Origin of the sequence: Kitasatospora sp. NPDC057936 (assembly GCF_042887525.1) — a bacterium.
Lineage (GTDB): Bacteria > Actinomycetota > Actinomycetes > Streptomycetales > Streptomycetaceae > Kitasatospora.
On sequence record NZ_JBHVPD010000047.1, the window covers coordinates 1 to 55,928 of the forward strand.

The 55,928-nt window shown below is 73.7% G+C and carries 48 protein-coding genes and 4 pseudogenes (1 of these 52 running past the window's edge); 22 read left to right on the plus strand and 30 right to left on the minus strand.

All coding sequences use genetic code 11. From position 1 onward, the window contains the following. Both ACFVU9_RS23775 and ACFVU9_RS23780 read left to right on the plus strand, forming a co-directional pair. Nucleotides 1-308 (plus strand): annotated as a pseudogene (locus ACFVU9_RS23775) (acetyl-coenzyme A synthetase); the annotation flags it as partial. Between the two features lie 87 nt (nt 309-395). Then, complete coding sequence (locus ACFVU9_RS23780; protein WP_387596334.1) at nt 396-1,043, plus strand: hypothetical protein; 648 nt, start codon at nt 396-398, stop codon at nt 1,041-1,043. Here the strand turns inward: ACFVU9_RS23780 and ACFVU9_RS23785 are convergent. Next, complete coding sequence (locus ACFVU9_RS23785) at nt 1,040-1,321, minus strand: EsaB/YukD family protein (RefSeq protein WP_387596337.1); 282 nt, start codon at nt 1,319-1,321, stop codon at nt 1,040-1,042. The genes ACFVU9_RS23780 and ACFVU9_RS23785 overlap by 4 nt on opposite strands. 605 nt (nt 1,322-1,926) lie before the next feature. Here ACFVU9_RS23785 and ACFVU9_RS23790 point away from each other — a divergent pair. After that, nucleotides 1,927-2,667 (plus strand): DUF899 domain-containing protein, encoded by a 741-nt coding sequence (locus ACFVU9_RS23790; protein WP_387596340.1) that lies wholly within the window; start codon nt 1,927-1,929, stop codon nt 2,665-2,667. 236 nt (nt 2,668-2,903) lie between these two features. Beyond that, complete coding sequence (locus ACFVU9_RS23795; protein ID WP_387596343.1) at nt 2,904-5,642, plus strand: LuxR C-terminal-related transcriptional regulator; 2,739 nt, start codon at nt 2,904-2,906, stop codon at nt 5,640-5,642. Nucleotides 5,643-5,695: 53 nt separating this feature from the next. On the opposite strand, the gene ACFVU9_RS23800 is transcribed toward ACFVU9_RS23795, so the two are convergent. Continuing rightward, nucleotides 5,696-7,552, minus strand: coding sequence for a serine/threonine-protein kinase (locus ACFVU9_RS23800; RefSeq protein ID WP_387596346.1), 1,857 nt, complete (start codon nt 7,550-7,552; stop codon nt 5,696-5,698). Nucleotides 7,553-7,925: 373 nt separating this feature from the next. Beyond that, a complete protein-coding gene (locus ACFVU9_RS23805) occupies nt 7,926-9,266 on the minus strand; it encodes a GH1 family beta-glucosidase (RefSeq protein WP_387596349.1) in 1,341 nt (446 codons plus the stop codon). A gap of 436 nt (nt 9,267-9,702) precedes the next feature. Between ACFVU9_RS23805 and ACFVU9_RS23810 the strand changes: the two genes are divergently transcribed. Next, nucleotides 9,703-10,287 (plus strand): NADPH-dependent FMN reductase, encoded by a 585-nt coding sequence (locus ACFVU9_RS23810; RefSeq protein WP_387596352.1) that lies wholly within the window; start codon nt 9,703-9,705, stop codon nt 10,285-10,287. 6 nt (nt 10,288-10,293) lie between these two features. Here ACFVU9_RS23810 and ACFVU9_RS23815 read toward each other — a convergent pair whose 3' ends face one another. The 6 genes and pseudogenes from ACFVU9_RS23815 to ACFVU9_RS23840 all read right to left on the minus strand — a co-directional run bounded on the left by ACFVU9_RS23815 (nt 10,294) and on the right by ACFVU9_RS23840 (nt 17,798). Next, nucleotides 10,294-10,980: a TetR/AcrR family transcriptional regulator gene (locus ACFVU9_RS23815; protein ID WP_387596355.1), complete on the minus strand. Its 687-nt coding sequence runs from the start codon at nt 10,978-10,980 to the stop codon at nt 10,294-10,296. 10 nt (nt 10,981-10,990) lie between these two features. After that, a complete protein-coding gene (locus ACFVU9_RS23820) occupies nt 10,991-12,151 on the minus strand; it encodes an FAD-dependent oxidoreductase (RefSeq protein WP_387596358.1) in 1,161 nt (386 codons plus the stop codon). Between the two features lie 141 nt (nt 12,152-12,292). Continuing rightward, nucleotides 12,293-14,629, minus strand: a pseudogene (locus tag ACFVU9_RS23825) (TIM-barrel domain-containing protein); the annotation flags it as partial. A 417-nt stretch (nt 14,630-15,046) separates the two neighbouring features. Then, entirely contained in the window at nt 15,047-15,889 is an 843-nt protein-coding gene (locus tag ACFVU9_RS23830; RefSeq protein ID WP_387596361.1) for a ketose-bisphosphate aldolase, read from the minus strand. A 145-nt stretch (nt 15,890-16,034) separates the two neighbouring features. Next, the gene (locus tag ACFVU9_RS23835; protein WP_387596364.1) at nt 16,035-16,715 is read right to left on the minus strand and encodes an ROK family protein; all 681 of its coding nucleotides are present in this window, start codon (nt 16,713-16,715) and stop codon (nt 16,035-16,037) included. Nucleotides 16,716-16,946: 231 nt separating this feature from the next. Beyond that, the gene (locus ACFVU9_RS23840; protein ID WP_387596464.1) at nt 16,947-17,798 is read right to left on the minus strand and encodes an SIS domain-containing protein; all 852 of its coding nucleotides are present in this window, start codon (nt 17,796-17,798) and stop codon (nt 16,947-16,949) included. 376 nt (nt 17,799-18,174) lie between these two features. Here ACFVU9_RS23840 and ACFVU9_RS23845 point away from each other — a divergent pair, with 376 nt between their 5' ends. Genes ACFVU9_RS23845 through ACFVU9_RS23855 form a run of 3 tightly spaced genes read left to right on the plus strand, consistent with a single transcriptional unit; the run spans nt 18,175 to nt 21,169 of the window. Then, nucleotides 18,175-19,434: an extracellular solute-binding protein gene (locus tag ACFVU9_RS23845; protein ID WP_387596367.1), complete on the plus strand. Its 1,260-nt coding sequence runs from the start codon at nt 18,175-18,177 to the stop codon at nt 19,432-19,434. Continuing rightward, a complete protein-coding gene (locus tag ACFVU9_RS23850; protein WP_387596370.1) occupies nt 19,431-20,351 on the plus strand; it encodes a carbohydrate ABC transporter permease in 921 nt (306 codons plus the stop codon). Before ACFVU9_RS23845 ends, ACFVU9_RS23850 begins: the two co-directional genes overlap by 4 nt. Next, complete coding sequence (locus tag ACFVU9_RS23855; protein ID WP_387596467.1) at nt 20,327-21,169, plus strand: carbohydrate ABC transporter permease; 843 nt, start codon at nt 20,327-20,329, stop codon at nt 21,167-21,169. The genes ACFVU9_RS23850 and ACFVU9_RS23855 overlap by 25 nt, the downstream gene beginning before the upstream one ends. Nucleotides 21,170-21,187: 18 nt before the next feature. Here the strand turns inward: ACFVU9_RS23855 and ACFVU9_RS23860 are convergent, their stop codons facing one another. After that, nucleotides 21,188-21,946, minus strand: a complete 759-nt coding sequence (locus ACFVU9_RS23860; RefSeq protein WP_380445145.1) for a DeoR/GlpR family DNA-binding transcription regulator — start codon at nt 21,944-21,946, stop codon at nt 21,188-21,190. A 148-nt stretch (nt 21,947-22,094) separates the two neighbouring features. Then, nucleotides 22,095-22,244 carry a hypothetical protein gene (locus tag ACFVU9_RS23865; protein ID WP_380445144.1) on the minus strand — a complete coding sequence of 50 codons (150 nt, stop codon included), beginning with the start codon at nt 22,242-22,244 and terminating at the stop codon, nt 22,095-22,097. Between the two features lie 135 nt (nt 22,245-22,379). Between ACFVU9_RS23865 and ACFVU9_RS23870 the strand changes: the two genes are divergently transcribed. Further along, nucleotides 22,380-23,636 (plus strand): hypothetical protein, encoded by a 1,257-nt coding sequence (locus tag ACFVU9_RS23870; RefSeq protein WP_387596374.1) that lies wholly within the window; start codon nt 22,380-22,382, stop codon nt 23,634-23,636. A gap of 47 nt (nt 23,637-23,683) precedes the next feature. Here ACFVU9_RS23870 and ACFVU9_RS23875 read toward each other — a convergent pair whose 3' ends face one another. Next, nucleotides 23,684-24,442 (minus strand): maleylpyruvate isomerase family mycothiol-dependent enzyme, encoded by a 759-nt coding sequence (locus ACFVU9_RS23875; RefSeq protein ID WP_387596377.1) that lies wholly within the window; start codon nt 24,440-24,442, stop codon nt 23,684-23,686. Nucleotides 24,443-24,487: 45 nt separating this feature from the next. Further along, nucleotides 24,488-25,825 (minus strand): aldehyde dehydrogenase family protein, encoded by a 1,338-nt coding sequence (locus tag ACFVU9_RS23880; protein ID WP_387596380.1) that lies wholly within the window; start codon nt 25,823-25,825, stop codon nt 24,488-24,490. A gap of 180 nt (nt 25,826-26,005) precedes the next feature. Here ACFVU9_RS23880 and ACFVU9_RS23885 point away from each other — a divergent pair, with 180 nt between their 5' ends. From ACFVU9_RS23885 to ACFVU9_RS23895, 3 genes are all read left to right on the plus strand, one after another. Beyond that, nucleotides 26,006-26,662: a TetR/AcrR family transcriptional regulator gene (locus ACFVU9_RS23885; RefSeq protein WP_380499115.1), complete on the plus strand. Its 657-nt coding sequence runs from the start codon at nt 26,006-26,008 to the stop codon at nt 26,660-26,662. Nucleotides 26,663-26,781: 119 nt separating this feature from the next. Next, a complete protein-coding gene (locus tag ACFVU9_RS23890; RefSeq protein ID WP_359959525.1) occupies nt 26,782-26,976 on the plus strand; it encodes a DUF1918 domain-containing protein in 195 nt (64 codons plus the stop codon). Nucleotides 26,977-27,026: 50 nt separating this feature from the next. After that, nucleotides 27,027-27,773: a DedA family protein gene (locus ACFVU9_RS23895; protein WP_387596384.1), complete on the plus strand. Its 747-nt coding sequence runs from the start codon at nt 27,027-27,029 to the stop codon at nt 27,771-27,773. On the opposite strand, the gene ACFVU9_RS23900 is transcribed toward ACFVU9_RS23895, so the two are convergent. Continuing rightward, on the minus strand, nt 27,770-28,510 hold the full coding sequence (locus ACFVU9_RS23900) for a PIG-L deacetylase family protein (protein WP_380507476.1): 741 nt from the start codon (nt 28,508-28,510) through the stop codon (nt 27,770-27,772). The genes ACFVU9_RS23895 and ACFVU9_RS23900 overlap by 4 nt on opposite strands. A gap of 170 nt (nt 28,511-28,680) precedes the next feature. Here ACFVU9_RS23900 and ACFVU9_RS23905 point away from each other — a divergent pair, with 170 nt between their 5' ends. Together ACFVU9_RS23905 and ACFVU9_RS23910 are read left to right on the plus strand one after the other, a co-directional pair. Next, entirely contained in the window at nt 28,681-29,700 is a 1,020-nt protein-coding gene (locus tag ACFVU9_RS23905) for a zinc-binding dehydrogenase (RefSeq protein ID WP_380445137.1), read from the plus strand. 84 nt (nt 29,701-29,784) lie between these two features. After that, nucleotides 29,785-30,186, plus strand: a complete 402-nt coding sequence (locus ACFVU9_RS23910) for a MerR family transcriptional regulator (RefSeq protein ID WP_380445136.1) — start codon at nt 29,785-29,787, stop codon at nt 30,184-30,186. Nucleotides 30,187-30,296: 110 nt separating this feature from the next. Here ACFVU9_RS23910 and ACFVU9_RS23915 read toward each other — a convergent pair whose 3' ends face one another. The 7 genes and pseudogenes from ACFVU9_RS23915 to ACFVU9_RS23945 form a co-directional block, all read right to left on the minus strand. Beyond that, nucleotides 30,297-31,508 (minus strand): MFS transporter, encoded by a 1,212-nt coding sequence (locus ACFVU9_RS23915; RefSeq protein WP_387596387.1) that lies wholly within the window; start codon nt 31,506-31,508, stop codon nt 30,297-30,299. Next, nucleotides 31,508-32,092 carry a GNAT family N-acetyltransferase gene (locus ACFVU9_RS23920; protein WP_387596390.1) on the minus strand — a complete coding sequence of 195 codons (585 nt, stop codon included), beginning with the start codon at nt 32,090-32,092 and terminating at the stop codon, nt 31,508-31,510. Before ACFVU9_RS23920 ends, ACFVU9_RS23915 begins: the two co-directional genes overlap by 1 nt. After that, the gene (locus ACFVU9_RS23925) at nt 32,089-33,381 is read right to left on the minus strand and encodes a type III PLP-dependent enzyme (protein ID WP_387596393.1); all 1,293 of its coding nucleotides are present in this window, start codon (nt 33,379-33,381) and stop codon (nt 32,089-32,091) included. The genes ACFVU9_RS23920 and ACFVU9_RS23925 overlap by 4 nt, the downstream gene beginning before the upstream one ends. A 20-nt stretch (nt 33,382-33,401) precedes the next feature. Beyond that, nucleotides 33,402-34,718: a DUF6271 family protein gene (locus ACFVU9_RS23930; protein ID WP_387596396.1), complete on the minus strand. Its 1,317-nt coding sequence runs from the start codon at nt 34,716-34,718 to the stop codon at nt 33,402-33,404. A 1-nt stretch (nt 34,719) separates the two neighbouring features. Further along, nucleotides 34,720-35,760 carry a phytanoyl-CoA dioxygenase family protein gene (locus ACFVU9_RS23935; RefSeq protein WP_387596399.1) on the minus strand — a complete coding sequence of 347 codons (1,041 nt, stop codon included), beginning with the start codon at nt 35,758-35,760 and terminating at the stop codon, nt 34,720-34,722. A 378-nt stretch (nt 35,761-36,138) separates the two neighbouring features. Continuing rightward, nucleotides 36,139-36,597: pseudogene (locus ACFVU9_RS23940) on the minus strand (radical SAM protein); the annotation flags it as partial. 206 nt (nt 36,598-36,803) lie between these two features. After that, nucleotides 36,804-37,389, minus strand: a pseudogene (locus tag ACFVU9_RS23945) (radical SAM protein); the annotation flags it as partial. A 173-nt stretch (nt 37,390-37,562) separates the two neighbouring features. Here ACFVU9_RS23945 and ACFVU9_RS23950 point away from each other — a divergent pair. Next, a complete protein-coding gene (locus tag ACFVU9_RS23950; protein ID WP_387596402.1) occupies nt 37,563-39,521 on the plus strand; it encodes an FUSC family protein in 1,959 nt (652 codons plus the stop codon). A gap of 109 nt (nt 39,522-39,630) precedes the next feature. Here the strand turns inward: ACFVU9_RS23950 and ACFVU9_RS23955 are convergent, their stop codons facing one another. Beyond that, a complete protein-coding gene (locus ACFVU9_RS23955; RefSeq protein WP_380445130.1) occupies nt 39,631-41,034 on the minus strand; it encodes an amidase in 1,404 nt (467 codons plus the stop codon). A 278-nt stretch (nt 41,035-41,312) separates the two neighbouring features. Between ACFVU9_RS23955 and ACFVU9_RS23960 the strand changes: the two genes are divergently transcribed. Continuing rightward, the gene (locus ACFVU9_RS23960) at nt 41,313-42,644 is read left to right on the plus strand and encodes a cytochrome P450 (RefSeq protein ID WP_387596406.1); all 1,332 of its coding nucleotides are present in this window, start codon (nt 41,313-41,315) and stop codon (nt 42,642-42,644) included. 15 nt (nt 42,645-42,659) lie between these two features. Here the strand turns inward: ACFVU9_RS23960 and ACFVU9_RS23965 are convergent, their stop codons facing one another. Continuing rightward, nucleotides 42,660-43,229 carry a DUF421 domain-containing protein gene (locus ACFVU9_RS23965; RefSeq protein ID WP_387596409.1) on the minus strand — a complete coding sequence of 190 codons (570 nt, stop codon included), beginning with the start codon at nt 43,227-43,229 and terminating at the stop codon, nt 42,660-42,662. A 127-nt stretch (nt 43,230-43,356) separates the two neighbouring features. Further along, nucleotides 43,357-44,124, minus strand: a complete 768-nt coding sequence (locus tag ACFVU9_RS23970) for a LysR family substrate-binding domain-containing protein (protein WP_387596470.1) — start codon at nt 44,122-44,124, stop codon at nt 43,357-43,359. Nucleotides 44,125-44,191: 67 nt separating this feature from the next. Between ACFVU9_RS23970 and ACFVU9_RS23975 the strand changes: the two genes are divergently transcribed. After that, nucleotides 44,192-44,635, plus strand: a complete 444-nt coding sequence (locus ACFVU9_RS23975) for a DUF5997 family protein (protein WP_387596412.1) — start codon at nt 44,192-44,194, stop codon at nt 44,633-44,635. 207 nt (nt 44,636-44,842) lie between these two features. Then, nucleotides 44,843-46,516, plus strand: a complete 1,674-nt coding sequence (locus ACFVU9_RS23980) for a DUF885 domain-containing protein (protein ID WP_387596415.1) — start codon at nt 44,843-44,845, stop codon at nt 46,514-46,516. A gap of 103 nt (nt 46,517-46,619) precedes the next feature. Here the strand turns inward: ACFVU9_RS23980 and ACFVU9_RS23985 are convergent, their stop codons facing one another. Beyond that, nucleotides 46,620-47,498 (minus strand): hypothetical protein, encoded by an 879-nt coding sequence (locus ACFVU9_RS23985; RefSeq protein WP_387596418.1) that lies wholly within the window; start codon nt 47,496-47,498, stop codon nt 46,620-46,622. A 361-nt stretch (nt 47,499-47,859) separates the two neighbouring features. On the opposite strand from ACFVU9_RS23985, the gene ACFVU9_RS23990 reads away from it, so the two are divergent. After that, nucleotides 47,860-48,588 (plus strand): hypothetical protein, encoded by a 729-nt coding sequence (locus ACFVU9_RS23990; protein WP_380446560.1) that lies wholly within the window; start codon nt 47,860-47,862, stop codon nt 48,586-48,588. Between the two features lie 36 nt (nt 48,589-48,624). Here the strand turns inward: ACFVU9_RS23990 and ACFVU9_RS23995 are convergent, their stop codons facing one another. The 5 genes from ACFVU9_RS23995 to ACFVU9_RS24015 all read right to left on the minus strand — a co-directional run bounded on the left by ACFVU9_RS23995 (nt 48,625) and on the right by ACFVU9_RS24015 (nt 53,686). Next, a complete protein-coding gene (locus ACFVU9_RS23995) occupies nt 48,625-49,986 on the minus strand; it encodes a glycosyltransferase (RefSeq protein ID WP_387596421.1) in 1,362 nt (453 codons plus the stop codon). Nucleotides 49,987-50,055: 69 nt separating this feature from the next. Beyond that, nucleotides 50,056-50,661 carry a response regulator gene (locus ACFVU9_RS24000; RefSeq protein WP_380446555.1) on the minus strand — a complete coding sequence of 202 codons (606 nt, stop codon included), beginning with the start codon at nt 50,659-50,661 and terminating at the stop codon, nt 50,056-50,058. Next, nucleotides 50,658-51,896 (minus strand): sensor histidine kinase, encoded by a 1,239-nt coding sequence (locus ACFVU9_RS24005; RefSeq protein WP_387596424.1) that lies wholly within the window; start codon nt 51,894-51,896, stop codon nt 50,658-50,660. Before ACFVU9_RS24005 ends, ACFVU9_RS24000 begins: the two co-directional genes overlap by 4 nt. Nucleotides 51,897-51,956: 60 nt before the next feature. Then, nucleotides 51,957-52,718, minus strand: coding sequence for an ABC transporter permease (locus tag ACFVU9_RS24010; RefSeq protein ID WP_380499021.1), 762 nt, complete (start codon nt 52,716-52,718; stop codon nt 51,957-51,959). After that, nucleotides 52,715-53,686 (minus strand): ABC transporter ATP-binding protein, encoded by a 972-nt coding sequence (locus ACFVU9_RS24015; RefSeq protein ID WP_387596427.1) that lies wholly within the window; start codon nt 53,684-53,686, stop codon nt 52,715-52,717. Before ACFVU9_RS24015 ends, ACFVU9_RS24010 begins: the two co-directional genes overlap by 4 nt. A 317-nt stretch (nt 53,687-54,003) precedes the next feature. Here ACFVU9_RS24015 and ACFVU9_RS24020 point away from each other — a divergent pair, with 317 nt between their 5' ends. The 3 genes from ACFVU9_RS24020 to ACFVU9_RS24030 form a co-directional block, all read left to right on the plus strand. Next, nucleotides 54,004-54,204 carry a hypothetical protein gene (locus tag ACFVU9_RS24020; RefSeq protein WP_359959463.1) on the plus strand — a complete coding sequence of 67 codons (201 nt, stop codon included), beginning with the start codon at nt 54,004-54,006 and terminating at the stop codon, nt 54,202-54,204. Nucleotides 54,205-54,256: 52 nt separating this feature from the next. Beyond that, nucleotides 54,257-54,418: a hypothetical protein gene (locus ACFVU9_RS24025; RefSeq protein ID WP_380446544.1), complete on the plus strand. Its 162-nt coding sequence runs from the start codon at nt 54,257-54,259 to the stop codon at nt 54,416-54,418. Between the two features lie 144 nt (nt 54,419-54,562). Beyond that, nucleotides 54,563-55,928, plus strand: the 5' portion of a protein-coding gene (locus ACFVU9_RS24030) for an alpha/beta fold hydrolase (RefSeq protein ID WP_387596430.1). 533 nt of this gene lie beyond the right edge of the window; 1,366 of the gene's 1,899 nt are visible here — the first part of the coding sequence; it begins with the start codon at nt 54,563-54,565; its stop codon lies beyond the right edge, outside the window.

A 55,928-nucleotide genomic window follows, 5' to 3' on the forward strand; every position in this document is an offset into this window, starting at 1 on the left:
GCGCCACCGACCCCACCACCGGCCAGGCCATCGTCGCCTTCGTCATCCTGCGCGGCGGCATCACCGAAACCCCCGACCTCGTCGACGAACTGCGCACCCACGTCGGCCGCACCCTCGGCCCCATCGCCAAACCCAAGCAGATCAAGGTCGTCGGCGAACTCCCCAAAACCCGCTCCGGCAAGATCATGCGCCGCCTCCTGCGCGACATCGCCGAAGGCCGCGAAGTCGGCGACACCACCACCCTGACCGATGCCGCCGTGATGACGTCCATCCAGGCGCAGCTGACCGACGGTTCACCCAGGAGCTGATCGCGTCCCCACACGGCGAGGGGCCGCTCACCGGTTCGCTCCGGTGGGCGGCCCCTCGCCATCGAACTCCACCGAGGATCAGCCGAGTTGACCTACCGACCCGCGCTCGCCGCCACCAAGGCCACCGCCGCGCTCGCCCTGCTCCCCTGCCTCCTGCTCCCCTGCCTCCTGCTCGCCGGCCTGGCCGCCGGACCCGAAGGTGCGGCCGCCCCTGCCCCTCCGGTCTCCCGAACACTGCGCGGGCTCGGCAACCTGACGGCCGACCAGTCCGGACTGAGGATGACGGCCTTCGGGGCGGACGCCTCGCACGCCGCCGACGGCGCCGCAGTGACCGCGATGCCGGAGAACGCCGAGGAGAACCAGGAGTGGCTCGTACGGCCCGCCGCCGGCGACGAACTCGTCCTCCAGTCGCTCCTGCCGAGCACCGGTGACGACGGGACCGGCCCCCTGGTGCTCACCACGGATCCGGACGGCTCGGTCTACCTCGCACACGAGCGGGCCGGGAGCAGCCCGGAGCAGGCGAGCCCGGACCAGTCATGGACGTTCGCGGACGTCACCGCCCCTCCCCGGTGGACCACACCCGGCGCCGCCCCCGCCGGGCGGTCCACCACCCGGCTCCGGATCCACGCCCACCGGGGCGGCTGCCTCGTCGAGCAGGGCTACGGCGAGCGGCTCGCGGTCGGAGGCTGCGACGATCCCAGGGCCTGGTGGACGGCAGAGGGCTTGACCGGCTAGCCGACGACAGCCGAGCAGGACAGGTGCAGGACCTCCCCGTCCCGCAGCCCCAGCGAAACGGCCGTGTCACCGGGTTCGAGCGGAGCACCGCCGAGACGCCGCAGCGCCCAGTCCCCGTCACCGGCCTGGCTTCCGGCAACGCACCGGACCAGCGCCGGAATGAGCCCCACGACCGGGACGGTGACCGGAACGGCCAGCTCGACGAGACCCTCCGGCCCCACGACGGTCAGCTCGCGGACGGCGTGCGCGGGAGAGATGGCGGTCAGCGTGGCGGTCATGGTGCTCCTCGGATGCGCGAAACGGCGGGGACGAACGACTCCGGCAACCACGTGCCACACCGTCCGGACCGACGCGTCCGGTGTCTCCCAGTGCCTCCACCCTAGGAACCGGGCAGCCCGAGGACATGACGACCGCCACCGACAGAATTGCGTCCCCGGACCGAAACCTTCGAAGCGCCATCCACCGCGGCCGGCGCCCCCGGTAGGTGGCGATCAGGTCGCGGTGGATGGGGTACGACGCCCTCGGGGTGCGGCGCTGCGGCACTGCGGCGCGAAGTCGACGTGGACGAGACCGAAGCGCTGGTGGCAACCCTCGACCGACCGGGGCGTACGGGGTCAGCGGGGCCCACGTCATCGTCCCGGGTCACGGCGCCCCGTTCCCCGCCGGGTCGGCCCCGCGCTGACGGCCCCGGAGGGACCGGGGATCCCGCCGCGCGATCACGTCACCGCACAGGCGATTCGGCTTGGCTTCGAGCACCCGCCGCCGCGCGCGTACGGTGGATGTATGGCCGGACGGGTAGCCGGTGGCAGGCACGGCCGGCTGCCACTGCGGGTGACCGCACGCCGCGATGTGGCGTTCTGCTCCCACACAGGAGGGAAAGGTCATGCCCGAGCACAGGATCGGCACGCAGGAGGAGTTCGAGGCGGCGCGAGCGGAGCTGCTCGCGGAGGAGAAGAAGCTCACCCGACGAAGTGACGAGCTCGCGCGGAAGCGGCGGGAGCTTCCCTGGGTGCCGGTCGAGAAGGACTACGGCTTCGAGACCGAGGGCGGGACCAAGTCGCTCGCGGACCTCTTCGGCGGGCGCTCGCAGCTGCTTGTCTACCACTTCATGTTCGGCCCGCCGTACGAGGCCGGATGCCCGGTCTGCTCCTCGATCGCGGACACCCTCGACCCCAACGCGGTCCACCTCAAAGCCCGCGACGTGACGCTGATCTGCTCCTCGCGGGCGCCGATCGCCAAGCTCCTCGCCTACCGGGAGCGGATGGGCTGGGGCTTCGACTGGGTCTCCACCGCCGGCAGCGACTTCCACCGCGACCTCGGCTTCCAGTACACCGCGGAGGAGCTGGGGCCGTTCCTCGCTGGCGACATCCCGCCGACCGTCCGGCAGATGGCGGAGGCCTGCGGCACCGACGTGCCCGGGTACGTCACCGAGGGACCCGGGCTGAGCGCCTACGCGCTCTCGAACGGCACCGTCCACCGGACGTACGTCACCACCGCACGCGGCCTTGAGCCCGCCATGGCCTACTACGGCCTCCTCGACCGGACGCCGCTGGGCCGGCACGAGGAGGGCGAGGAGACCCACTGGCTGCGCCGCCACGACGAGTACGGCCCGCCGACCGCCTGACCCTCGAACGGCCCGCCTCTTCGGCTCCGCTCCGGAGCCGAAGAGGCGGGCCGGACTCCTACGGCTTCGGCGAATGACCACGGCCAAGTGGCCTGGTAGGGCTGGTCACGTGTCGTCAAGCATGCGAGCGCCGTGAAGGGCTGGTGATTCTGTCGTTCGCTGCGACTAATGTGCCGGTCATGTCGGATGGAATGCAGGACGGCGGATCCATCCTCGAGGGTTCGCCGGCCTGGAGGATGGCTGCCAGAGGGCGTCAACTATTCGGGCGGGCGGGGGAGATCGAGACGCTGCTGGAGGTGCTGGGTGACCTGACGACGGCGGGCGGACGGGCGATCGCACTGGTCGGGGAGCCGGGCATCGGAAAGAGCGCGCTGATGTCCACGGCCGTCGCACACGCCAGGGCCGCCGGGGTCCGGGTGGACACGGCCCAGGGGCAGTACGCGAGCGCACCCGCGCTCCCGGGCCTGCGGTCGCTGCTGGACGAGCCCTGCGACGTGCGCGAGCAGGTGACGCGGGACGGCGCGGCGGTGGTCGCCGTGGACGACCTGCACCATCTTGCGGCCGATCGGATCCCGGGCCTGGAGCGGGTGCTCCAGGCGACCGCCAACGGCCCGCTGCTCTGTCTGCTCGCCTACCGGCAGCGCCAGCTCTCGCCCGCGCTCGCCGCCGTGCTGTCCCGCGCGATATCCGCCGGCCTGCTCGACGTGTGGCAGCTCGGGCCGCTCTCCCCGGCAGCGACCAGGGAGTTGCTCGGCGAGCGTCCCGACCTGGAGAAGCTCCACCACGAGGGCCAGGGCAATCCGCAGTACCTCACGATCATGGCCTCCGACGGCCAGGCGATGGCCGCGGCCGGTACGGCGATCCTCGGTGAGCTGGCCGGCCTCGATGACACCGCGCGCACCGTGCTCCACGCCGCGGCGGTGTTCGACCACTCGTTCCACCCGGAGCTGCTCGCCGCCGCGCTGGGGCTGGAGTTGCCCGAGACCATGCGGGCTCTGGACCTGCTCACCGGCCTCGACCTGGTACGGCCGGCCAACGCCGGAGCGAAGATGGTCCTGCGTCACCCGGCGGTGGGTGCGGTCGTGTACCAGCAGATCGAACCCAGCCGGCGCCGGGACCTGCACCGCCGCTCGGCGGCCGCGCTGGCCAAGCTCGCGGTGCCGATCGCCCGGCGGGCCCACCATGTGGCGCGGTCCCTCGACCCGAACGAGCCGGAGCACCTCACCACCCTGATCGCCGCCTCGCGAGACGCGCTGCACACCTCCCCCGCTGTGTCGGCCGGGTATCTCGAGGTCATACTGCCGCTGCTCCGGGAGGGTGGGCAGCACTGGCACGAAGCGCAGGTGCTGCTCGCGCAGACGCGGCTGCTGACCGGCGACGCCACCGAGAGCCGGGCGATGCTCGACACGCTGCGCCGACCGGCGGCCGGCCGACCGCCGCACGGAAACCACGCCGTGACCGCACTCGCCGACGCGAGCCGGGCCGAACGGCAACTCGGCCGCTACAGCGAGGCCGGCGCCGTGGCGCGTGCCGGGCTCACGGCCCTGGCCGACCGCGACTGCGCCGCGGCGGCCGCCCTGCACTCCGAACTCGCCGACTGCGCCTACGACCTGCAGGACTACGAGAGCTGTCGGCAGCACGCCGAGACGGCCGCCGCGATCGCCCGCCGGAACCACGACCGGGTCAATGAGGCCAAGTCCCTGGCCCAGGCGTCGCTCGCCCACCTGTTCACCGGGGACCTCGCCGCGGCCGACCGCACCGCGGACAGCGCGGTCGAACTCGTCGACGCCGTCTCCGACGCCACCCTCCTGACCAATCTTGAGGCGCTGTACCACGTGGGCACGGCCGAAGGGACCCTCGGACGCCTGGCCGCCGCCGAGCGTCACCTCACCCGGGGCGCGGCGCTGTCCCGGCGCACCGGGCAGACGTACATCCAGCCCGCGCTGCTGATGGCGCTGGCCGGCACCCAGCTGCGCTGCGGGGACCTGCGCCGCACGCTGGCCACGCTCGACGAGGCCGACCGGCACACCGAGTTCGACGGCAACCCGGCGATCCGGGCAGTGCTGGCGGTGCTCCGCTCGCAGGTCCTGCTGTGGCGGGGCGGCTCCGCCGAGGTGCGCGAGGTGCTCGCGTCGGCCGATCGCGCGGCGGCGCTCGCCGACGGTCAGTCCACCGCCTGGGCCGTCAACGTCCGCTGCTCCCATGCCGAACTCGTGCTGATCACCGGGGATCCGGCCCGGGCGAGCCGGCTGCTGCTGGACGCCGCAGGCGGCGTCCACCTGCCCCGGGTCACTGCCTGGTGGCAACCACGCTGCTACGAGACCCTGACGCAGGCTGCGATTGCCGAGGGGGACCGGACGATGGCCGAGCACTGGGCGCACCTCGCCGAGGCCCGGGTCGACGAGCTGCCCTCCGCCAACCGTCGCGGGTACGCCGGGCGCACACGCATGTGGGCCCACCGGATGCGCGGGGACGTCGAGCAGGCTCGGCTCAGCGGGCTGGCGGCGGTCGCGGACTTCACCGTCGGCGGTGAGCGCATCGAGATGGGCCGCACGCTGGTCGCGGTGGCCGCGCTCACGCTGGACGGCCTGCGGACCGAGCAGGTGGCCGGGTGGCTCGACCAGGCCGCGGCGCTGGCCCACCAGTGCGGCTCGGCCCGGCTGGCCGACGAAGTCTCCCACCAGCGCGCCCGGTTGTTCACCGCGCTGGCTTCGTCCGCTGCTCCCTCCGCCCTCGTCCCGTCCGATGCCCGGAGCGGGGCGGATCCGGCCGGGCTGGCCCTGCTCACCGGACGGGAACAGGAGATCGCCCGCCTCGCCGGCACCGGCCTGACCAGCGGAGAGATCGCCGGCACGCTGTTCCTCAGCGTGCGCACGGTCGACACCCACCTCGGCCGGGTCTACCGCAAACTCGGTGTCTCCAACCGGGCGAGCCTCACCCGCGCCCTGCTCGGCGAGGCACCCGACACGGCATGAGGGAGTCGTCGCCCAACGGCTGCTCCGCCCGCTACCTCCCCCCTCGGACGGGGTCAGGAGCTGCGTTGCCAGGTGCTCAGCGAGAGCTTGACCTCGCCGGTCTGTACGTCGGCGGTCTCGATGGTCGCGATCGCGATGCTGTTGGCGGTGCGGTCGCGGATGCAGAGCAACCGGCCGCCGTTCACCTGGGCGAAGCCGACGTCGGCTCTGGGCTGGGTGTCGATCGCGGCGTTGCACTGGGCCGGGGTGGACGACGGGTCGGTCAGCACGGCGAAGTCGGAGAGGTCGAAGCCGGCCGCGCGGAAGGAGTCGGCCGAGACGCCACCGGTGGGGCTCTGGTGCGTCAGGGCGAGGGCCCACTTGGGAGCGGTGACGGCAGGGGCCGTCTTCCCGCCTGCCAGGTCGACCTGGTAGGCCTGGCTGGCGTACAGGCTGGCCGGGATCGTCAGTTCGACCTTGTTCACCACCGGGGTGTAGCTCCCCGCCGTCGCGGGCGCCGAGCCGCCGCCGACCGAGCCGGGTGCGCTGGGCGCGCCACCGGCCGACGAGGCGCCGGCGCTGGCCGCACCGGCGGCCGCGCTGGTGGGCGCACCGGTGGCCGCGCTGGTGGGCGCGGTTGCGGGAGCCGTCGATGCGGGAGCCGTCGTCGACGCGACCGGGGACTTCGCGGCGGCCGGGGCCTGGGCGACGTCGCTGCCGCTGGTGGTCGACGTGTCGTGCCGGGTCAGCAGCACCCCGGCCAGCGAGCCGCCGAGCGCCACCACCACGGCGATGGTCACCAGGGTCTTCCAGGAAACGCCTTTCGCCTTGGCCTGCGGCGGTGCGAGGGGCGGCGCAGCCCCGGCGATCGGAACGGTCTGCTCCGGATATTGCGCACGTGCGGTGGGCATCTCACTGAGCGGTGGTGGGGGAACCGCCGCCGGCGTCGGGGTACCGAGCGAGGGCACCGAGTCCAGGACGGTGGGGGTCGGCAGTGTCCTGGGCAGGTCGGAACGGCGGATGATCTCGGTGGCCACCGGCGCGGGGAGCCAGTCGTCGGCGAACCGCAACTGCCCACCGATCTCGGGGCGGTTGCGGACGAGCTCGATGATCTCGGCAGGCGTGGGACGGTCCTCGGGCGACTTGGCCAGACAACGCTCCAGCAGCGCGCGCAGCTCGGCGGGCACCGCGTCCAGCTCCGGTGGCTCGTGCACCACCCGGTAGAGCACCGCGGTCTCCGGCCCTTCGCCGAACGGCTGCACGCCGCCGGCCACATAGGCGGCCAGCGCGCCCAGCGCGAAGACGTCAGTGGCGGGGGTGACCGGGCGGCCCTGGGCCTGCTCGGGCGCCATGTAGGCGGGCGAGCCGATCCGGACCCCGGTGCCGGTCAGCGCGGTGGTGTCAGCGGCCCGGGCGATGCCGAAGTCGATCACCCGCGGACCGTCGGCGGCGACCATCACGTTGGCGGGCTTCAGGTCGCGGTGCACCACGTCGACGCTGTGGATCGCCTGCAGCGCCTCGGCGATGCCGCCGAGCAGCAGCAGCACGGTGCGCACCGGCAGCCCGCCGTGCTCGCGCGCCACCTGCTGCAGCGAGGGGCCCGGCACGTAGGCGGTGACCAGCCAGGGGGTGTCGGCCTCGGTACCGGCGTCGATCACCTGGGCGGCGTACAGGCCGTGGATCCGCTGAGCGTTGGCCACCTCCCGGGTGAACCGGCGGCGGAACTCGGGGTCCTCGGCGAACTCGGGGCGGACCACCTTGAGGGCCACCGGGCGTCCGCCGGGCGTGTAGGAGAGGTAGACCCGGCCCATCCCGCCGGCCCCCAGACGCGCGTACAACCGGTAACCGGCTACTTCGGTCGGGTCGTCCGCCTGGAGGGGCTGAAAGGCGGGTGGCGGCGATGCGGCGTGGTGGAGATCGTCTGCAGGCATGGGCAGGGATTCGCCTCACTGTGTGTCACTTGTGGAAATTCAGGCAGCCCTTGAATTCGGCTGGAGTGCTCTGTCAGAAGCGGCCTCGCGCGGATTCCCCGGACGGCATTCACGTGCCGCCGACAAGGGTCGCTAGGTAATCCGCTTCTTGATTGCTCCTGTCACCCCGGGCAAGCCTCCCCGGCGACGGGGCCCACGGGCGTCAGTAGAACTACGCATTCCGACTACGTAATCCACCGGGTTCCACCGACCCCCAGCCGCAGGCACGGATCCACACGCCGCGCCAAGCCGCACTCAGCCACGAAAGATGCTTCGCAGAGCCCGACCGGACCTGAATCGAGTCCGGCGGGTGCCACAACAGCCCAGCCCCCGACTACCGCTCACCCCGGGCCCGGTGGGTGGCGATCAGGTCGCGGTACCAGGCGTACGACGCCCTCGGCGTGCGGCGCTGCGTCGCGAAGTCGACGTGGACGAGGCCGAAGCGCTGGTGGTAGCCCTCGGCCCACTCGAAGTTGTCGAGGAGGGACCAGGTGTAGTAGCCGCGGACGTCGGCGCCCTCGGCGATGGCTTGGGCGAGGGCGTCGAGGTGGGTGGCGAGGAAGTCGATGCGGGGGTGGTCGGGGGTGGTGGACTCGTCGACGGAGCAGCCGTTTTCGGTGATGGTGATGGGCGGGAGGGCTTCGCCGTACATCTTCCGCAGGCTGGCCAGGAGTTGGCGCAGGCCGTCGGGGACGACGGGCCAGCCGAAGGCGGTGTGGGGGGCCTCGGGGATGTCGACGAGGTCGAAGGGCAGGCCCGGGGAGGTGGGGGCGGCGACGCGGGTGGGGTTGTAGTAGTTGAGGCCGAGGCCGTCCAGGCGCGGGGTGTGGATGAGGTCGAGGTCGCCGTCGCGGACGGCGCCGTAGATGTCGTCGGGGACGCCCAGGGCGGAGAGGTCGGGGTAGCGGCCGAGGAGGACGGGGTCGGTGAACAGGCGGTTGTGCAGGGCGTCGTAGGCCTCGGCGGCGGCTGCGTCTTCGGGTGACGAGGAGGCCGGCCACACCGGGGTGAGGTTGTTGGACAGCATCACCTCCAGGCCCCGCTCGTGGAGCAGCGAGGCGGCCAGGCCGTGGGCGAGGAGCTGGTGGTGGGCCGCGGGCAGGGCCTCGAACATGAGGGTGCGGCCGGGGGCGTGGGTGCCCAGGGCGTAGCCGAAGACGGTGTGGACGAAGGGCTCGTTGAGGGTGATCCAGGCGGGGATCCGGTCGCCGAGGCGGTCGGCCACGAGGGTGGCGTACTCGGCGAAGCGGTACGCCGTCTCGCGGTTGAGCCAGCCGTCGGCGTCCTCCAGAGTCTGTGGGAGGTCCCAGTGGAAGAGGGTGGGCAGCGGGGTGATGCCGGCTTCCAGGAGGGAGTCGACCAGGCGGTCGTAGAAGGCCAGGCCGGCGGGGTTCACAGGCCCCGTGCCGGTGGGCAGGATGCGGGACCAGGCGATGGAGAAGCGGTAGCCGTCCAGCCCGAGGCCCTTCATCAGGGCGATGTCCTCGGCGTACCGGTGGTAGTGGTCGCAGGCGACCGCTCCCGTGTGCCCGTCCCGGACGGCGCCGTGGCGCGCGGTGAAGACGTCCCAGACGGACGGGCCGCGGCCGTCCTCCTCCACCGCCCCCTCGATCTGGTAGGCGGCGGTGGCGGCACCCCAGCGGAATCCGGAGGGCAGGTCGAGGCGGTTCGGCATGGCAGCCTCCCGAGGCAAACATGAGGAGTACTCATGTTATCGCCGTGCCGCCGGAACGCCAGAGGACGGGTTTCCGCGTTCCAGCAGGGCGAGCCGGGTGTCGCGCCGCTGGGTGGCCTGGGGGCAGAGGCGGCGAGCACCGGCACGGCGGCGAACGGCTCGCCCCGCCACGAGTCCAGCAGGGCAAGCACAGGAGGAGGGCAGCAGCGTTCGCACCTCCGGGCCGGCGAGCAGCAGCGGCCCGAGCAACCCGAACCGGACCCCTGCGCCGGAACCCCCGTAGTGACGACCGGTCGCATCGACGGAGGAGGAGCAGGCTTCCTTGACAGCTGCCGCCGCGGCCGGACGGGGCTTGACGTCAAGTGCGCTTGAACTTCGATCATATGGACGTCGCCCCGCAGCGGGGCGCGCAGATCCGACTGTCGAGGAGTTCCCCATGTCCGCCACGCCCCTCCGTCTCGCCGTCATCACCGGTAGCGTCCGGGACGGCCGGTTCGGGCCGACCGTCGCCAACTGGGTCGCCTCGCTCGCCAAGGAGCGGGACGACCTGCTGGTCGATGCGATCGACCTCGCCGACCACCCGTTGCCGCACGAGCTGTCCCACAACCCCGGCAAGGAGGTTGCGCAGGTGCTGGCCGGGGTCTCGCCGCGGCTGGCCGAGGCGGATGCCTTCATCGTGGTCACCCCGGAGTACAACCACAGCTTCCCGGCCTCGCTGAAGAGCCTGATCGACTGGCACGGGAAGGAGTGGGCGGCCAAGCCGGTCGGCTTCGTCTCCTACGGCGGCCTGTCCGGTGGCCTGCGGGCGGTGGAGCAACTGCGGCAGGTCTTCGCCGAGATGCACTCCGTGACCGTCCGTGACGTGGTCAGCTTCCACAACTGCTGGGGGCTCTTCGACGAGACCGGCGCGCTGAAGGAGCCCGTCGGCGCGACGGCCGCCGCGACCACGCTGTTCAACCAGCTCGGCTGGTGGGGACAGGCCCTGCGCGAGGCCCGGGAGAAGAAGCCCTACGGCAACTGACGGGCACTAACGCGGGGTGGCGGCCGTCCCGTTGATCACCATGCGGAAGGTCCACGCGAGGCGGTCCTCCGGGGTGCCGGCGAGCAGGGCGGGGCCGAGGGCCGCGATGCGGGGGTGCTCGGGGGCGGTGGCGGCGAGCAGGGTTTCGGCGAGGGCGGTGTGTTCGGCCTCGGCGCCCGGGTCGGCGTCGCGGGCGGACTGTTCGGCGGCCGTCGCGGTGGCCACGAGCAGCAGGACGTCCACACCCCAGGCCGCCTGCCTGTCCGGCACGCCGCCCTCGTGCAGCAGCGCGAGGAGCGCCTCCACGACGGCGAGGTAGTGCGGGCCCGACGGGCGGGTGACGAGTGCGGTGTGGGCGAGCGCCGGATGCCGGAACAGCACCCCGGTGTACGAGCCGAGGACGGCCGCCAGGCGCTCGCGCCAGTCGCCGGCCGCCCGCACCGGCGCGAGGTCCACCGCGCCGAGGAACTCCTCCAGGATCGCCGCGTGCAGCTCGGCCGTGTTGGCGACGTACACGTAGAGCGAGGCCGGGCCGGTGTCGAGCTCCTGCGCGAGGCGGCGCATGGTCACCCGCTGCAGTCCCTCGGCCTCCAGGATCCGGACGGCGGCGGCGACGATGCCCTCGTAGGTGAGGGCCGGCTTGGCCGGGCGTTCGCGGCGGCTGCGGGGGCGGGGCGTCGGGGTGCTGCTCATGCCGCCCACCTTAGGCCGCGGGCCCGGTGACCAGGTCGAGCATCCCCTGGAGCCCGTCCGGCCCGAACATCCGCTCCAGGTTGGCCGCCGACTCCGCCGCCGAGGCCTCGCTGCGCGGGAACAGCTCCCGCTCGTACGCCGCGAGCGCCGCCTCGGCGGCGCCGGGGTGGGCGGCGATCGCCGCGCCCAGTTCGGCGCCGTCGAGCATGGCGAGGTTGGCGCCCTCGCCCGCGAACGGGGACATCAGGTGGGCGGCGTCGCCGAGGAGCGTGACGCCCGGGACGCGCTCCCAGCGGTGGCCGACCGGCAGGGCGTGGATGCGGCGCCCGACGAGCGGCCCGTCGGCGTCGGCGACGAGGGCGCGCAGGCCGTCGGACCAACCGTCGAACTCGGCGAGGACGGCCCGCTTGACCGCTGACGGATCAGCGGCGCCGAGGCCGTCCAGCCACTCCTCCCCCACCCGCAGGGCGGTGTAGACGTGGATGCTGCCGTCCGTTTCGAGGTGGCCGAGGAAGCCGCGGTCCTCGGCGAGCGCCATGAAGAACCCGCCGCCGACGAGCGCGGCGGCCTCGGGGTGACGGACGGCGGCGTCGTGCAGGTCGGCCTCGACGAAGGAGATGCCGGTGTAGGCGGGGACGGCGTCGGACAGCAGCGGGCGGACCCGCGACCACGCGCCGTCGGCACCGATCAGCAGGTCGGTGGTGAGGGTGCCGCCGTCGGCGAAGGCGACCTCGTGGCGGCCGTCACCGAGCGCCCGGACGCCGGTGGCCTTGCGGCCCCAGCGGACCGTCCCGGCGGGGAGGGAGCCGAGGAGGAGGTCGCGCAGGGCGCCGCGGTCCACCTCGGGGCGGCCGCCGGTGCCGTCGTCCGGGGCGTCGAGCCGGACGGTGCCGTCCGGGGCGACCAGCCGCATGGCCTCGCCGCCCTCGTGGACGAGGGCGCGGAAGCCGTCGTACAGGCCGGCCGCGTGCAGGGCGCGCTGGCCGGACTCCTCGTGGATGTCGAGCATGCCGCCCTGGGTGCGGGCCTCGGGGGACGCCTCCAGGTCGAACACGGCGGCCTCGACACCGTGAACGTGGAGCACGCGGGCGAGGGTCAGGCCGCCGAGGCCGGCTCCGAGGACGGCGATCGGGACGTGGGCGGGGACGGGGGCCGGGTTGCGCTGGGTCATGTCCGCTCCTTCGGGTCGCTGTCCTCTCCACGGTAACGAACATGTTCGTTACGAACAAGTTCGCCGAGACGAAGAAGGGGGGAGGGCGGAGGCCCGAAGACCTCCGCCCTCCCCCGGCTCAGCCCGGCTCGACCAGGCTCAGCCCGCCAGCGGTCCGGCTCCCGCCAGGAGCAGCGAGAAGCCCGAGTCCGTCGGCTGCTGCGGCGTCTTCACGTGCACCACGCCCGCCGCCGCGTCGTAGAACCACCCCGCGCCCGCCGCGTCCAGCCCGGCCTGCGAGGAGTAGCCGTCCAGCGGCTCGTGGTCCAGGAGCACCGCGCCCGGCCCGGCCCCGGCGTGGACGGTGAACTCGTAGGCGCGCGCGGCCGGCTTGCCCGTGTAGTCGCCCACGCTCGGGCCCACGTCCACGGTGGTCACGCCGTGCCCGCGCCCGACCGAGCGGACCGACACCTCCTGGGTGGCACCCGCGCCCTGCTCGTGCGCGCGCGTCGTGCCGTCGTCCTCGTAGAGCGTGAAGGAGGACTCGCCGCCCTTGGCGTAGACGTCGTAGGAGAGCCGGCCGGTGTCGCGGGTCTGCCACGACAGCGTGCCCTGCGGCCACATCGGCACGACGGCTCCGGCCCGGACGAACAGCGGCAGGGTGTCCAGCGGCGCCTGGTAGCCGTTGACCGTGGTCGGGCCCTCGTACGTCTTGCCCGTCCAGTAGTCCACCCACGTGCCCTTCGGCAGGTAGATGCCGTTGCGGACGGACGAGTTGTCGTACACCGGCGCGACGAGGAAGTCGCTGCCGCTCATGAACTCGTACTTCGCCGCGTCGCCCCACGTGTTCGGGTCGTCCGGGTACTCCAGCACGAGCGGCCGCACCGCGCCGACGCCCGTGCGGTGCGCCTCCTCGGCGAGCGTGTAGAAGTACGGCAGCAGGCGCTCCTTGAGCTGGAGGTAGCGCCGGTTGACCGAGGTGTACGGCTCGCCCGCCCGCCACGGCTGCTTGTCGGCGGCCGCCCAGCCGTCCATGGTCATGATGGCCGGGACGAAGGTCTTCCATTCCAGGTCCCGGGTCTCCACCTTCGGGTCGCTGCCGAAGATGCCGCCCACGTCACCGGTGTTGTACGCGATGCCGGACATGGCCGCGCCCGCGTACGTCGGGATCTGCCAGCGCACGTAGTCGTACGTGCCCTTCTGGTCGCCGCTCCACAGCACGCCGCAGCGCTGTGCGCCGGCCCAGGAGACGGGGAGCCAGACGAAGCCGCGGGCGTCGCTGTTCTGCTCGATGCCGTCCTTGGCCTTCAGACAGCCGTCCAGCGCGAACTTGTAGCCGGGGCCGACCCAGGCGACGTCCAGCTTGCGCACCCGCACGCCCGCCTTGACCTCCTCGCCCTGGTTGGGCAGGCCGGTCGACGTCCACAGGCCCAGCTGCATCTGGTGGTCGCGCAGGCCCTGGCCGGTCTGCTGGAGGTTCTCGTAGCCGCAGCCGTAGCCGTCGTTGACGAGCATCCAGCCGAGCGGCTGCTGGTTGGCGGTGTAGCCGTCGGCGACCTTGAGGGCGTCCAGGGTGTGCCGCTCGCCGCGGTTGGCGTTGTGCAGGTAGCAGTCGGAGTCGCCCGGTTCGAGGCCGTAGACGGGCGGCATGAAGGGCTTGCCGACGAGGTCGGTGTAGGCGCCGATGATGTTCTTGAGGTCCGGGCCGTAGAAGTAGTAGCCGTCGAAGCGGCGTTCGCGCTCGGACGTCTGCACCGGGTCGCCGAAGGTGTACGTGCCGGGGGCGTAGGTGTGGCGGAAGACGCCGTAGCCGGCCGAAGAGAGGTAGAAGGGCTGGGAGTTGTTGAACCCGCCCTCGTTCCAGTTGTAGTCGTTGGCGACGTGGACGGTCCTGCCCCGGTGGGAGAACGAGCCGTTCTGCTCGCCCGCGCCGTAGAACTGCTCCTGCGGCCCGCGGGCGAGGGTCTGCTGCATCGCGTCCTGGGTCCAGGTGAGGCCGCGGGTCTCCTCCCAGACGCGCTTGGTGTCGTCGTCGGTGTAGAGCGCGAAGCGCAGCGGCTGCTTGTACGCGCGCAGGGTGAGGTGCGCGGAGCTGATCGCGTAGTAGTCGCCCTCGTCGCGCTCCTCGACCGTCTTGAGGGTGGGCGGAGTCGTCGCGATCATCTCGCCGACGGGCGGGGCCGTGAAGGTGCCGTCCGGGCTGAACTGCAGGCGGAAGGCGTCCTCGGTGGTGAAGTCCACGCGGGCGCGGGCCGTCGCGCCCGCCTGGATCAGGTAGCCGTCGCCGTCCCGGGCGATGCCGGTCGCGTCGCCGACGGTGGTGGGCTCGGGGAGCAGCGCGGTCGCGGTGTAGGAGGAGTTCTTGACGGAGTAGGGCACCACCAGCACCTGGTAGGTGCCCGACGCGTCCGGGATCACGGCGGTGGTGGGGACGGCGCCGGTCTGGTTCTCGGCGACCTTGCGGCCCGCGCCGTCGTAGACGTAGAGGTCGAACTCCATGGTCGGGTCGGGCCAGCTGATCGAGACCGGCACGCCGCCGTCGGGGTGGCCCTGCCAGTAGCCGGCCGGGACGTCCACGGTGATCGAGAAGCGGTCGCAGACCTTGCCGTCCGGGTCGGCGGCGGCGCTCGGGCAGTGCGCGGGGTCGGGCACGGCGCCGTTGGCGTAGGTGGGGCTCTGCCAGGTCACCGTGCGGTGGCCGGGCGAGAGCGTGCCCGCCGACGGCGTCGCGGCGCGGGCCGCGGGGACGGCGCCGAGCAGCGCGCACAGCAGCGCGAGCACGGTGGTCAGGACGCCTCGGGGGTGCGGGCGGCGTAAGCGGTGGCGCATGGACGGCATGGGGCGTGTCACCTTCCGTTCGTCGGGGGGCGTCTCGTCGGGGGGCGTCTGTGTTGGCCGCCCGTCCGCTCACCGTCCTCAGGAAGGGTTCGCCCGGAGGACGGTGAGCAGGCGGGCGACCTCGGCGGCCGTCGCGGCGCGGCCGGCCCCGAGGTAGCGGCGGGTGTCCACGAGCCGCACGTCGTCCGCGAGGGCGCGCCGGACGGAGGCGGTGAACACCCGGTTGAGCTGGGTGGCGATGTTGACCTTCGTGATGCCGTGCTCGACGGCCCGGGTCAGGTCCTCGTCCGCGACGCCCGAGGACCCGTGCAGCACGAGCGGCACCGGCACGGCCTCGCGCAGCCGCGCGATGAGGGCGAAGTCGAGGACGGCGTCCCGGGTGGCCATCGCGTGCGAGGAGCCGACGGCGACGGCCAGCGCGTCGACGCCCGTCCCGGCGGCGAAGTCGGCCGCCTCGTCCGGATCGGTGCGCACCCCCAGCGCGTGGACGCCGTCCTTGCCGCCGATCTCCCCCAGCTCCGCCTCCACCCAGACCCCGGCCGCGTGACAGCGGGCCACGACCTCGGCGGTCCGGCGGAGGTTGTCGGCGTGGGCGAGCGCGGAGGCGTCGAACATGACCGAGGAGAAGCCCAGGTCGACGGCCTCGGCGACGAGTCCGGCGGACGTCGCGTGGTCGAGGTGGACGGCCACGGGAACGGTCGCCCGCCGCGCGAGCGCGAGCGTCGCGGCGGCGACCGGCGCGAGGGCGCCGTGGTAGCGGACGGCGTTCTCGCTGAGCTGGAGGACCACCGGCGCCCCGACCGCCTCGGCCCCCGTCACGATGGCCTGCGCGTGCTCCAGCTGGATGACGTTGAACGCCCCGACCCCCCGGCCGTAGGCGACTGCGGGGGCGACGATGGCACCGGTACCGGTCAGGGGCATCGGGGACTCCTCGGGTCGGGGTGGCGGGGGCGGGGGCGGGCGACACCGGCTCCGCAGCGGCCGATCGGACACTCGCGCAGCGCGGGAAGTCGAACCGGCCGACTTCCCGCGCACGCCCCCTCCGCGCACGCCCCCTCCACGCCCGTCACGTCCCCGTCTCCGCCGCCAGTTCGCGGGCCAGGAGGGCTGCGCCCTGGCAGCCGGCGCGGGGGCCCAGTTCGGCGGGGACGATCTCGGGGACGGTCTGGAACGTCAGGCGGGCCGCGAGGGCGGTCCGGAGCGGGGCCAGGTGGAGTTCGCCCGCTTCGGCGAGGCCGCCGCCGATCACGATGCGCTCGGGGTCGAGCAGGGTGACGGCGGCGGCGAGGCCTTCCGCGAGGGCGTCGACGGCCTCGCGCCAGACGGTGACCGCCGCGAAGTCGCCGGTGCGGGCGCGTTCGGCGACCTCCTTGGCGTCCGTCCCGGTGCGGCCGGTCCTGCGGGTGTAGCGGCGGGCGATCGCGGCGGCCGACGCGACTGTCTCCAGGCAGCCCCGGCCGCCGCACCCGCACGGTTCGCCGGCGGCGAGTTCCACCGGGAGGTGGCCGAGTTCACCGGCCTTGGCGTGGCTGCCGGTCAGCGGGCGGCCGTCGACGACCAGGGCCGCCGCGACGCCGGTGCCGACCGGGACGAACAGGAAATTGCCGCTGCCCCGACCGGCCCCCAGGCGGGCTTCGGCGAGGCCGCCGGCCCGGACGTCGTGGGCGAGGGCGACGGGGACGCCGAGTTCCTCCGCGAGCCGGTCGCGGACGGGCAGCCGGTGCCAGCCGAGGTTCGCGGCGAGCACCGACCGACCGGCCGGCCGGCTCGTCGACGATGCCGGGGATCGCGACGCCGGCCGCCACCGGGCGGTAGTGGTCGGCGAGTTCGCGGGCGGTGGCGAGCACCGTCGCGAGTACTGCCTCCGGGCCGTGCTCGGCGCCGGTGGGGCGGCGGGTGGCGGCCCGCAGGCGGCCGTCCGGGCCGGCCGCGCCGCCCTTGACCCAGGTGCCGCCGACGTCGAGCGCGATGACCGTGGTCACGGCCGGGTGAGGACGATCGACCGGGTGAGGTGGCGCGGCCGGTCGGGGTCGAGGCCGCGGGCCTTGGCGAGTTCGACGGCGAGCCGCTGGGCGCGGATCAGGTCGGCGAGCGGGTCCAGGCCGGTGACGGAGGTGGTCGCGCCGATCTCGCGGACCTGGTCGAGGAGTCCGGCCGGCGGCTCGCCGAAGAACCAGACGACGGTGTCCGGAGCGGTGACGCTGATCGGGCCGTGCCGGTACTCCATCGCCGGGTAGGACTCCGTCCACGAGCCGGAGGCCTCGCGCAGCTTCAGCGCCGCCTCGTGCGCGAGACCGACGGTCCAGCCGGTGCCGAGGAAGGTGAACTGCCGTGCGTCGAGGGCGCCTTCGGGCAGGTCGGCGGCCAGCGCCCGTTCGGCCTGGGCGGGCAGGTCGGCCGGGGCGTGGCCGAGCCGGGCGCGCAGCAGGGCGAGGGTGGTGGTGGCGAAGCGCGTCTGGACCACCGACTCCTCGTCCGCGAAGGCCAGGTCGACGACGGTGTCGGCGACGGCGCTGATCGGGGTCGTGGGGTCGCCGGTGATCGCGGTGCGGGGTGTGCGGTCGGCGCGCGCGAGCGCGGTCAGCACCTCGGTGGTGGTTCCGGAGCGGCTGAGGGCGAGGAGCCGGTCGTAGCGGCGGTCGGCCGGGTACTCGGAGGCCGGGAAGGCGTCCGTCTCGCCGTGGCCGGCGGCCTCGCGCAGCGCCGCGTAGGCCTGGGCGACGTAGAGCGAGGTGCCGCAGCCGATGACGGCCACCCGCTCGCCCGGTTCGGGCAGCCCGGCCGGGTCCAGTTCCGACGCCCGCCGCCAGCAGTCCGGCTGATCCGCGATCTCACGCTCGACGTGACTCCGATTGACGTGACTCTGGTTGACGTGACTCCGGTTGACGTGACTCTGGTTGACGTGACTCACAAGGGCCTCCCCGCCTACGGCGCCAACAGCTCCCACGGCACTTCTGCTCAAATCTGCCGCACTTCACGCCCAACAGATCAAGATTGAGCAACCGGCGGCGAGGCTACACGCAGTTCCAGTCACACGGAAGGGTGCCTTCTCGCCACGGCCCGTACGGCAACACTTCGATAACGCGCCCGTCATGGCCATCGCCAACGGGGCACACTCTGGGCACGCTACTGATCGAACTTGATTGGTGATCTGCGCGATCGCACAACTTCACGCAGTTCGTAGACTCGCAAAGGCGGTCCTGCACATGAAGCGGCCTCTCCTCGCCCTGTCGGCGGCCACCCTGGCCGGCACGCTCGCCCTGTCGGCGTGCAGCAAGGGCTCCGGCTCCGGCGGCACGTCCGCCGACGGCGTCACCACGATCCGGTTCGTCGCCGCCGACTACGGCTCCAACGGGCAGAACCCGAGCCAGGCGTACTGGCAGGGCGTCATATCCGCGTTCGAGCAGCAGAACCCCAAGGTCAGGGTGGACCTCCAGGTCATCAACTGGAACGACCTCGACACCCAGGTCAAGACCATGGTCCAGAACGGCAACCAGCCCGACCTCCTGCAGACCGGCGGCTACGCCGACTACGCGAAGAACGGCATGCTCTACCCGGCAGGCGACGTCCTCTCCGCAGCCACCGCCGACGACTTCGTCCCGGCCCTCGCGAAGGCCGGCGTGCAGGACGGCACCCAGTACGGCGTCCCGTTCGTCTCCAGCGCCCGGATGTTCCTGATCAACAACACGCTCTTCCGCAAGGCCGGTCTCGACCCCGCCAATCCGCCGAAGACCTGGGACGACGTCACCGCCGCCGCGACCGCCCTCAAGAAGGCGGGCGTCGAGGTGCCGCTCGGGGTGCCGCTCGGCAAGGAGGAGGCGCAGGGCGAGTCGTTCATCTGGATGCTCGGCAACCACGGCGGCTACCAGGACGCGGGCGGCAAGTACGCCATCAACTCCCCCGCCAACGTGGCCACGTTCACCCAGCTGAAGTCCTGGGTCGACGCGGGCCTGACCGAGCAGAGCCCGGCGGCCGTCAACCGCACCGACCTCACCAAGGACTTCGCGTCCGGCAAGGTCGGCATGCTCAACGGCATCCCCACCCTGCTGGGCGACGTCAAGACCATGGACGTCAGCTGGACCGCGATGCCCGGGAAGGACGGCGCGAGCCCGTCCACGCTCGGGGTGGCCGACTGGGTCATGGCCTTCAAGAAGGGCGGCCACAAGGAGCAGGTCAAGGCCTTCCTCGACTTCGCCTACGCCAAGGACAACGCGGTGAAGTTCGCCAAGGAGTACAGCCTGCTGCCGGTCACGAAGTCCGCGCTCACCGCCCTCCAGGCCGACCCCGACGAGCAGGCGCTCGCGCCCTTCCTGCGCATCCTGCCGACCGCCACCTTCTACCCGCTCAGCGACCCGACCTGGCCGGGCGTCTCGGCCCAGGTCAAGACGCAGATCGGCACCGCCGTCAGCGACCCGAAGAAGGCGCTGGACGCGCTCCAGCAGGCCGCCGTCCAGGCCGGCCAGTGACCGTGCCGCACCCACCGCGCCGCCGGGACCCGCTGCGCCACCGGGACCCCCTGCGCCGTCTCGGCCCGGTGCCGTGGATCGCGCCCGCCGTCCTGCTGATCCTCGCCGTGGTCGTCTGGCCGGTGGTGGAGATGGTCCGCACCTCGCTGCGGCGCATCGACACCACCGGCACCGACCACGGCGCGGCCGGCCTGGCCAAGTACCGCAAACTGTTCGCCGACCCGCGCCTGCCCGAGGTCCTCGGCTGGACGGTGCTCTGGACGGTCGCCGTCGTCGGCCTGACCATGCTGCTCTCGCTCGCCCTCGCCCAGCTCTTCAACCAGGAATTCCCCGGCCGACGGATCACCCGCTGGGCCCTCATCGCCCCCTGGGCCGCCTCCGTCCTCATGACCGCGATCGGCTTCCGCTGGATGCTCGACCAGGTCGCCGGCGTCCTCAACCGCCTCCTGCTCGACCTCGGCCTCATCGACCGCCCACAAGCCTGGCTCGGCGACGCCACCCACGCCAAACCCTGGCTCATCGCCGTCGCGGTCTTCGTCTCCCTCCCCTTCACCACCTACACCCTCCTCGCCGGCCTCCAGACCATCCCCACCGAGGTCTACGAAGCCGCCCGCGTCGACGGCGCCACCCGCCGCCAGACCTACCGGCTCGTCACGCTGCCGCTGCTGCGCCCGGCCTTCCTCGTCGCCCTCGTCGTCAACCTCATCAACGTCTTCAACTCCTTCCCCGTCATCTGGGGCATGACCCAGGGCGGACCCAACGCCGACACCGCCACCACCACCGTGTTCATGTACATGCTGCGCGGCTACGACGTCGCCGAATCCGCCGCCATGTCCGTCGTCAACTTCGCCGCCGTCATCGTCATGGTGCTGCTCTTCCTCAAGGTCAGCCGCTGGAACGAGGAGCAGGGCCAGTGAAACGCTTCGACCCCCGTACCCTGCTGCCGGCCGCCGCCGCCTGGGCGCTGGCGGCCCTGTTCCTGCTGCCGTACCTGGAGATGCTCGTCACGGCGGGCCGCCCGGCCGGCGAGCTGCGCGACAACGGCTACCTGCCGGACCACTTCGACTGGTCGTCGTTCACCGCGGTGTGGCGGGACACGACGCTCGGCCAGAACCTCCAGGTGACCCTGGTGGTCGCGGGCGGCTCGACGCTGCTGGTGCTGCTGGTCGCGCTGCCCGCCGCGTACTACACGGCGCGGGTCCGCTTCCGGGGGCGCCGGGCGTTCCTGCTGCTGGTGCTCGTCACGCAGATGTTCCAGCCGACGGCGCTCCAGGTGGGCCTCTACCGCGAGTTCTACGCGCTCGACCTGCTGGACACGGTCCTCGTGCTGGTGCTCGCCAACGCCGCGTTCAACCTGGCGTTCGCGATCTGGATCCTCAGCGCCTACATCGCCTCCATCCCGGTGGAGCTGGAGGAGGCGGCCCGGATCGACGGCACCGGGCGGCTGGGCGCGCTGTGGCGCGTCACGCTGCCGCTGGCGCTGCCGGGGGTGGTGACAGCGGTGATCTTCACGTTCATCGCGGCCTGGAACGAGTTCATCATGGGCCTGACCCTGACGACCTCCCCGGACCGGCAGCCGCTGACCGTCGGGATCAACAACATGATCGGCGCCTACAGCGTGCAGTGGAACCAGGTGTTCGCCGCGTCGCTCGTCGCGATCGTGCCCGTCGTCGTCCTGTTCGCGGTGATCGAACGGCACGTCGTCTCGGGCCTGACCGCCGGCTCGGTCAAGTAGCCGCCCCCGCAGCGGCGTTCACACGCGCTGGACGCGCACCCCGCAGTCCGCGATGGCCTTCTCCTGGGCGTCCGTCATGCCGGTGTCCGTCACGATGTCGTGCACCTCGGCGAGCGGGCAGATCGACGCGAAGGTGACCCGGCCGACCTTGGTGCTGTCCGCCAGGACCACCGACCGCGCGCTGCCGCGCAGGAACGCGCGGTCGGTCTGGGCCTCCATCTCGTCGTGCGTCGTGCAGCCCTCGTGCGGGGTGAGGCCGTCGACGCCGACGAACGAGACGTCGAAGTGGTAGTGGGAGAGCATCCGTTCGGCCGCCGGGCCGATCAGCTCGTAGCTCGCCGAGCGGGCGATGCCGCCGATCACCACCAGGCGGATCTCGGGGCGGACGATGAGCTCGGCCGCGACGTTGACGGCGTTGGTCACGACGGTGACGCCGCCGCGCTCGGCCAGCACCCGGGCGAGCTCGCTCGTCGTCGTGCCGCCGGTGAGGCCCACGACCGCGCCCTCGGGCACGAGTTCGGCCGCGGCGCGGGCGATCCGGCGCTTCTCCTCCTGCTGCTTCTCGCTGCGGTGCCGCAGCGGCAGTTCGAGATTGACCGCCCCGGTGACGGCCCCGCCGCGGGTGCGGTGCAGCAGACCCTGGTCGTGCAGCTCCTGGAGGTCCCGGCGGACCGTGGCCCCCGACACCCCGAGCAGCCCGGCGAGCGCGTGCACGTCCGCGCTTCCCGCCTCCGAGATGTGGGACAGGATCCGTGCGGCGCGATCAGCTTTGAGCATGACCGGAGTGTAGCCCCGGGGCACGACACCTGCGCAGCCCTGGGCGATTCCCGAACGACCGGCCGGACAGCCCGGGATCGCGACCTGCGCGAAGCTGCGCAATTTGCCATGGACTGATCAATATCGAACACGGCGGGACGTCCGTCCATTACCTGCGGAGCGCCAGCCACCCGGCCGTCACGCTGACCGCGGGTCCGAGCAGCAGGACCAGCCGGCGCGGGCGGGACTGGAGGGTCAGGCGGAAGCCTCCTACCCGGAACTCCAGGAACGGGCGCGGGGAACGTCGCTTTCGGCGCACTCGAATCTCCGTAGACGGTACCAACGGGGGACGGTCCCATCACAATGGCCAGCACGGTGGTTGCGTCAGGTCGCAACGGCATCGTGCGTCGGCCCGACGCAAGATGCCGGCCGCACAACACGGAGGAGGCACGGCGTGACGCGGGAGCAGATGCCCGCACCACGGGGGTTGTCCCCGCTGGACGAACGGCTGTCGGAGCCGGAGCGGCGCTGTGCGCAGCGTCTGCGGGAGTTGCGGGGACGCATCGGGCTCTCGTCGGAGGAACTGGCCGGGCGGCTGAGCGGCGACGGACTGCGGGTCGACCGGACCCGCCTGTCGAAGTTCTTCAACGGCCGTGAGGTGCCCCGTCGGGAGCTCGCCGCGCGGCTCCACGAGCTGATCGCCGAGCAGGAGGGCACCTGCGTCTCCCCCGAGGAGGTCGCGGCGACCCGGGCGTTGATGTACGCGGCGGCCCGCGCGCGAAGCCCGCTCCAGGCCCGCGAGTTCGAGCTCGCCGACGCCCGCGAGGACCTCGACCTGCACCGCGCCCAGGCGCTCCGGGAGATGGACGGCCTCCAGCAGGAGCTCCGGGACGAACGCGAGCTCCGGCGGAACGCGGAGGAGGCCCTGGAACACCTGACCTCCCGAAGCCGGGAGGAAGTCCGCGGGTTGACCGAGCAGCGGGACGCCGCTCTCGACCGCATCGCACAGCTGGAGGACCAGATCCGCCAGGCCGGAGCCGTCCTGCGCCTGCGCGAGGTGTACGCCCGGACCCTCGACGAGCTCACGCGCGCGACGAACGCCGAGCTCGAACTGCGGGAGAGGGGCGGCACGGGCGATCTGACGGGCATGTGCGAGGCGGTCTCCTACCTGCGGGACGCCGACCAGGACGAGGCCGCGGACAACCTCATCGAGCAGGTCGCGCTCGGCCACCCGGTCCGCGACGTCATGGCCCTCGCCCGGGAGTTCAGGGACCGGCGCCGCCTGCACGACGGGATCACGGTCGAATACGCCCTCGCCTGCGTGCGCCGGCCGATCGACCTCTTCCGCTGGATCGCCGACCAGGACGAGCCGAGCGGGGAGCGGTCGGGCCTCCTGACCGCCATGGCCAGCTCCGCGCCCGTCGGGCACCTCGTCCGGTTCCACAAGGCTTGCGAGGAACACGGGAACGCGGGTCTGGACATCGATCTGCTCCGGGCGATGGCCAGGAATCAACGGACGGTCCCGGAGGACGACGACGGCGACGACGACTTCTGGACGACGGACCTCCGGAACCGCCTCGCGGGCTACCTGCAGGCGGCCGCCGAGGCGGAGCACGCGGCTACCGAGGCGGAACAGCCTGCGACCGGGGCGGAGCAGCCGGCCGCCGTGCCGGCCGTGCCGGACGGGCCGATGAGCGGCGCGAACGCCTGAGGCGACCGGCGGTGGGGTCCACCGACCGGCGGACCCCACCTGGCCGGTCAGAAGGCCGAGTTGGCGAACCAGAGCGCGAGCAGCGCCTCGTCGCCCGCGACGGCGACGCCCTCCGAGGCGCGGTCGACCCGGCCGTACAGGAGGAGCAGCAGGTCGGCGGCGGTGGCGGAGACGGTCGCGTCGGCCGGGACGTGCGCGGCGTCGCGGTCGAGGCCGAAGCCGTCGGGGCGGAGGCGGACGAGCCAGGTGCCGTCGCCGTCGGTGCGGGCGAAGCGGATGGTGCGGTCCTCGGCGCGGAGCTCGGCGGTGCCCGGGGCGAAGAAGACCGCGTACGGCAGGTTGGTGAGGAATTCGTCGACGCCGTCGGCGGCGAGCTCCGGGGCGATGTCCGCCTTGCCGCCGAGGGCGAGCTCGGCGTCGACGCGGTGGACGAGGGTCTCGAACAGCATCCGACGCACCCAGAAGCGGGCGTGCTGGTCGGCGCCCCAGGCCCACATCGGGGCGTCGAGGTCGGTCGCCGCGAAGGCCTCGCCGGCCTCGGCCGCCGCGTCGGCCAGCCAGTCGGGGAACGCCTCGGCCCGCCCGGGCAGCTTGAGGTCCACGTCCCGGCTGGTGGGCCGCTCCTGGATCCGCTGCCGCAGCAGGACGGTGAACCAGCGCTGGACGCTGCCCGCGTGCTGGACGAGGTCGGCGAGGGTCCACCCGGGGGTGGTGGGCACCGGGGTGGCCGGGTCGGCGGCCCGCACGGCGCCGACGAAGCGGGCGGTCTCGGCGGCGACGGCGGCGCTGTGGTCGAGCGGGGTCATCGGTGTGGTCTCCAGGGAGGTGGAAGGGGTGAGGGGCTCAGGGGCTCAGACGAGGGGCTTGTCGACGACGGCCTTGAGGTGGCTGAACGTGTCGATCGAGTACTCGCCGTGGTAGCGGCCCATGCCGCTCCCGCCGACGCCGCCGAACGGCAGCTCGGGCATCGCCAGGTGCAGGACCGGCAGGCCGAAGTTGAGCGCGCCCGACGACGTCTCCTCGGCCAGGCGGCGCTTGGTCTCGGCCGACTCGGTGAAGGCGTACAGGGCGAGCGGCTTGTCGCGCTCGTTGATGAAGGCGATCGCCGCGTCCAGGTCGGGGACGGTGAGGACGGGCAGGATCGGGCCGAAGATCTCGTCCCGCATCACCGGGGCGGTGGGCTCGACGTCGGCGAGGACGGTCGGGGCGAGGTAGCGGGCCGCGCGGTCGTGGGCGCCGCCGGTGACCGTCCGGCCGTCGCCGAGGAACGCGGTGAGCCGGTCGAAGTGGCGCTCGCTGACGATGCGCCCGTAGTGCTCGGCCGCGGCCGGGTCGTCGCCGTACAACTCGTGGACGGCGGCGGCGAGTTCCTTCTCCAGCTCGGCCGCGGTGTCGCCGACGGCGAGCACGTAGTCCGGGGCGACGCAGGTCTGGCCGGCGTTGAGGAACTTGCCGCGGGCGATCCGGCGGGCGGTGACGGCGAGGTCCGCGCCGGGCTCGACCACGACCGGGCTCTTGCCGCCGAGTTCGAGGGTGACCGGGGTCAGGTGCCGGGCCGCGGCGGCCATGACGATGCGGCCGACGGTGCCGTTGCCGGTGTAGAAGATGTGGTCGAAGCGCTGCTCCAGCAGCGCGGTGGTCTCCGGGACGGCGCCCTCGACGACGGCGACGGTCTCGCCGAGGTAGCGCGGCAGCAGCTCGGCGATGGCCGCGGAGGTGGCCGGCGTGAGCTCGCTGGGCTTGACGACGGCGGCGTTCCCGGCGGCCAGGGCGCCGACCAGCGGCGAGAGGGCCAGCTGGAGCGGGTAGTTCCACGGCGCGATGATCAGCACGACGCCCAGCGGGTCACGGACGACGGTGGCCTCGGCGGGCCGGAACGGCTCCGGGACGGCGGCCGGGCGCGGGCGCAGCCACTCGGCCAAGTGCGCGACGGTGTGGTCGAGTTCGTTGAGCGTGAAGCCGATCTCGCTGCGGTAGGACTCGGCGGCGCTCTTGCCGAGGTCGGCGCGGAGGGCCTCCTGGAACACCTCGGCCTGCTCGGTGAGCAGGGCGCGCAGGGCGGCGAGCCGGTCGAGGCGGTCGGCGAGCGGGCGGGTGCGGCCGGTGTCGAACGCGGCCCGCAGCCGGGCGACGGCGGCGGGGATGTCCTCGGCGGAGGCGTGGGCGGAGGGTCCGGACAGTGCGGTCATGGGGTTCTCGCGGTCCTTCGGGATGGCTTGCGCACATCGATGTTTCATCACTTGAAGCAATACCGACGCTAGACGTGAAAGGTTGAGTTTGTCAATCATTTCCCCGGGGTCCCGCGCGGGGTCCCGCCCCTCCCCCCGTTGATTCGCCCCCACCTGGCCGAATGCGGCACAGTGAGCCCTATGAGCGCGAACACGTGGAGTCACGTACCCCCCGGACGGCGCAAGCCCGTCCAGCAGCGCAGCCAGGAGCGGTACGGCCGCATCCTGGACGCCTGCGCCGGGCTGCTCGACGAGGTCGGCCCCACCGCGCTCACGACCAAGGAGGTCGCCGCCCGCGCCCAGGTGCCGATCGGCACCCTGTACCAGTTCTTCGCCGGCAAGGAGGACCTGCTCGCCGCGCTCGCGAGCCGCAACCTCGACCACTACCTCCAGCGCCTGGACGGCCGGCTCGCGCAGGCCGCCCCGGTCGGCCCGGCCCGCTTCACCGACCTCGCGGTGGAGGAGTTCGTCGCGATGAAGCGCGCCGTGCCCGGCTTCGGGCAGCTCGACTTCGGGCTCGCCGGCGCCGCCGTCCCGTCCGGTCTGCGCGACGAACGGCACCTGCTCGACGCGGGCGTGGACAACAACACCGCCGTCGCGCTGCGCCTGCAGGCGCTCGGCGGCGAGCTCTTCGCGGCGAGCGACCCGGCCGCCCTCACGCTCGCCCTGCGGGTGGCTCTGGAGGCCGCCGACGCGGTCCTCAAGCTGGCCTTCCGGGGCGACCCGGACGGGGACCCGGCGCTGATCGCCGAATGCAAGCGGTTGGTGCGCAGCTACCTGGCGGAGCAGCTCGCGTAGCACCACGCGGGCCCCGTCCCGTCCCGTCCGCCCGAGCCGTTGCGGGGCCGCTCACCGCGCAGCACAGTGGAAGGCAGACCGGCCGCCGACGCGGCCACCGCGACCCGAGGAGCAGACCCATGCACGCGGCAGTAGGTGACCAGCTCCACATCCACAGCAGGTCGGTGGGCATGACGGACCAGAAGGGCGAGATCATCGAGGTGCGCGGCACGAACGGCGAACCGCCGTACGTGGTGCGCTTCGAGGACGGCCACGAGGGACTCGTCTACCCGGGCCCCGACTGCAACATCGAACCCCGTCTGGCGGACCGCTGACCGACGCACCCGCCGCCCCGCCCCCGACCCGGGCGAGGTGGTGAGGAGCGGTGTCCACCCCCGCGACCCCGCTGCCCGGGGCACTGGCCGGGCTCGCGCCACTGCTGGACCACTACGGGTACCTGGCGGTGGCGCTGCTCGTGCTGCTCGACAACTGCGTCATCCCGGTGCCCGGGCAGACCATCCTCGTGCTCGCCTGCGTCTACGCCGGCACCGGGCACCTCGACTTCGCCGCCGTCCTGGTGATCGCCTTCGTCGCCGCGACGCTCGGCAACTCCCTCGGCTACCTGATCGGCAGCACCGGCGGGCGCGCGTTCGTCCACCGCTGGGGCCGGTACGTGCTGCTCACCCCCGCCCGGATGGAGCGCGCGGACGGCTTCTTCGCCACGCACGGCGGGAAGGTCGTCGCGGTGGCCCGCTTCGTGGACGGGCTGCGCCAGACCAACGGCATCATCGCCGGGACCACCGAGATGCCCTGGCGGCGGTTCGCGGTCTTCAACGTCATCGGCGCGGCGCTGTGGACGGCCGCGTGGGGGACGTTCGGGTTCGTCGCCGGCGCCAACATCGGCACGGTGTACCGCACGGCGATCCGCTACCAGCTCTGGTTCGCGGTCGGGCTCGGGGTCCTCGTCGCCGCCCTCCTGGCGCGCCAGGTGGTGCGCTACCGGCGCCGGCGCCGCGAGGGCACCGAGGACTCCGAGGGCTCCTCCGAGGGCACCGAGGACTCCGAGGACGGCACGAACGAGGACGGCACGAACGAGGACGGCACGAACGAGGACGGCACGAACGCGGACTAGCGCAGCGGGAACACCTCGAACGGCACGGCGAAGCGCACCCCGAGCCGGCTGCCCGCGCCCCGGCCGAAGCCCTCCAGGAACTCGCGCGGGTCCGCCATCGGGCCGCCCAGCCCGGCGAGGTACGCCTTGTGCTCCCGCAGCGAGGCGACGCCCAGGTCGAAGGTGTCCGTGGTGTCCACCGCGTGCCGTGCCCCCGGCGAGGCGGCCGCCCAGACCTGCCGGACGCCGTTCCACGGCTCGTACCCCTCCTCGGCCAGCTCGCGGAACACCCACCGGTTGCCCGCGTCCCGGACGGCGTCCAGGGTGGCCCGGCCGACGGCGACGTGGTCCGCCTGGTTGAGCATCGTCCCGCCGTACGTCTCGCGGAAGTTGCTCGTGATCACGATGTCCGGCCGGTGCCGGCGCACCGCGCGGGCGATGTCGCGGCGCAGCGGCAGCCCGTACTCCAGCACGCCGTCCGGGTGGCCGAGGAACTCGACGGTGTCGACGCCGACCACGGCCGCCGAGGCGATCTGCTCGGCCTCGCGCAGCGGCCCGCACTCCTCGGGGCCCATCGAGTCGATCCCGGCCTCGCCGCTCGTGACCATCACGTAGACCACCTTCTTGCCCTGCCCCGTCCAGCGGGCGACGGCGGCGGCCCCGCCGTACTCCATGTCGTCGGGGTGCGCGACGACGGCGAGCGCCGTCCCCCAGTCCTCGTCGACGGGCTCGAACGGCTCGGGCGCCTGCTCGTTCATGGCGGTACTGCCTCTCGGTGCGGCTCTGGATCTCGTACACGCGTTCCACGGCGACTCTAGAAGACGGCCCGTCAGAGCGCTTCCCGGGCTTGCCCCTGACCCGCACGTCAGGGTTTAGCGTCCCGGCACCGCGGCGGAGAGCCCGCCGCGCCCGCCCGAGGAGGCCCGCCATGGCCCTGCCCGCCACCACCCGCGTCGTCCGGCTGACCGCCGACCCCGCCGGACTGCCCGAGCCCGGGCACTTCGCCGTCGTCGAGGAGCCGCTGCCGGCCCCCGGACCGGGCGAGGTGCTGGTCCGCAACCGGGCCTTCCTGGTCTTCCCCGGCCTGCGCACCCTGATCGGCCGCGAGGCCGGCGGCCTGCCGCTGCCCCCGATCCGGCCCGGGGACGCGCTGTTCGGGCCGGCCCTCGGCGAGGTGCTGACCGCGCCCTCGGACGGCCCGCTGCGCCCGGGTGACCTGGTCACGCACATGCACGGCTGGCGGGAGCACGCGGTCGCGGACGCCACCGCGTTCACGCCCGTCGGCGCCGGCCTGCCGGACCCGGTCGCCCTGCTCTCCCCCGGCGTCGCGGCTTACGGCGGGCTGGCCCGCACGGCCGGGGTGCGGGAGGGCGACGTCGTACTGGTGACCGGCGCGGCGGGGGCGGTCGGCAGCCTGGCCGGCCGGGTGGCCCGGCTGCTCGGCGCGGCCCGGGTGATCGGCACCACCGGCTCGCCCGCCAAGGCCGCCCGGCTCACCGCCGAGTTCGGCTACGACGCCGTGCTGGTGCGCGGCGGGCGGCCGTTCGCGGAGCAGCTCGCCGGGGCCGCGCCGGACGGGATCGACGTGCTGCTGGACACGGTCGGCGGCGAGCAGCTGACGGCCGCCGCGGCGGCGGCCCGGCCGGGCGCGCGGTTCGCCCTGGTCGGGGCGCTGTCGGGGCAGCTCGCGCCGGACGGGCGGGGCGGCACCGCCCCGACGGTCCTGGACGGCCTCCCCTTGATCGTCAAGGGCGTGACGCTGCGCGGATTCCGGGGTGCCGACCACCCGGGCCTCGACGCCGAGTGGCGCGAGCGCTTCGGCGCCTGGCTGCGCGCGGGCCTCATCTCCTTCCCGCACACGCGGATCGCGGGCATCGATCGGGCGCCGGCGGCGTTGCGTCGGTTGATCGACGGGGACGCCTTCGGGGCCCTGATCGTCGAGCTCTAGGCGAGCTGTAGGCGGCCGGCAGTCGACCTGCAGGCGACCTGCAGGCGAGCGGTGGACGTGCACGGTGACGGCGGGAGGACGGGAATGCGGATCGGCGACGCCGCGGCGGCGGCGGGCACCACGCCCAGGGCGCTGCGCTTCTACGAACAGCGGGGCCTGCTCAGCCCACCGCCCCGCTCGCCCTCGGGCCAGCGCGAGTACGGCCGGGCCGAGATCGTCCGGATCCGGGCGATCCGGGAGCTGCTGGCACTCGGCCTGACCGTCGAGGACGTCGCCGCCCGCGCGCACCGGCTCGACCTGCTCGACACGGACGCGCCGCACCGCTGCGCCGGCGAACCGCCGGCACCGGAGACCTTCGCCCCGGTGGTGGCCCGCCGGCTGGCCGCGCTGGACGCCGAGATCGCCCGGCTCACCCGCCTGCGCGACCGGCTGGCCCGGCACGCCATCACCGGGACCGCCGTCGGGCCGGCCCCGGCGGACGGCTGAGCACGGACGGCTGAGCACGGGCGCCGCGGAACGGGCGCCGCGCAACGGGCTCGCCCGGCACGTCCACGACGGGGGCGTCGGCGTGCCGGGCGAGGTTCAGGGGGCGACCGTCAGGTCGCGTCGGGGGCGAGGCGGGCGTCGAGCGGGTCGGCGGCGGCCGGGGCGGGCCACTGGATCCGGAGGGCGCACAGGGAGACGACCCCGGCCGAGGCCGCGACGGCGGCCATGCCCCAGACCAGGCCGGCGCCGTCGGCGATGAAGCCGATCACGGCGGGGCCGGCGAGGAGGCCGGTGGTGCCCATGGCGGCCACCAGGGACAGCGCGTCGGAGCCCCGGCGGGCCGCGGCGACGTAGACGCACGGGGTGACGGCGGCGACACCGAGGCCGACGCACGCGAAGCCGAGGAGGGTCGGCACCACGCCGCCGGAGAGCAGCGCGAGGGCGAGGCCGGCGGCGGCCAGCAGGCTGCCGGCGCGGACGATCCGGCCGTCGCCGAAGCGGGTGCGCCAGCCGTCGGCGAAGATCCGGGCGAGCACCATCATGACCGAGACGACGGCGATGCCCAGCGGCGCGATGCCGGCGCTCGCCTCGACGACGTCCTTGAGGTAGAGCGCCGACCAGTCGTTCATGGCGCCCTCGGTGACGGTGCCGAAGACCATCGCGAGGCCCATCCACAGCGTCGCCATCGCGGGGAGGGCGAACCGGCGACGGTCCTTCTTCCCCGGGGCGGCCTCCTCCTGGGCGGCGGGGTCCTCCGCCAGCAGCGCCGGGCGCGCGAGCGCGACCAGCGCGACCAGCACCGCGACCGCGACGCCGAAATGCACCGCCATGGTGTCGGTGGCCGCGGTGACGGCCGAGGCGAGCAGCGCGGCCAGCAGCGAGCCCGCGCTGAACGTCGCGTGCAGGCGGGACATGGTCGTGCGTCCGAAGCGGGCCTCCAGCGCCGCGCCCTGGGCGTTCATGGCGACGTTCAGGCAGCCGACCGCGATGCCGTCGCAGAACAGCACCAGCAGCGTGACGGCGTAGTTCGGCACCGCCGACAGCGCGAGCAGCACCCCGCCGAGCGCCAGCGCGGACAGCACCGACAGCAGCCGGGATCCGACCCGCCGCATCAGCACGGCGACCAGCGGGAAGGACACCGCCGCGCCGACCCCGCAGGTCATCAGCAGCAGCCCGATCTGCGCCTCGCTCAGGTCGAGCCTGGCCTTGAGCGCGGGCACCCGGGAGACCCAGGTCGCGTACTGGAAGCCGAGGACGAAGAACAGTGCGGCGATGGCGAGTTGGTGCCGACGGAAGTCGTCGCGGACGCGGATCATGTGCATCAGCCCAGTTCGGTGGCGAGGGTGGGGACGGCGGTGAGGTCGGTGAGGGCGGGGAGGGCGTGAGCGCCGGCGGGCCGCAGCGGCATCGCCATGTAGACGGCCCCGGGCCCGTAGCTCTCCGGCAGGCCGATCTCGGGCCGGGCGCGGTAGCCGAGCCGGGCCCACACGGCCTGGGCGCCGAGGACGGCGACCAGCGAGACCGTCCGGTAGCCGGCCGTCCGCGCGGTGTCGTGCAGGTGCCGCATCAGGCGCGGCGCGAGGCCCCGGCCGCGCAACTCCTCGGCGATCACCAGGTCGTGGGCGTGCAGGTTGCTGGGCCTCGCGCCCGGCCGCGCGGCTCCCGGCCGTTCGCCGAGGCTCAGGTCCGGGCTGCGGAACAGCGGGTAGGGCAGGGCGAGCAGGTAGCCGCCGACGCCGCCGGCGTGCTCCAGCACGTAGCAGGTGCCGGGCGAAGCGGCGTGCCGGGAGCGCAGCGCCTCGCGGCCCTCGGAGAGGCCGTGGTCGGCGTAGGCGCGGGCCTCCAGGGCGACGATGGCGTCCCAGTCCCCTTCCCGCACCGGGCGGATCCGGATGTCGGCGCTCACTCGCCGCCTCCTATGCAGCTGTACGGGAGCGGTTCGAAGCCGTTGAACCCGCGGGTGGCGTAGGCGGTCGCGTACGCGCCGCACGCGTGCACCCACACCGGGTCGCCGGAGGCGATCGCGCGGGGCACCCGGACGAGTCCGTCCTCCAGCGCGCGGTACGCGTCGTCGCTGTCGCAGGTCGGGCCGGCGACGACGGCATTGACGAACTGGCCACCGGGGTGGGTCGGGAACTCCAGGCGGTACTGCAGCTCGTCCATCTCGTACAGGCCGTTGAACTTGCCGCAGCTCAGGTAGAGCCAGTCCTCGCGGGTGCCGTCGAGCTGGCGGCGGGAGGTGAGCCGGGCGACGTGGGCGCGGATCGCGCCGTGGTCGGCGACCAGGTGGCGGCCGGGCTCGATGATGAACTCCACCGGACCGGAGGAGAGTTCGCGCAGCCGGTCCATGCCTTCGCGAATGACGGCGAACATCTTGTCCAGCGGCGGGTGCAGCGGCCGGCCGCTCCGGTCGAGCACCCCGAGGGCGGGCAGACCGCCGCCGAGGTTGATGGTCGCGGGCGTGATGCCCCGCCAGTTGAGCGCCTCGACGACGGCGGCCAGCGCGTCGATCGCGGCGTGCCAGGCCTCGGCGGTCATCTGCTGCGAGCCGACGTGCACGGACAGGCCGGACGGGGTCAGGCCGGCCGCGCGGGCCGCCTCCAGCACCCGGACGGCGTCCTCGGGCGAGCAGCCGAACTTGCGGCTGAGGCCCCACAGCGCACCCTCCCCGGTGGTCGCCAGGCGGCAGAACACCCGCGAGCCGGGGGCGTGTTCGGCGATCGCCTCGACGTCCTCCAGGCAGTCGGTGGCGAAGTCGCGCACGCCGAGCCGGTAGGCCTCGGCGATGTTCGCGTCGGACTTGACGGTGTTGCCGTAGTGGATCCGCCCGGCGCCCGCGCCGGTGCGCAGCGCCTGGGCGATCTCCTGCGGGGAGGCCGCGTCGAAGCCGGCGCCGAGGCCGGCCAGGCGGGCGAGGACCTCGTCGACCGGGCAGGCCTTGAGGGCGAACCGGACGTCGGCGCCCGGGAGTTCGGCCGTCAGGGCGGCGTACTGGGCGGCGATGCCGTCGAGGTCGTAGATGATCCGGTCGTCGGTGGCGGCGGCGAGCGCGGCGCGCAGTGCCGAGGGGTCGTGGACGGGGGCGGGTGCGTCGGAGCCCTGCGGGAGGGCGCCCTGGAGGGAGGAGCGGTGCGGGGCGTGCGGGTGCACGGTCGTATGGAGCTTCGCGGCCGGTTCGGCAGTCTCGCGTGACATGTGGGTGCGGCTCCTGGTCGCTAGCACGGCAGCCGGTCGGCTGGGGTGGCCCGGCTCGCCCGTACGAGCGGACCCCACGCGTCGGTCAGCAGCGCGAAGTCCTCGATGTCCGCCTGCGCCTCGTCGAGCAGGTCCGCCCGCAGGGGTGCCAGGTGGTCGGCGAACTCGGCGTACTTGCCGCCCAGTTGGCGGTAGCAGCGGTCGAGGACGGCGAGCCGTCGGTGGTTCTCCGCGCGGTCGGTCGCGGCGCTGCGGCGGGCGGCGTCGGCGATGACGTCCGCGCGCACGCGGTGGCCGGCGTCGAGCAGGGCGTCGCCGGCGGCCTCCATCTCGGAGTAGACCGGGTAGAGGTAGAGCATGGAGAGCAGGAACTTCGCGAAGCGCAGCTGGTAGGCGGTGAAGCCGGCGCCGGTGCGCCGTTCCGGCGTGTAGTAGTTGACGATGTGCCGGTTGTGGACGACGCCGGGCAGGGTCGCGTCGCGGACGAGGTGCAGGAGGAAGTAGTCGCTGCCGATGGTCGCGGTGGCGGGCGGCAGCGGGACGCGCTCGTAGACCTCGTGGTCGAGGGCGATGTTGCACATGTCGACGCGCCAGATGTCGGGCAGGTCGAGGACGGCGCGGTCGTGGGTGAACGGTTCGCTGCCGGCCCCGGCGAAGGATTCGGCGACGAGTTCGCGCCGCTCCTCCTCGGTGGCGCCGGTGGGCGCCCAGAGGCCGACGACCTCGCGGTGGACGTCGGGGTCGGCTTCGCGCATCTCGCCGATGTCGACGGAGGGTTCACCGATGAAGGAGGCGCCGACGAGGCTGACCGGCTTGTTCGCGTGGGCCGGGTCGAGGGTGTTCCCGGTGACGGATCCGGCCGCGTCGGCGGCCCGCCGGCCGAGGGTGGCGAGTTCGTGGTCGACCGGAAACACCGGTTCACCGTCGATGAGTTGGTAGCGGCTGTCGGAGTCGCGGCGGTGCACGGAGGTGCATCCGAGGGCGGCGGCGATCAGGAACGCGCGGTTGGTGCAGGCGCCGTAGGACACGGCGTCCGGCAGCATGAGCTCCAACAGGTGCTCCGCGTCCGGGAGTTCGGAGCGCGCGATGACGTCCCGCAGGAAGTCGCGCTGGGCGTCCTCGTCGAGGTGGTGGACGACGACGTGTTCCGTCGCGGGGAGCGCGGCGACGGCCTTGGCGTGCTCGTCGTACGTCGGCCCGTCCGCGGAGTCCAGGATCAGCAGGTGCACCTCGACGTCGAACGCCCGTGCCGCGTAAGCGGCTTCGGCACCGGTCGCGGCGATCGTCCCGGCGCAGGCCCGGTTGGTCGGCAGGGTCAGGCAGATTCTGCGCCGCACGCTACTCCCCCGCCCCGGCGGACTCCCCGCCGTTCCAGGACCTGAGCCCGAGCAGCTTCTCGCCCAGTTCCGTGAGCTCGGCGGGGCCGTAGCGCAGCGCCTCGGGCTTGTCGGCGTCGCCGACGAGGGTGCGGTTCCAGTCCGGCGTGCTCAGGGTGCGCCAGGAGTCGACGCGCGAGCGGCGCATGTCCTCGGCCTCCTCCAGTGCGGGCATCATCGACAGGTACTGCACGGCGCGGACGCCGGCGGCGGAGGTGTTGCGCTCGACGCCGTGGGCCAGCAGGCCGTTCCAGATCAGCAGGTCACCGGCCTGCAACTCGGGGCGGACGACCGGGAATTCGGTGCGGTCGACGTCCGGGCGGAGCGGGTCGCGGTCGGCCGGCTGGGCGGCCTGCCACGCGTTGAACCGGCGGAACAGCTCCGGGTCGCACTGGAAGCCGCCGTGGTCGGGCTCGGTGTCGTTGAGCGCGATGATGCCCTGGACGCGCTGCGGCAGCATGCCGAGCGTGGTGTCGACGTCCCAGTGCAGCTCGATGTCGAAGCCGCGGTCGGTGGGTTCGATGAGCGCGCGGTCACGGTTGCGGACGTTGGGCGGGTTGAGGTTGAGCCGGTCGAGGGTGACCCACAGCTCCTCGCAGTCCCACACGTCGACGAAGGCGTCGTAGACCCGCTGCGACTGGCGGCTGTCCCAGATCAGTTGGTGGTGGTAGGCCTCGACGAAGCCGTAGATGTGCAGGTGCTGGTCGAGTTCGTCGCGGTAGTCCCGCTCCCGGTACCAGTCCTCGGGCCGGTCCGGGGACAGGCCCTGGAAGTCCCAGGCGAAGTCGAGCAGGCGCCGGGCCGCGTCGGCCGGCACGGCCTCCTTCACGACGACGTAGCCGTACGTCCGCCAGAACTCCAGGTCCTCCTCGGACAGGACGCGCAGCGGCCGGGTCTTCCGGATGTCCCGCAGGGCGGTCTGCGCGAGGTAGGACTCTCCGTCCGCGGAGAAGTAGGGGCGTTCGGAGGCGGCCCGGTGCAGATATCCGTCAGGCTTCGGCATGAGCAAGTCACTCCATGGTTCGTGTTCGGCGCAGCGCTTCCCCGATGGACGAGTGCGGGCGCGATGGACCGGAATTCTCACCAGGTCGGGCGGCCAACTCGTCGGCGCGGCAGGGCACCTCACCCCGCCTCAGCCGTCGCCGAACGGCGCGTCACCTACGTTGGACTAGACCAACTAATGGTGTCAACCCTCAACCGCGGATTGCCAATAGGGAAATCCACGCAGCTCAAGGCCACCGCCACGGTTCGCTTTATGTTTCGCCGAGGGACATAACCCCGGAGGTATTGTTTCGGAAATTGACATAAAAATGGCCGCCCGGGCGTGAACCCGGACGGCCGTCGGTACGTTGCGGCGGGCGCCGTACGTTGCGGCGGGCGCCTACCCCGGCAGCGAGTCCATGAAGGAGCTCACGGAGAACACCGCCTTCCCCGCCCCCGCGGGCCCGTAGCCGGGCGGGGACGACAGGCCGAACTCCTCCAGCGTCGCCCGGTAGGCCCGGAGCAGCCGGATGTGGTAATCCAGCGGCGCGCCCAGCGGATTGCCCTTCCCGAGCGGCGTCGTCGGCTCCGGGCACCGCGTCGTGAAGCGCGGCACGACGCCGTGCGACATGAAGAACCGCAGCCCCTCCCGCGTGGAGGCGATCGCCTCGTCCACCGTCGCGAACCCGAACGGCTTCGCCATCTCGATGCCGGCGACGAAGTTGGGGATCACGTTCGACGGCCCGAAGACCTCCGCCGACTCCAGGATCCGCCGGTGCCACTCGTCCCGCCCGACGTAGCGCTCCTTGCCGGGGCAGTGCAGCTCGAACAGCCGCTTGTCCCACACCTCGCCCCCGGGAACAGATCACCCTTGCGGGTGACGATACGTAACAGGCTGCTGAGGTAACCTCGTTGAGCCGTCGACGACAGCCAAGGCGATGGCATTGCTGTACGGCCGCCGGGTAGGCGGATGCAGGGCGTGGAGACCTCCAGCGAGTGAGCGGGTCCGTGAAGCGCCAACCAGGACGGCGGGTAACCGCCCGACCAATCCAGCCGCAGCGCCGGAGGGAATCCCCGCCGCACAGCGGGGAGGATGCCAAGTCGCAGAACTGGCACTCCTGTTGGTGCCGTAGTTCTGGCAGACCCGGAAGCCGGTGTTGGAGCTAGTCCCACAGGATGGTCGGGGCCACCTCCATCACCGGCTTCCCTTCTCCAGCGTGTGCCGGTAGTAGTCCGGCATCGGCGGCAGGCCCACGTCCGCGATCCGCGCGCCGTCCAGGTACAGCCCGAGCGCGCCGTCCTCGCCCGCGCCCACCCGGTACGGCGAGTCAGGGTTCACCCGCACCGACACCACCGTGCGGCGCAGCCCGTACGGACCGCCGGTCAGCACGATCTCCTCCGGCGGCCGGTTGAGCGCGGCGGCGCCGAGCTCGGGCAGGGTGCGGTGGTCGAAGGAGAAGATGAAGTACGACTTCGGCTTGACCTCCCCCGTGCCGTCCCCGCCGCTGCCGCTCAGCGCGGACTCGTCGAAGGCCATGCCGCCGCGCAGCAGGTCCTCCTTGATCACCGCCTCGCGCGGCACGTCGGGGAACCGCTCCATGAGGTCCTCGACCAATGCCGTCCGGCTCCGTGCGCCGTCCACGCCGTCCATCCGCCGTACTTCCCTTCCGGCCCCGCGACACCGGGGGCACGAAGATCGTCCGCGCCCATCCTGGTGACCGGACGCCGTGCCACGCTTCGGTCTGCGGTCCCCCTCACGCTACGACTCCTGACGTAGGCCGCGTTCCGGGGGCCCGGCCCGGCGGTTCGCCGTAGTTTTTTCCCATGGCACGCCGCTCCCGAGCCGCCCGGCTCGCCCCGCCCGGCTGGCTGACCGCGGGGCTGCGGCCCGCCCGTGCCCCGATCCCGTGGGCCGCGGCCGCCCGGGCCTCGGTGGCGCTCGCCGCGCCGCTCGCCGTCGGGACGGCCGCAGGACGGCCCGGGTACGGGGCGCTGGTGTCGATGGGAGCGCTGTCCGGCGTCATCGGGGACACCGCGGACGCCTACCGGATGCGGGTGTTCAACATCGCCGTGCCGCAGCTGTTCGGCGCCCTCGGCGTCCTGCTGGGCACCCTGGTCTTCCAGGAGGGCTGGACGGCCGTCGTCGCGCTCACGCTGATCGCGCTGGTCTCCGGCATGATCTCGTCGATCGGCGCGGTCGCGTCGGTGTCCGGGCTGCTCCTGCTGCTCAACGCCGTGGTCGGCGCGGGTCTGCCGCTGCCGTCCCCGTGGTGGCTGCCGCCGGTGCTGCTCCTGGCGGGCGGCGGGGTCGTGCTCGTCCTCACCCTGCTCGCGTGGCCGCTGCGCGGCGGCACGCCCGAGCGCGCGGTCGTCGCCGGGACGTACCGGGCCGTCGCCGAGCTCCTGGAGGCCACCGGCTCCCCCGGCTACGACGCGACGCGCCAGGCCCTCACCCAGTCGCTCAACCACTCCTACGACCTGCTGCTCGCCCGCCGGGCCCGGCGGCACGGCCGCTCGCCCACCCTCGTGCGGCTGCTCGCCCAGCTCAACGCAGTGATCCCGGTGGTCGAGGCGGCCTCGGCGGCCCAGCTGCGCCCGAGCGACCTCGGCCCGCTGCCGGCCGCCTACCCGGCGGCGGTGCGGCGGCTCGCGGACGCCGTCGAGGCGGGCCGCACCGGGCCGTCCCCCGCGCTCGCGCTCCCGGAGCCCGCCGGTCCTTCCACCCGGGCGCTGGACGAGGCCATCGGCCACGCCGCCACCGTCGTGCGGGAGGACGCGCCGGACCCGTACGCCGCCGACGACCACCTCGGCCGGCCCGCCGGGCTGCACGAACGGGCCCGGCGGGCGGCGCGCGCCCTGCTGCTGTCCGGCGCGTCCTGGCGGTACGGGCTGCGGCTCGCGCTGTGCATCGGCCTCGCGCAGGTGCTGGTGTCGGTGATCGCGGTGCCCCGCTCGTACTGGGTCACGCTCACCGTCACGTTCGTCATGAAGCCCGACTTCGGCTCGGTGTTCTCCCGGGCGGTGCTGCGCGCCTTCGGCACCGCGGCCGGACTGCTGATCGCGATCCCCGTGCTGGCCGAGGTGCCGCACGGCTGGTGGGACGTCCCGGTGATGGCGGCGCTCGCGACGCTGATCCCGGCGCTGTCCGCCAAGGGGTACGCGTTCCAGACGGCGGCCATCACACCGGTGATCCTCATGCTCTCCGACCTGCTCAACCACCAGGGCTTCCACCTCGTGCTGCCCCGGCTCGTCGACTCGCTGATCGGCTGCGCCATCTCGCTGCTGGCCGGCTACCTGCTGTGGCCCGAGTCCTGGCACACCCGCATCGGGGACCGCCTGGCCGAGGCCGTCGCCGACACCGCCTCCTACGTCTCGCTCGCCTTCACCACCGGCCCCGGCCGCGACGAGCCCGCCCGCGCCCGCTACCGGCGGCGCCTGTACCGGGACCTCTCCGCCGTGCGCACCGAGTTCCAGCGCGCGCTCACCGAGCCACCGCCGGTCGGCGCCCGGGCCCAGGCGTGGTGGCCGCTGGTGATCGCCGTCGAGCGGATCGTCGACACCACGACCGCGACCAGGGTCCGCGTCGAGCACGGCGCGCCCGTCCCCTCCCGGGCCGAGGTGGCCGCGGTCACCCGCGAGCTCGGCGACCTGGCCGAGGCGCTGCGCACCGGCACCGCCCTGCCCGCCGCCGCCGTGGAGGCGCCGCTGCCGCCGGACTGCGCCCTGTTCCGCGTCCACCACGAGGTCCGCGCGGCCAGGGCGGTGGCGGCGCCCGGCGGGTAGGACACGCGCTGGGGCCGGGCGCGTCGGGGGGTCGGGGGGGTCAGCGCCTCGGCAGGCTCGGCACCCACTGGTCACGCGGCGTCCGGCGCCGCTCGCGGCGGCCGACCGCTCAGTCCTGGATGCGGCGCCAGGGGCGGTCGGCCTCCAGGGCGAAGGCGAGTTCCAGGAGGAGGCGCTCCTGGCCGTGGGCGGCGGAGAGGTGGACGCCGATCGGGAGGTCGTTCTGGGCCGCGCCGGTGGGCAGGGCGATGCCGGGGCCGCCGGTGACGTTGTTGACCGGCGTGAAGGCGACGTAGCGCAGCAGCCGCTCGATCAGCTCGTCGAAGGCGACGTTCGGGCTCAGGTGCCCGATCGGCGGGGCGACGTGGGCGAGCACCGGGGACAGGACCGCGTCGTGGGTGCGGAAGATGTCCGCGTACGTGGCCTCCGCGGCCCGCAGGCGGCGCAGCACGCCCGGGGTGCGGCGGAACTCGCGCTGGTAGCCCCGGCGCAGGCCGGTGGTGAGGCCGTCGAGGTCGCGGGCGCGGAAGCCGGGGTCGTACATCAGCTTGCCGGTGACGGAGATCGCCCAGGCGATGTAGCCCCAGTAGGAGACGAAGTCGCGGGAGAACCCCTCGTCGAAGGGCAGGGTCGTCGGTTCGACGTGGTGACCGAGGGCCTCCAGGCGGGCGGCGGTCTCCTCGACGGCGCGGCGGGTGGGTTCGTCGGTCTTGGCGATCGGCGAGTCCACCACGAGGCCGATCCGCAGCTTGCGCCGCCCGGGGCCCTCGACCAGGCCGACCGGCGGCAACTGCGGGTCGGCGCGGTGCCGTTCGGCGGCGGCGAGGAACGCGGCGGTGTCCCGCACGGAGCGGGTGACGACGCCGTCGGTGACGATGTCGAGCGGCAGTTTGCCGCTCTGCGCGTTGGTGACCAGCCGGCCGCGGGTGGGCTTGAGGCCGACCAGGCCGCAGCAGGCGGCGGGGATGCGGATCGACCCGCCGCCGTCGTTGGCGTGCGCGATCGGGACGACGCCGGAGGCGACCAGGGCGGCCGCGCCGCCGGAGGAGGCGCCGGGCGAGTGCGAGGGCTTCCACGGGTTGCGGACGGGCTGGGCGGTGGCGAACTCGGTGGAGGCGTTGAGGCCGAACTCGGGCATCCGGCTCTTGCCGAGGACGGCGAGGCCGGTGGCGAGGAACTGGTCGGTGAAGCGGGCGTTGCGCCGGGCGGGCCGGGCCCGGTAGGCGGCGCTGCCGTTGGCGGTGGGCAGGCCGCGCAGGTCGACGTTGTCCTTGAGGTAGGTCGGGACGCCCCACAGCGGCCCGCCGATGCCCTCGCGGCTGATCCGCGGCCGGTCGTGGGAGTCGTGGGCGAGGGGCAGCAGCGTGTCGTCGACGCGGGCGGCGCGGGCGACGGCCGCGGCGACCAGCTCCCGGGGGTTGACCTCGCCGGCGCGCACGAGGGCGGCGAGCGCCACCGCGTCGTGCTCGCCGAGGGCGTCGTCGGTGAACGCGTGGACCCGCTCGTCGGCCATCCCAACTCCCCAATTCCTACTGACCGGTAGTCTCGCAAGAGGTTGGCAGTCTAGGCGTGCGACGGCGCCCGCGGATAGCCCCGCTCCGGCCCGGCCGACCGCCCCGCCGACCACCCTGCCGGCCACCCCTCCGGCCGGCCCCGGGCCAACCCCCGGACGGCGCACGGGTGTTCGGCGCACGCCCCCGTGTTCACCAGCCCGCCGCCCGGCGCTCGTTTCGCCGACTCCCGCCGGGGAAGCTGCCGGTCACCTGCCCCCGCACCCCCAAGGTGACGCCCGTGCCCACCCAGTACACCTCGGCCACCGCCCCCGGCGCCCTGCCCCTGCTCGGCCACGTCCCGGCCTTCGTCCGCCGCCCGTACGCCTTCGTGGCCGGCCTGCCCGCCCACGGCGACCTCGTGCGGCTGCGGCTCGGCCCGATGGACGCGTACGTCGCCTGCCACCCGGACCTCGTCCGCCGCATGCTCACCGAGGACCGCATCTACGACAAGGGCGGGCTCGTCGTCGACAAGGCCCGCGAGGTCTTCGGCGACGGCCTCGCCACCTGCCCCGCCGCCGCGCACCGCCGCCAGCGCCGGATGCTCCAGCCCGCGTTCCACCGCGACCGGCTGCCCGGCTACGCCGCGATGATGGCCGACGAGATCGCCGGCGTCACCGCGCCCTGGCGCGACGGCGAGGTGGTCGACGTCCCCGCCGCCATGTACCGCCTGACCACCGCCGTCACCGCCCGCTGCCTCTTCGCCGCCCACGAGCGGGCCGGGGCCCTGCCCGTCCACCGGGCCATGGACGTCGTCACCCACGGCGTCGCCCGGCGGATCATGATGCCGCTGCCCGGCGCCGACCGGATCCCCACCCCCGGCAACCGCCGCTACCACCGCGCCCGCGCCGACCTCGCCGAGATCACCCGCCGCCTCATCGCCGACTACCGCGCCGCCGGCACCGACCACCACGACCTGCTCTCGATGCTGCTCGCCGCCCGCGACGAGGACGGCAGCGGGCTGACCGACGAGGAGATCCACGACCAAGTGATCACCTTCCTGCTCGCCGGGATGGAGACCACCGCCGCCACGCTCTCCTGGACCTGGACGCTGCTCGCCGCCCACCCGGCGGTCCGCGAGCGCCTGCACGCCGAGCTCGACACCGTCCTCGACGGCCGCCCCGCCCGCCACGAGGACCTGCCCGCCCTGCCGCTCACCGCGCGCGTCGTCAGCGAGACGCTGCGGCTCTACCCGGTCTCGTGGCTCCTCAGCCGCGTCGTCACCGGGGACGGCACCGAGCTGGGCGGGCACCACGTCCCGGCCGGGGCGACCATCCTGTTCAGCCCCTACCTGCTTCACCGCCGGGCCGACCTGTTCCCCTGCCCCGACCGCTTCGACCCCGACCGCTGGCTCGACACCGCCCGCCCCACCCTGGGCACCTACGCCCCCTTCGGCGCCGGGGCCCGCCGCTGCATCGGGGACGCGTTCGGGACGACGGAGGCCGTCCTCGCCATCGCCACCATCGCCGCCCGCTGGACGGTCACCCCGGCCCCCGGCCGCCCCGTCCGCCCGATGCGCAGCGCCGCGATGTGCCCCCGCCCCTTCACGGCCACCCTCACCCGCCGCCGGTGACCGGGCACCGGCGGGTCAGGGCCGTCGGCCGAGGTCGGCCAGGAGGCGCTCGATCCTGTCCAGGCGCTGCCGGAGCTCCTCGACGTCCCCGCGGGTCGCGCTCTGCTCGGCGGCCTTGAGGGTGACGAGGAGCTGGCCGTCGGGCTCCAGTCGGGCGTGGGCGACGCCGCTCACGTCGTCGCCGTTCTGGACCCGGATCGCGTGCTCCAGCTCGGACGGGCGCAGCGCGAGCTCCCGCAGGGCGCCCGGGACGAGCTCGCCGTCCCGCACGACCGTCGTCGGCGTGCCCTCCAGCAGGCGGGCGGCGCGCGGGTCGCGGGCGAGCCAGCGGGTGACGGCCGAGTTGACCGCGATCAGCGTGACGGCCCCGATGGCGCCGCCGAGGAGGCTGTTGTCGTTGCCGATGATCGCGTTCTGGACGACGTTGGAGAGCAGGAAGACGACCACCATGTCGAAGGTGTTGAGGCCCGCGAGCCCGCGCTTCCCGGCGACCCGGAACAGGACCAGGATGAGCGCGTAGACGGCGATCGTGCGCAGGACCTTCTCGACGATCGGGATCTGGACGACTACCAGGTCGTGCCACACGGCCGCTCTCCTCGCACCCTCGGCTCCGCCCCGGGCGGGCGGGCGGGGCCGACGGTACGCGCCCCGCCGGGCCCCGGCCAGCACCCGGCCCGACCGGTACTCGACCCGGCCGGCACCCGGGAGCGGGCTACCGGCCGCGCCTCGGCTTGCCCCGCTTGGCGGCGGCGGCGTTCGGCCTCGGCTTCTGGCCGGACTTCTGCCCGGTCTTCTGGCCCGCCTTCTGGGGCTGCGGCTTGCGGGCCGCCGCCTTCTTCGGCTCGGCCTTCTTCGCCTCGGGGGCCGGGGCCGCGCCCCGCCCGCGCGAGCTGTTCACCGTCCGCCCCCGGACGATGCCGATGAACTCCTCGACCAGGTCCGTCGTCCGCTCCTGCGGCCAGGACAGCGCGACCTGCGACTGCGGCGCGTCGGCGACCGCCCGGAAGGTGAGGTCGCGCCGGTGGTGCAGCCGGGCGAGGGACTGCGGCACCAGCAGCACGCCGACGTTGGCCGCGACGAGCTCGATCGCGTCGCCGGTGGTGGCCGGGCGCTCGATGGCGGGGCGCCCGGGCAGCTCGGTCCAGCCGAGGGTGTCGTCCAGGGGGTGGAAGACGACGTCGTCGGCCAGGTCGGCGAGAGCGACGTCGTCCTCGGCGGCCGCGAGCCAGTGCTCCTTGGGAAAGACGACCACGGTGGTCTCGGTGTACAGCGGGATGGCGCTCAGCACGTCCTTGTCGACGGGCAGCCGCACCAGGCCGGCGTCCGCGTCGCCCTCCCGCAGGGCCCGCTCGCCGTCGGCGGCGGGCACCGCGAGGAGGTCGAGCGGGACGTCCGGGAGCCGTTCGCCCCAGACGCGCGCCCACTTGCCGGGGGTGACGCCGGGGACGTACGCGAGCCGGAAGGACGGGTTCACCTGCATGTCTGTCACAGGGCAAGGCTACCGACCGTGACCGGAAGTGCCCGCGCGCTCCCTTACCCTTGTCCTCATGACATCGCTCAAGCAGAAGACCAGCCAGACCATGAAGCCGGCCACGGCGGCCAAGAAGCTGGGGATCTACCTCGACGCCGCCCCGGCGAGCTTCCAGGACGGCCCGGTCTCCCGCGAGGAGCTCACCGCCCTCCAGGCGAACCCGCCGCAGTGGCTCCAGGAGCTGCGCCAGAACGGCCCGCACCCGCGCCCGGTGGTCGCCGCCAAGCTCGGCGTCTCCATCGCGGGCCTGGCCCGCGGCGGGGTGACCGAGGCGCTCACCACCGAGCAGATCGACGCCCTCAAGGCCGAGAACCCCCTCTGGCTCCAGCACGAGCGTGCCAACCAGGTGGACGTCCGCAAGGAGACCGCCCGGATCAAGGCGAAGCACGAGAAGGAGGCCGCGGAGGCCGCCGCCAAGGCTGCGAAGGCCGCGAAGGCCGCGAAGGCCGCGAAGGCCTGACGCTCCCCGCCCCCGAAGAACCGATGCCGGCCCCGTCGCCCGAGAGCGACGGGGCCGGCATCGTCACATCCCGGACGAGCTGCGCAAACGGCACGCGGACCGGCGCGCGAACCGGCTGCATGAACGCGAACCGGCTTCATGAACCCGCAACGGCCAATGCCGTCCCAGGGGTTGCGGACCCCTGAGGTTTCGTCATAGGCACCTCTCATGAACGAGCAGACTCACCAGGCCGAACTCGCCGCGCTCGCCGAGGAGTACTTCGCCGCCGAGAACGCGCACGACCCGTTCGGCGCCACGCTCAGCGGGGTCGCGGGCCACGCCCACGAGGTGCCGGACCCGTCCCGGGAGGCCGCCCTGGAACACCGCGCGGTGCTGCAGGGCCTCGGGACGCGGCTCGCCGCGGTGCCCCTCGACGCCCTCGACGGCGAGGACCGCATCACGCACCGCGTCCTCGCCCGCCTGATCGACAACGGCACCGGCCGGATCACCCACGGACTCGCCGACTTCAGCATCTCGGCGACCATCGCGGCGCCCCAGAACGAGGCCTTCCAGTCCCTCGTCATGACCGCCGTCGACCAGGAGGGCGCCGACTCCTACCTGGAGCGCCTGGCCGGACTGCCCGGCTACTTCGACGCCTGCCTCCAGCGCTACCTCGACGCCGCCGTCGAGGGCCGCCGCCCGCTGCGCAGCGGCGTCGACGCCGCGATCGCCCAGCTCGACGGCTACCTCGCCGGGAGTCTCGCCGACGACCAGCTGCTGCGCCCGCTGCACGGCCGCCGCGAGGCGCTGCGCGCCGAGACGATCGTGCGCGACGGCGTGCGGCCCGCGGTGGCCCGCTACCGGGCGGGCCTGGCCCAGCGGCTCGCGGCCGGGGCCCGGCCGGACACCGAGGCCGGCGTGTGCCACGTGCCCGGCGGCACCGAGGGCTACGCGGACGCCGTCGGCCGCTACACCCGGCCCGGGCTCACCCCGGAGGAGATCCACCGGATCGGCCTGGACGCGGTGGCGGCGCTGCGCGAGGAGTTCGCCGAGCTGGGCGCCACGGTGCTCGGCGTCGTCGGCACCGACCGCGTGCTGGCCGCGCTGCGCGAGGACCCGGCCCTGCGGTTCGCCGGCGCGGCGGAGATCGTCGCCCTCGCCGACGACGCGCTGGAGCGGGCCCGCCTCGCGTCCGCCGGGTACTTCCGCGCCTACCCGATCGCCGACTGCGTGACCCGCGAGATCGACCCGATCGAGGCGGAGACCGCGCCGCTCGCCTACTACCAGCCGCCGGGCCCGGGCGGCCTGCCCGGCACCCACTGGATCAACACGCTGCGCCCGCACACCCGTTTCCGGTACGAGTACGAGGCGATCGCCTTCCACGAGAGCGTGCCGGGCCACCACCTGCAGATCGCCGTCGCCCAGACGCTGCACCACCTGCCGGAGTTCCGCCAGAAGCCGACCGGGCAGCTGACCGCGCACGTCGAGGGCTGGGGGCTGTACACCGAGCGGCTGGCGGACGAGATGGGGCTGTACAGCTCGGAGCTCTCCCGCTTCGGCATGCTATCGCTGGACGCGCTGCGGGCCGTGCGGCTCGTGGTGGACACCGGGCTGCACCACTTCGGCTGGTCGCGGGAGCGGGCGATCGCCTACATGCGGGACAACACGGCCACGACGGAGGCCAACGTCCGCAACGAGATCGACCGGTACATCGCCTGGCCCGGTCAGGCCACGGCCTACCTGATCGGCCGCCGGGAGATCGTCCGGCACCGGGGGCGGGCCCGGGCGGCGCTCGGCCCGCGCTTCGACGTGAAGGAGTTCCACCACGAGGTGATCGGGCACGGCAGCCTGCCGTTGGGCGTGCTGGACGAGCTGATCACGGACTGGATCGCGGCGCACTGACACCCGGGCCGCGGAGGGTGGGGGCGGCCGGTACGGGACCGGCCCCACCCGTGTGTTCGGCCCACCGGGCCCACCGGGCTCGGCGAGCGACTCAGCGCGCGACTCAGCACACCGGGATGAGCACCGTCAGGACGAAGGTGTGCGGGTCCGGGTTGGCCGGGGCCTCGTAGGTGAGCGTCGCGGCGATGCTCGTGCCCGGGCTCGCGGCCGGGTCGACCCGGAGCGCGAAGCCGCGGTTGTACTGGGACCACGTGTTGCCGACGATGTCGTCGCAGGTGGCCGTGGTGCCGTCGGCCGAGATCGCGCACTTGTTGGCACTCGGCGCGCTGTCGAGCCACTCGGAGCCGGGCAGGAGCTTGGCGGTGAGCCGGCCGCGCCACGGGTAGTCGGTGGAAGGGCCGAGGTTGCGCTCCAGCACCTCGAAGTCGGCCGGGTTGCCGGGCGCGGCGGGCTTCGGGGGCCGCCACATCTCCAGCACCGCGTCGGTGACGGGCGCGGAGGTGTCCCAGGACCAGGTGGTCGAGCTGTCGTTCGGGTTCTGGTCGGCGTCCCAGGTGACCACGGCGGTGCCCCCGGGGTAGGTCCTCGGGCCGGGGGTGGTGCTGATGGTCTCGCCGTAGAGCTTCTCCGTCTCGCAGGTGGCCGGTGCCAGCCCCTTGGCGACGGTGAAGCGGATCCAGTTCCAGCCGCCGTCCACCGGGCCCGCGTGATCGGTGGTCAGGCGCATCGACGGATCGGCGGGGCCGTTGACCACCAGGGTCGCCCCGTCGGCCGGCGTCTCGGAGCCGTTGTTGCAGACCGTCACCAGGATCGTCCCGACGGCGCCGGGCACGGTCGGGAAGGACGGCGGGCTGACCTGGACGCTCAGGTCCTTGGCGTACGTCGAGCGGTGGGCCGGGCCGGCGGCGGCCTGGGCGGCCTGCGCGGCGGTGAGGGAGAGCGGCAGCAGGGCGGCTGCCGCGAGGAGGGCGGGGATCCGCATGGGGTGACTCCGGTCGGGGGGTCGGAGAGGGATCAGAGCGGGGGTCAGATCGGGGATCAGAGCGGGGAACGCCGGTGAGCAGTCGTTCGGTGACGAAGCTACGCATGCTCGACGGGCCCCGCCCTTCGGTTACTCCGCCCGACGTCAGTCCCCTGACGGGCCCCCGGAACAGCACGCGACCGGCATCCGGGACGGCACGCGAGACGGCGGGCGCGGCGGAACGATTCCGCACGCCGGGCCACGGCCTCCCGCGCCCGACGTGGCGTCACCCCTTTGGCCCCTTTGACACGGTAGTGTCCGCTGGCGCGGTATCCGGCGGCCCGCCGGCCCGCAGCTCACGCACACCCATCTGGAGGAACTCGTGCCGGCTCCCGCTCGCGGTGCCCTGGCCATAGCCGCGGCCGTCCTGCTCGCCGCGGCCGCAGGCTGCTCGTCCAACACCGGACACACCGCCAAGCCCGCCCCCACCAGCGCGGCCGCCAAGGGCTCGGCCCCGGCGGCCGGCGACGCGGCCGCCGCGCACGCGATCCCGGTCGGCGTCGGCCCCAAGCCCTCGTACGACGTGCAGGCCCAGCCCGCCGCCGGCACCTGCAAGTACCACTACACCGCGGACAAGCAGCCGCTGCCGGACCCGAACTGCACCCCGGGCGCGACCAGCCCGGCGGTCACCCAGGCCAACCTCAACGACACCGTCTGCAAGCCGGGCGGCTACACCTCGGGGATCCGCCCGCCGGCGAACATCACCGGCAAGGAGAAGGCCGAGAACGCCAAGTCCTACGGCTACACCGGCCCGATGGGCGACGCCGAGTACGACCACCTGATCAGCCTGCAGCTCGGCGGCGACCCGAACGACCCGCGCAACCTGTGGGTCCAGCCGCCGTCCCCCGACCACGTCCCGGGCAAGGGTCCGAACAACCCCAAGGACACCGTCGAGACGCACCTGCACACCGCGCTCTGCAAGGGCCAGGCCACCCTCGCCGCCGTCCAGCAGGCCATCGCCGCCGACTGGACCACCGCCGAGGCCAAGCTCGGCATCGGCAAGGGCGGCGCGCCGGCCGCCGGACCGGACGCGGACGGCGACGACCAGTGAGCCGCCGCCCGTCCCGCCGCTGACGCCCGGTCCGGCTCAGCCCAGCGACTCCACCAGCTCGGCGACGGCGTCGAACGGCCGGTACTCCGCGAGCTCCGCGGCCAGCGCGCGGGCCCGCTCGCGGAACCGGCCGTCGGCCAGCACCTCGTCGACGGCCTTCGCGACGTCCGCGGCCTCCGGCCGCCCGGTGCGCAGGTCGAGCCCCGCGCCCGACCACTGCACCCGGGCCGCCACCTCGGGCTTGTCCTCGCTCGCGCCGCCGACCACCAGCGGCACGCCGTAGCGCAGCGCGGTGTGGACGCCGCCGTAGCCTCCGTTGCTCACCAGCACGTCGGCGTGCGGCAACAGCAGGTCGAAGGGCACGTAGCCAGCGGCCCGGACGTTGCCGGGCAGTGCGCCCAGGAGTTCGGTGAGCGCGGCCGGGCCGTCGGGGCGCGCGGTGGCGGCGACCACCAGCACGTCGCGGTCCGCCAGGGCGGTCACGGTGGGCGCGACGAGCTCGGTGAGGTCGCCGTTGGCGAGCGTGCCCTGGGTGACCACGACCACCGGGCGGGTGCCGTCCAGTTCCCGCCACCAGGCGGGCAGGCGGTGATCGGCGCCGCCGGCCGGCGGCAGCGCGCCGATCATCCGGAAGGTCTCCGGGGCGTCGCTGCGCGGGTACTCGAAGCCGGGCACGGTGAGCTGGAGGAAGTGGTCCGGCACCGTCACGAGGGCGTTGGCGCGCGGCCCGTCCGGCAGGGTGATCCCGAGGCCCGCGAACACCTGCTCCGCGTACCGCTGGAGCGGTTCGCCGCGCCGGTTCACCTCCTCGTACATCGCCCGGTTGCGCGCCCGGCCCTCCTCCCCCGGCAGGGGCGGCAGGGCGAGGCCGAACGGCGCGGTGTCGACGCTCTGGAACATCGGCGGGGCCACCCCGACGCCCACCACGGCGGGCCGCTGCGACCGGGGCCGGCTCAGCGCCAGCGCGAGCGCGCCCTGGAAGAACGCGTCCACCACCACCGCGTCCGCCGGGAAGCCGGCCAGCAGCTCCTCCAGCGCGCGGTACTGCGCCGGGACGGGGTCGGTGAAGACGTGCTTGACGTCGAACGCGATCCGCGCGGGCCCGGCCGGCAGCTCGGAGCGCCCCGGGAAGCGGGCGTCGAGGTCCCGGTCGTCGAAGTCCGCCTCGGCGGGCAGCGCCACGAAGCGCACCCCGGCCCGCTCCGCCGCCCCCGCGAACCGGCCGCCGCCGAGGAACACCACCTCGTGGCCGCGGGCGGCGAGGTCGGCGGAGATGGCGAGCAGCGGGCCGACGTGGCCGTGCGCCGGTACGGCGGCGGTGATGATCCTGGACAGTGGAATCCCCCTCGGTCGGAAGCGTGCCGGGGCACCGCCGGCCGGCGGCCCCCGTGGACCCACCGTAGGAAAAGGTTGTTGACGATCGGTAAACGCCGCAGCCTCCGCCGCTCCGCCCCCGGCTCGGCGCGATCAGATCCAGCCGCGCTGGCGGGCGAGCTGGGCGGCCGCGTGGCGGTTCTCCACGCCGAGCTTGGTGGTGACGGAGGAGAGGTAGTTGCGGACGGTGCCCGGGGCGAGGGCGGCGCGCTCGGCGATCTCCAGGACGGGGGCGCCGTCGGCGGCGAGGGACAGGATGTCGGCCTCGCGGGCGCTCAGCGGCGAGGCGCCCGCGCTGATGGCGTCCGCGGCGAGGATCGGGTCGATGTAGCGGTGGCCGCCGTGGACGGTGCGGATGATGCTCGCGAGCTCCTGGGCGGAGACGGTCTTGGAGACGAACCCGGTGACGCCGCAGGCGAGGGCGCGCTTGAGGTGGCCCGGGAGGCCGTGGCTGGTGACGATCATCGTCCGGCAGTCCGGCAGGGCCTGGGCGAGCTCGCGGGCCACCGTGACGCCGTCGCGCTCGGGCATCTGGAGGTCCAGGACGGCGACGTCGGGCCGGTGGTGCAGGGCCATGGCGGTGGCCTCCGGGCCGGTGGAGGCCTCGGCGACGATCTCGATGTCGTCCTCGAAGGCGAGCAGGGCGGCGAACGCGCCGCGGATGAGGTGTTCGTCGTCGGCGAGCAGGACGCGGATCATCGGTGGCCTCGATCGGTCGGCGCTTCGGTCGGCGGTTCAGTCGGGGTCTCGGTCGGCGGGAGGAGTACCCGCAGGCGGTAGGTGCGGTCGGCGCCCGGTCCGTGGTCCAGGGAGCCGCCGAGCGGGGCGAGCCGCTCGGCGAGGCCGGCCAGGCCGCTGCCGCCGCCCGAGGCCGGGCGGTGGCCGCCGCCGTCGTTGGTGATGGTCAGTTCGGCGGCGCCATCGGCGGCGCCGGCGAGCGCGATGGTGCAGGTGCGGGCGTGGGAGTGGTGCAGGACGTTGGTGATGCCCTCGCGGACGACCCAGCCGAGCGCGGTCTGCGCGTCCTGGCCGAGCTCGGGGGCGCCGTCGCGCTCGATCCGGCAGGTGATGCCCGCCGCCTCCAGCACCGAGCGCGCTCCCTCCAGTTCGGTGGCCAGGTCTGTGGTGCGGTAGCCCTTGACCACCTCGCGGATCTCCTGGTGCAGGCTGCGGGTGAGCTTCTGCACCTCCGTCAGCTCGGCCTGCGCCTTCGGGTGCTCGGTGAGCCGCTGGACGAGCTCGGACTTGAGGGCGATCACCGAGAGGTTGCGCCCGATGATGTCGTGGAGGTCCCGGGCGAAGCGCAGCCGCTCCTCGGCCACCATGAGCCGGGCCTGGGTCTCGCGGGCCGCGTCGAGCTGCCACAGCACGGCGAGGAACCACAGCGAGGAGCGCATCAACCCGCCGATGACCGTCCAGGTCGCGACGGTGAACGCCAGGACGGCCGGGCCGGCGGCCCGGTCGAAGGACCAGACGACGCCGGCCGTCGCGACCGAGCCGACCAGCGCCACGGCGAGGTAGCGGGCCTGGCCGAGCAGCGGAGAGAGCGCGAAGGCCGGCGGGATCGCGATCGCGATGGCGGCGATGACCAGGACGCGCGTGCCGTCGAGGTGCCCGGTGCCGTACGCGTACGGCAACAGGCCGAGTTCGAGCACCGTCACGGCGGCCATCGCGCCGAGCAGCGCCCTGGGCCGGGCCGTCCGCCCGACGCTGTGCGCGATCGCCGTGGTGGCGCCGATGCCCTGCACCGCGGTGAGGGTCGCGATGCCCCACCCGACGACGGCCGGCGCCCCCGCCTCGTTGAGCCTGGCGAGCAGCGGCCACAGCAGTGCGGCGAGCAGCAGCCACGGCATCGAGCACAGCATCCACCGCGTCTGGACGGTCGCCTTCGCGACGTCGGTGCGGTAGTGCGTGGTCGTCGGCACGTCGGTCATCCTCCGTTCGTCTCCTTTCCTTCCGGCCCGTCGAGTGCCCGTCGAGTGCCCGTCGCGGGTTCAGGCGCGCGGCTCCCACCGGAAGCGGCGCAGCGCGCCCCAGGCGGCGAGCGCCGTCCAGGCCAGCAGCGTCGCGCCCCTGACCACCGAGTCAACCATCCCGGCGCCCTCGCCGGTCCAGCCGGAGCGGACCAGTTCGATCACGGGGGTGAGCGGGAAGAAGCGCAGGACGTCCGCGAACGGCCCGGGCAGCACCTCCAGCGGGATGACGGTGCCGGAGGTGACGAGCAGCAGCATGAAGCCGACGGTGCTGACGCCCTGGGCGCTCTCCGCGGTGCGGGCGAAGGCGGTGCTGAGCGCGGCGGCGGCGGCGATCAGCACGGTGCCGAGCAGGACGCCGACGGCGACGAGGTGCGGGGCGGCCGGGGCGCCGAGGCCCGCGATGAGGGCGACGGCGGCGGCGATCGCGGTGAACTGCAGGACGGCGGCGATCGCCATCGGGACGGCCGGGCTCGCGAGGATGACGAGGTCGCCGATCTCGCCGGTGCGCTGCCGCTTGAGGACGTACTCCTCGCGCCGCAGGACGTAGACACCGATCAGCGGTGCGTACAGGGCCATGATCAGGACGATCCCGGCGGTGGTGGAGACCATCACGTGGCCCATGGCGAGGCCGGCGCCCTTGAGGTCGAACTGCCGCATGACCGTCGTGGTGCCCATGACGATGAGCACCGGGATGACGAGGACGTTGAAGAGGTTGCTCTTGCTGCGCAGGAAGAGGGTCAGCTCGACCCGGGAGAGCGCGGCGAGGTGGGTGCGGTTCACGCGGCCCGCTCCGTTTCCGTGCGGTCCGTACCGCCCCGGGCGATCCGCAGGAAGGCCTCCTCCAACGAGGCCGAGCGGGCGTAGAGTTGGTTGAGCGTGACGCCCTTGGCGCGGGCCCAGAGCAGCACTTCGGTGGTGGTGTGCTGGAGGTCGTCGGTGGTGAGCTCGACGCGGCCGGCCGGGCCGGTGGCGACGGCGGCCCGCAGGTCGGCGGGGTGCGGCAGGTCGGCGGGGGTCAGGCCGGCGGGCAGGCGGAAGGCGAGGGTGGCGGGGTGCTCGGCGACGATCTCGGCGATCGTGCCGGTCGCGGCGATCCGGCCGGCGTGCATGACGGCCAGCCGGTCGGCGAGTTGCTCGGCCTCTTCGAGGTAGTGCGTGGTGAGCACGATCGTGGTGCCCTCGGCGCGCAGCCGCCGGATGATCCGCCAGGTGTCGTGGCGGCCCTCCGGGTCCATGCCGGTGGTGGGTTCGTCGAGGAAGAGCAGGTCGGGCCGGCCGAGGGTGGCCAACGCGAGGTCCAGGCGCCGGACTTCACCGCCGGAGAGGTTCTTGACGGCGACGTCGGTGCGCGCGGCCAGGCCCACGAGGGCGACGGCCTCGGCGGCCGGGCGCGGGTCGGTGGTGCAGGAGGCCCACATGCGGACGGTCTCGGCGACCGTCAGATCGGTGGGGAGCCCGCCGCGTTGGAGCATCACGCCGGTGCGCGGGCGCACCCGCTTGCGGTCGCGGACGGGGTCGAACCGGCCGAAGAGGGTGACGGTGCCCCGGGTGGGCCGGGCGAGGCCTTCGAGGAGCTCGACCGCCGAGGTCTTGCCGGCGCCGTTGGTGCCGAGCAGCGCGTACAGCTCGCCCGGGCCGACGGTGAAGCCGATGCCCCGCACGGCGTCGAAACCGCCGGGGCCCGGCGGGCCGTAGCGGCGCCAGAGGTCTGTGACCTCGATCACGTTTGAATTGCCGTCATTCGCCATGCGCAACATGTTCGCAGGCGACTCGACTTTGCCGGGATGAGAACTGTCATGGGTTCGCATGACGGATGTCATGGCGCGTCGTGACATCCGCCAGTCAAGGGAAAGTCACCGTCCGAAATCGAGTGTGACGCAGGTCATACCCGATGTTCCGGAGCGATGTTTTCATCCTTCCACGCCACCACGTGTTCGTCTCGGAACGACCGCCCGTTGGCGGCTCCGGGGGGAATTCACGGCATGGCGGTTCGGCGCCGTTCCGCCGCCCCGAGCGCGGAACGGCTGATCATCCACCGGAAATCCCTTCCAGGGAGAGGAATGCCATGAACGACATCGTTTCCCACGTCAACGGCCTGGACCTCGGCACCATCGAGGCCGCCGACACCCACGGCGACGCGCTGCCCGTCCTCGCGACGCCGGCCGCCGCGCTGGCCGCCATCGGCGGGGCCAAGGCCGTCGGCGCCTTCGTCGGCGGTGCGACCCTGGTCGGCGGCGCCTACGCGCTCGGCCGCGCGGTCGGCTGACCGGCCCCCCTTTCCCCCGCTCCGCCCAGCCATCTTTCGAAAGGACGCGAAAATGAACGACGTCATCGAGGCCGTGAACGCGATGGAAATCCCCGAGGAGGGTGTCATCTTCCCGGAGGCCAGCCCGGTTCTGGCGACTCCCGGTGCTTTTCTCGGCGGCGTGGCGATTTCCTCCGCCGTGATCGGCGCGTTCGAACTCGGCCGCCAGGGCTGATGACGACCGCCCCCTGACCGGGGCGGATGCTCCACGACGCCTGCCGGGCCAGAGGTGCGTTCTGGCCCGGCAGGCCCACGGCCAGCCTAGCGCCCCCGACCGCCGGGGCGCCGTGAAAGGGACCACGTGAAATACGTGCCACGCGTGCAATTCGCCAGGAACACCCGGAAGATCGCCTCGGCGGTGTTCGCCCCGGCCGCGGTGAGCCGGGACCGCGCCCTCGGCCTGTCCGAACGGCTGGCCGCCGCCACCACGCTGACCTCCTCCCTGGAGTACCTCGCGCAGCGGCGGCAGATCCGCCGGGGCGGGCTCAACGACTGGGCCATCGTCAAGGACGTCCAGGCCGAATCCACCCCGCTGGTGCGGCGGCTGCTGAACGCCGTGAGCGGCCCGCGGACCACCACCGCGCTGCACGTCGCGCGCGCCGCCGTCGCCACCGGCATGCTGCTGCCCGGCAACTCCCGTTGGCGGGGCGCCGGGAGCCTCTTCCTCGGTTCCACGTCCGCGCTGCTCTACCCGCGCCACCGCTACGGCACCGACGGCTCCGACCAGGTCGCGATCCTCGTGCAGACCGCCACCGGGGCGGCCCGGCTCGTACGGTCCCCGCAGGCCAAGGACGCGCTGCTCTGGTACGTCGCGCTCCAGGCCAACCTCTCGTACCTCGTCTCCGGCTGGGTCAAGCTGCTCGGCGAGCCCTGGCGCGACGCCTCCGCGCTCGGCGGCGTCATGCGCACCCGCACGTACGGCCACGAGGGCATGTACCGCTGGACCCAGGAGCACCCGAAGGCCGCCCGGTACCTCACCCACGGCGTGCTCGCGCTGGAGTGCCTGTTCCCGCTCGCCTACGCCTGCAAGGGCCGTCTCGCCCGGCCGGTCATCGCGAGCGCCGCCGCGTTCCACCTGGCCAACGGGTACTTCATGGGCCTCGGCCGGTTCGGCACCGCGTTCACCGCGATGCACCCGATGGTGGCCTACACCTCCACCCCGAAGGACCACCCCGCCGTCGCCGGACGCGACGACCGGGCACTGCCCGCCGCACTCCTGCTGCTCGCCGGCGCGGGCGCGATCGCCGTCGGCACCGCCGTCCAGCGCCGCCTGCGCACCACCGAGGGCTGGCACACCTCCCGCGTGCTGACCACCCGCCACGGCAACGAGCTGCAGTACGAGGTGCTCGCGCACGGACGCGCCGAGGAGCCCGTCCTGGTGTTCGCCGCCGGCATGGTCTCCACCAGTGAGCACTTCGCCTGGATCACCGAGCGCCTCGCGAAGGAGACCGGCTACGGCGTCGTCACCTACGCCCGCGCCGGGTACGCCGGCAGCCGCCACCGCTGCGCCGCGCGCTTCCGGCTGGCCGAGTCCGTCGACGACCTCGTCGACCTCGTCCGCCTCGCGGTCGAGCCGGACCGGAAGGTGGTCCTGGTCGGCCACTCGCTCGGCGGCGAGCTCGCCCGCCGCGCCGCCGCGCAGCTCGGCGGGCGCCTGCACGGCGTCGTCTACCTCGACTCCTCGC

What these genes read in the sequence shown, in the direction of transcription:
- ACFVU9_RS23785 (WP_387596337.1), bottom strand. Translation starts at nt 1,321, where the DNA reads ATGACCGCCACGCTGACCGCCATCTCTCCCGCGCACGCCGTCCGCGAG.
- ACFVU9_RS23790 (WP_387596340.1), top strand. Translation starts at nt 1,927, where the DNA reads ATGCCCGAGCACAGGATCGGCACGCAGGAGGAGTTCGAGGCGGCGCGA.
- ACFVU9_RS23795 (WP_387596343.1), top strand. Translation starts at nt 2,904, where the DNA reads ATGGCTGCCAGAGGGCGTCAACTATTCGGGCGGGCGGGGGAGATCGAG.
- ACFVU9_RS23800 (WP_387596346.1), bottom strand. Translation starts at nt 7,552, where the DNA reads ATGCCTGCAGACGATCTCCACCACGCCGCATCGCCGCCACCCGCCTTT.
- ACFVU9_RS23805 (WP_387596349.1), bottom strand. Translation starts at nt 9,266, where the DNA reads ATGCCGAACCGCCTCGACCTGCCCTCCGGATTCCGCTGGGGTGCCGCC.
- ACFVU9_RS23810 (WP_387596352.1), top strand. Translation starts at nt 9,703, where the DNA reads ATGTCCGCCACGCCCCTCCGTCTCGCCGTCATCACCGGTAGCGTCCGG.
- ACFVU9_RS23815 (WP_387596355.1), bottom strand. Translation starts at nt 10,980, where the DNA reads ATGAGCAGCACCCCGACGCCCCGCCCCCGCAGCCGCCGCGAACGCCCG.
- ACFVU9_RS23820 (WP_387596358.1), bottom strand. Translation starts at nt 12,151, where the DNA reads ATGACCCAGCGCAACCCGGCCCCCGTCCCCGCCCACGTCCCGATCGCC.
- ACFVU9_RS23830 (WP_387596361.1), bottom strand. Translation starts at nt 15,889, where the DNA reads ATGCCCCTGACCGGTACCGGTGCCATCGTCGCCCCCGCAGTCGCCTAC.
- ACFVU9_RS23845 (WP_387596367.1), top strand. Translation starts at nt 18,175, where the DNA reads ATGAAGCGGCCTCTCCTCGCCCTGTCGGCGGCCACCCTGGCCGGCACG.
- ACFVU9_RS23860 (WP_380445145.1), bottom strand. Translation starts at nt 21,946, where the DNA reads ATGCTCAAAGCTGATCGCGCCGCACGGATCCTGTCCCACATCTCGGAG.
- ACFVU9_RS23875 (WP_387596377.1), bottom strand. Translation starts at nt 24,442, where the DNA reads ATGACCCCGCTCGACCACAGCGCCGCCGTCGCCGCCGAGACCGCCCGC.
- ACFVU9_RS23880 (WP_387596380.1), bottom strand. Translation starts at nt 25,825, where the DNA reads ATGACCGCACTGTCCGGACCCTCCGCCCACGCCTCCGCCGAGGACATC.
- ACFVU9_RS23885 (WP_380499115.1), top strand. Translation starts at nt 26,006, where the DNA reads ATGAGCGCGAACACGTGGAGTCACGTACCCCCCGGACGGCGCAAGCCC.
- ACFVU9_RS23890 (WP_359959525.1), top strand. Translation starts at nt 26,782, where the DNA reads ATGCACGCGGCAGTAGGTGACCAGCTCCACATCCACAGCAGGTCGGTG.
- ACFVU9_RS23900 (WP_380507476.1), bottom strand. Translation starts at nt 28,510, where the DNA reads ATGAACGAGCAGGCGCCCGAGCCGTTCGAGCCCGTCGACGAGGACTGG.
- ACFVU9_RS23905 (WP_380445137.1), top strand. Translation starts at nt 28,681, where the DNA reads ATGGCCCTGCCCGCCACCACCCGCGTCGTCCGGCTGACCGCCGACCCC.
- ACFVU9_RS23910 (WP_380445136.1), top strand. Translation starts at nt 29,785, where the DNA reads ATGCGGATCGGCGACGCCGCGGCGGCGGCGGGCACCACGCCCAGGGCG.
- ACFVU9_RS23915 (WP_387596387.1), bottom strand. Translation starts at nt 31,508, where the DNA reads ATGCACATGATCCGCGTCCGCGACGACTTCCGTCGGCACCAACTCGCC.
- ACFVU9_RS23925 (WP_387596393.1), bottom strand. Translation starts at nt 33,381, where the DNA reads ATGTCACGCGAGACTGCCGAACCGGCCGCGAAGCTCCATACGACCGTG.
- ACFVU9_RS23935 (WP_387596399.1), bottom strand. Translation starts at nt 35,760, where the DNA reads ATGCCGAAGCCTGACGGATATCTGCACCGGGCCGCCTCCGAACGCCCC.
- ACFVU9_RS23950 (WP_387596402.1), top strand. Translation starts at nt 37,563, where the DNA reads ATGGCACGCCGCTCCCGAGCCGCCCGGCTCGCCCCGCCCGGCTGGCTG.
- ACFVU9_RS23955 (WP_380445130.1), bottom strand. Translation starts at nt 41,034, where the DNA reads ATGGCCGACGAGCGGGTCCACGCGTTCACCGACGACGCCCTCGGCGAG.
- ACFVU9_RS23970 (WP_387596470.1), bottom strand. Translation starts at nt 44,124, where the DNA reads ATGCAGGTGAACCCGTCCTTCCGGCTCGCGTACGTCCCCGGCGTCACC.
- ACFVU9_RS23975 (WP_387596412.1), top strand. Translation starts at nt 44,192, where the DNA reads ATGACATCGCTCAAGCAGAAGACCAGCCAGACCATGAAGCCGGCCACG.
- ACFVU9_RS23980 (WP_387596415.1), top strand. Translation starts at nt 44,843, where the DNA reads ATGAACGAGCAGACTCACCAGGCCGAACTCGCCGCGCTCGCCGAGGAG.
- ACFVU9_RS23985 (WP_387596418.1), bottom strand. Translation starts at nt 47,498, where the DNA reads ATGCGGATCCCCGCCCTCCTCGCGGCAGCCGCCCTGCTGCCGCTCTCC.
- ACFVU9_RS24000 (WP_380446555.1), bottom strand. Translation starts at nt 50,661, where the DNA reads ATGATCCGCGTCCTGCTCGCCGACGACGAACACCTCATCCGCGGCGCG.
- ACFVU9_RS24005 (WP_387596424.1), bottom strand. Translation starts at nt 51,896, where the DNA reads ATGACCGACGTGCCGACGACCACGCACTACCGCACCGACGTCGCGAAG.
- ACFVU9_RS24015 (WP_387596427.1), bottom strand. Translation starts at nt 53,686, where the DNA reads ATGGCGAATGACGGCAATTCAAACGTGATCGAGGTCACAGACCTCTGG.
- ACFVU9_RS24020 (WP_359959463.1), top strand. Translation starts at nt 54,004, where the DNA reads ATGAACGACATCGTTTCCCACGTCAACGGCCTGGACCTCGGCACCATC.
- ACFVU9_RS24025 (WP_380446544.1), top strand. Translation starts at nt 54,257, where the DNA reads ATGAACGACGTCATCGAGGCCGTGAACGCGATGGAAATCCCCGAGGAG.